Raw genomic sequence first — 46,721 nt, 5'->3', positions numbered from 1 at the left:
GGGGTAAATGCGATTGCCCTGCTTCTGGAGCGAAGAAGCCCAGATGTGGATCCTGTCGCGCTACGCCGACATCGTGTCCGCCGGCCAGGACTGGCAGACCTACTCCAGCGCCAGCGGCAACCTGATGACCGAACTGCCGGGCCGCGCCGGTGCCACCCTGGGCAGCTCCGACCCACCAAAGCACGACCGCCTGCGCGGCCTGATCCAGCACGCCTTCATGAAGCGCAACCTGATGGCGCTCGAAGAGCCTATCCGTGCCGTGGCGCAAGAGGTGTTCGGCCAGCTCAAGGGCGTGGACAACTTCGACTTCAAGGACACCTCGTCCAAGTTCACCGTCAAGGTGCTGATGGCCGCGCTGGGCCTGCCCATGGGCGCCGAGGCCATCGTGGACGAGAAGATCGTGCGCGACAACGCCGTGCTGATGGTGCAGTCCGACGCCCGCACCCGCACCAAGGGCCCCGAGCACATCGCCGCCTTCAACTGGATGAAGGACTACGCGGCCCAGGTCATCGCCATGCGCCGTGCCGAGCCGCGCGACGACTTGATCAGCAACTTTGCGCTGGCCGAGATCGACGGCGACCGCCTGGACGACAACGAAGTGCTGCTGACCACCACCACCCTCATCATGGCGGGTGTGGAGTCTCTGGGCGGCTTCATGATGATGTTCGCCTACAACCTGGCAACCTACCTCGACGCCCAGAAGGCCCTGGTGGCCGACCCGTCGCTGCTGCCCGACGCGATCGAGGAAAGCCTGCGCTTCAACACTTCGGCGCAACGCTTCCGCCGCCGCCTGATGAAGGATGTCGAGCTGCACGGCCAGACCATGAAGGAAGGCGACTTTGTGTGCTTGGCCTACGGCTCAGGCAACCGCGACGAACGCCAGTTCCCCAACCCCGACGTGTACGACATCACCCGCAAGCCGCGTGGCCACCTGGGCTTTGGTGGCGGCGTGCACGCCTGCCTGGGCACCGCCATCGCCCGCATGGCGGTCAAGATCGCGTTCGAGGAATTCCACAAGGTGGTGCCGCAGTACAAGCGCGTGGCCGACCAACTGCCGTGGATGCCGTCCTCAACCTTCCGCAGCCCGTTGGTGCTGGAACTGACGACCGCCGTCTGATCCGCCCGACGCTTGCGCCCTGCAGCTTTTACACTGTGGGGCGCAAGCGTTTGTGGTTTGCACTGCTGCCACGTCGGCAGCGTTTTCATTTACCGTTCAAGGAACCCGTCTCACCATGGCCAACATCACCTACGTCGAAGCCTCTGGCGAATCCACCACCGTCAACCTGCCCGACGGCTGGAACCTGATGCAAGGTGCCATCACCAACGGCATCGAAGGCATTCTGGGCGAATGCGGCGGCTCGTGCGCCTGCGCCACCTGCCACTGCTACGTGGACGAAGCCCGCTTGGGCGATCTGCCCCCGGCCAGCGAGTCCGAACTCGACATGCTGGAAAACGTGGCTTCCGAGCGCCGCCCCAACAGCCGCCTGGCCTGCCAGATCAAGTCCTCGCCGCTGCTCGAAGGCCTGATCCTCAACCTGCCCGCCACGCAGGAATAAGCCTAGGCTGTCAGCCCCCAGTCCCCAATTCACCACCACAGCAGCAGGAGACACCACCATGAGCAAAGCAGCAGCGGGTATCGTCATCATCGGCGCAGGACAAGCCGGCGTACAAACCGCCGAAGCCCTGCGCAGCAGCGGCTACGAAGGCAGCATCACCCTGCTGGGCGATGAGGCCGATGGCCCCTACCACCGCCCGCCGCTGTCCAAGGCCTGGCTGGCTGGCGACATGGAAGCGGCCCAACTGGTGATGCGCGCCCCCGAAATGCTGGCGCGCAAGCACATCGAGCTGCGCACTGGCGTGACCGTGACCGGCATCGACCGCGCGGCCCAGCGCGTGCTGCTGGCCGATGGCACCAGCCTGGCCTACAGCGGCCTGCTGCTGGCCACCGGCTCCACCCCGCGCCGCCTGCCGCTGCCGGGGGGCGACGCCGCTGGCGTGCTGGCCCTGCGCAGCAAAGCCGATGCCAATGCCATGGCAGAACGCATGGCGCTGTGCATCGAGAAAAACCTGCCCGTGGTGGTGGTGGGTGGTGGCTTCATCGGCCTGGAAGTGGCCGCCACCGCCCGCAAGAAGGGGCTGGCCGTGACCGTGCTGGAAGCCGCCCCGCGCCTGCTGGGCCGCGTGCTGGCTCCCAAACTGTCCGACTGGTACGCCGAACTGCACCGCAGCCACGGCGTGAACCTGGTGTTCGATGCCCGCATTGCCGCCCTGAACGTGGGCGCTGACGGTGCCGTGACCGGCGTGCAGATGGCCGACGGCACCGTACACCCCGCCGGGCTGGTGGTGGTGGGCATAGGTGTGAACGCCAACGACCAACTGGCCCTGGCCGCTGGCCTGGAATGCGACCGTGGCATTGTGGTGGATGGCTGTGGCCGCACCAGCGACCCCGCGATTGTGGCTGCTGGCGACTGCACCGCCCGCCGCCTGCCCGATGGCAGTCTGCTGCGCCTGGAATCGGTGCAAAACGCCACCGAACAGGGCAAATCCGCCGCCGCCGCCCTGCTGGGGCAGGATCGTCCCTTCACCGCCACGCCGTGGTTCTGGAGCGACCAGTACGACAAGAAACTGCAAATGGCGGGCTTGTCCACCGGTGCCGACCAGTGGGCGGTGCGTGGTGACATGGCCGCCAACAGCTTCAGCGTGTACCACTTCAAGGGTGAGCAACTGCTGGCCGTCGATTCCGTCAACGCCGCCAAGGAACACCTGCAAGCCCGCAAGCTGCTGGACGCTGGGGTTTCCCCCACCTTGGCACAAGCCGCCGATACCGGGTTCGATCTGGGCAGCTTGCTGGTGAAGTAACGCAACGTCAAGCCGCTTCAAACACCTCGGTGTCCACTTCGGTGTTGCCTTGGGTGTTGTAGCGGCTGCCCACCACGTTGCCTGAGTGGATGCAGGCGTCCAAGCGGGCCATCACGTCGGCGCTGAGTGACACATTGAGCGCACCCAAATCGTCCAGCAGATGCGCCTCGCTGGTGGTGCCCGGAATCGGCAGGATGTGCGGGGCTTTGTGCAACAGCCACGCCAGCGCCAGTTGTGCCATGGAACAACCCACCTCTTGCGCGATGGCACGGTAGCCGTCCAGCAGCGCCAAGTTGGCGGCATAGTTGCTGGGGGTGAAGCGTGGCATGGCGCGGCGGATGTCTTTCTCGTGCAAGGTGGCTACGTCGGTCAGTTCGCCGCACAAAAAGCCGCGCGCCACCGGGCTGAAGGCCACAAACGCGGTACCCAGTTCACGGCAAGCGTCCAGCACCGCGATTTCAGGGTTGCGTGTCCACAGCGAATACTCGGTTTGCAGTGCGGCAATCGGGTGTACGGCGTGGGCGCGGCGCAAGATGGGGGCCGACACTTCGCTCAAGCCAATCGCACGGATCTTGCCTTCGCGCACCAAGTCGGCCAGCGCGCCCACGCTGTCTTCAATCGGCACCTGCTTGTCCCAGCGGTGCAGGTAGTACAGGTCGATCACATCGGTTTGCAGGCGCTGCAACGCCGCCTCGCACGTGGCCTTGAGCGTGGCGGGGCGGCCATCGATGACACGCACTTTTTGCCCATCGCCTTTCACGTCCACGCCGGTCATGCCGCACTTGCTGGCCAGCGTGAAGCGGTGGCGGTGCTGGGCCAGCACTTTGCCCACCAACGTCTCGTTGGCACCAAAGCCGTACAGCGCGGCGGTGTCAAAGTGGGTCACGCCCGCGTCCAACGCCGTCAGCAGCACGCGCTCGCCTTGCTCGGCGGACACGGGCGCGCCATAGGCGTGGCTCAGGTTCATGCAGCCCAGCCCAATGGCTGAGACCTGAAACGGCCCCAACGCACGTTGCGGCAATGTGATATTTGCTTGGATACCCATTTTTGATCTCCAGAAAATTGAATTTCACTCACAACGGTGGGTACGCTCAATGGTAGAACGCATACGCCACCAGAATAGCCCCGACCAATCCAACCGCATCGGCAAACAGGCCGCACGCCAGCGCATAGCGGGTATGTCGGATGTTGACGCTGCCAAAATACACCGCCAGCACGTAGAACGTGGTCTCGGTGGAGCCTTGGATGATGGCTGCCAGTCGCCCTGCAAAGGAGTTGACACCGTGCGTCGTCATCACATCCACCATCAGACCACGGGCACCGCTGCCGCTCAGGGTTTTCATCAGGCCCACCGGCAAGGCGGGCACAAAGTCGGTGTTCAGGCCCACGGCACGCACCAGCGCCGCAATCGCATCGACCAGGTACGCCATGCAGCCGCTGCTGCGAAACAGTGCAATTGCCGCCAGCATGGCCACCAAATACGGAATGATCTGCACCGCCACGCCAAAACCTTCCTTCGCCCCTTCAATGAAAGCGCCATACACGTCGATGCGTCGCCACGCTCCCGCCGCCACCAAAGCGGCCACCAGCGACAACACCAGCCCGCTGCCCAACGCGCCCATGGCCTGTGCCATGCGCTCGGGCGGCAAGCTGTGCAAGCCACCGTACAGCAGCGCCATCAACGCCGCCAACCCCAACAAGCACCACCACACCGGGCCGCGCCACAGGGGCAGACGTTGCACCCACGCCACCACCAGCAAGCCCGCGCAAAACGAGATGAACGTCGCCATCAGCGTCGGCAAGAAGATGTCGGCACCGTTGAAGGCCGTCAGCCCCTGTTGCGCCGCCAAACTTTGCCGGATCGCGATCACCGAGGTCGGGATCAACGTGATGCCCGCTGTGTTGAGCACGAGGAACATGATCATCGGGTTGCTGGCGGTGTCGGGCTGTGGGTTGAGCGTTTGCAGATCGCGCATGGCCTGCAAGCCCAGCGGGGTGGCCGCGTTGTCCAGCCCCAACACATTGGCGCTGAAGTTCATGCTGATGCTGCCCACCGCCGGGTGCCCGGGCGGGATGTCCGGAAAGATGCGCGCAAACAGCGGTGCCAATTGGCGCGCCAACCACGCCATCACCCCGGCCTGTTCGCCTATCTTGAGCACGCCCAGCCACAGGCTCATCACGCCGACCAGCCCGATCGACACCTCAAACCCGGTCTTGGCACTGTCGAACAAAGCGGACAGCATCTGGCCAAAGACACCCCAATCGCCTTGCAGCCACTGCCACCAACCCACGGCCACGCCGAGCAAGACAAACACGATCCAGACAATATTGAGCATGGGCGCGGATGGTGCCACAAACCACAACGCCCACCGGGCCAGGGTGGGCGTTGCTGCGGGTGCCTACAAAGGCTCCGCCAAGATCAGGCGTTGAGCTGCTGCTCCAGCGCGTGCAGCACTTGGTAGCACGGCAACACTTTTTGCACGCTGCTGTTGGGCTCGCGGCCTTCGCGGATGGCGGCAAAGAACTCGCGGTCTTGCAGCTCGATGCCGTTCATGCTCACGGCCACCTTGGACACGTCGATCTGCTCTTCCTTGCCGGTGAACAGGTCGTCGTAGCGCGCAATGTAGGTGCCGGTGTCGCCGATGTAGCGGAAGTAGGTGCCCAACGGGCCATCGTTGTTGAACGACAGGCTCAGGGTACAAATGGCACCATTGGCGGCTTGGAGCTGGATCGACATGTCCATCGCAATCCCCAGCACCGGGTGGATGGGGCCTTGAATGGCATTGGCCTTCACAATCGGGCTGTTGGCCTGATAGGCAAACAGGTCAACGGTGTGGGCAGCGTGGTGCCACAGCAGGTGGTCGGTCCAGCTGCGGGCCTGGCCCAGCGCGTTGGTGTTGGTGCGGCGGAAGAAGTAGGTCTGCACATCCATTTGCTGGATGTTGAATTCACCGGCTTGCACCTTGTTGTGGATCCACTGGTGGCTGGGGTTGAAACGGCGGGTGTGTCCCACCATCGCCACCAAGCCCGTTTCCTGTTGCAGGCGGGCCACTTCTTCACCGGCCTTGAGTTCGTCGCACAGCGGAATTTCCACTTGCACGTGCTTGCCCGCTTGCAGGCAAGCGATGGACTGGCTGGCGTGCATCTGCGTGGGGGTACACAGAATCACGGCATCGACTTCCTTGATCTTCAAGGCATCGTCCAAGTCGGTGGTCACGTGCTTGATGCCATACTTGTCGGCCACTTCCTGGGTCTTGGCCAGATCGCGGCTGATGAGCGACACCACTTCCACGTCGGGAATGTTCTTGATACCGTCCAGGTGCTTGATGCCGAAAGCGCCGGCCCCGGCGAGAGCGACTTTGATGGTCATGAGGTTGACTCCGATAAAAAATTATTGGTTTTCCAGGATGACGTGGCCGACGGCGGTGTTGGACGCGGGCACGTGGTAGAAGCGGTGCACCAGCTTCGGGGCCGGGCCGCCAGCGACGTCGGCCATCGCGCCGCGTGCAATCAGCCACATCACCAGCTCGATGCCTTCGCTGCCGGCTTCGCGCACGTAGTCAATATGCGGGGTCTGGGCGCAGGCCGCCGGGTCGGCAATCATCTTGTCGAGCCAGGCGTTGTCCCACTCGCGGTTGATGAGGCCTGCGCGTGCGCCTTGCAACTGGTGGCTCATGCCGCCCGTGCCCCAAATGTGGACGTTCAGGTCTTCGTCAAACGACTCCACCGCCTTGCGGATGGCCTGACCCAACGCAAAACAACGCTGGCCACTCGGCACGGGGTACTGCACCACGTTGACGGCGAACGGGATCACCGGGCAGGGCCAGGCGTCCTTCTCTGGGTCGAGTTCGCCGCACATCAGGCTCAGCGGCACGGTCAAACCGTGATCCACGTCCATCTTGTTGACGATGGTGAGGTCAAAGTCCTGCTGGATCACGCTTTGCGCGATGTGGCTGGCCAGCTCCGGGTGGCCTTTGACCACCGGCACCGGACGCGGGCCCCAGCCTTCATCGGCGGGCTGGTACTCGGCAGCGGTGCCAATCGCAAAGGTTGGGATCAAATCCAAGCTGAACGCGGTGGCGTGGTCGTTGTAAACCAAGAAAATGACATCGGGCTTGTTGTCCTTCATCCACTGCTTGGAGAAGTCGTAGCCCGCAAAGACCGGCTTCCAGTAATCGTCTTGGGTCTTGCCCAAGTCCAGCGCAGCACCAATGGCAGGCACGTGGGAGGTGTAAACAGAGGCGGTGATTTTGGCCATGTTCGGGGTGTCCTTATGCGGTTTTGGCACCAGCGCCCTGGGGCTGGCGGTGCGGCTGGGCGTCGCCGTCCTCGCCCAGGTAGCGGTTGCCCTCGGCGCTGCGGCCACCGGCCAGCATCATGGCGCGGTACTCGTCTTCGGTCATGCCGGTCATGGAGCCCGCCATTTGCTGGAAGCTCTTGCCGTCGGTGGCACCGATCTTGGCCAGAAAGTAAATGTTGCCGCCGGTGCGCATGCACCAGTTCAGGTCGCGCGCCAGCACGGCCTGTTTCTGCTCTTCGGTCATCGGCCACTCATCCAGGTAGGCACGCTCGTCGGCCTTGAAGCGGTCGCGGTTCTCGGCCTTCATCAGGCTCATGCAGAACTGGTTGAGCCAGTAGCCTTTGCGGCTTTGCTCGGCATCAAAGATGATGGTGCCGGGCACGTCCTTGTAGGGTTTGTCCAATGCCATTCAGATCTCCTCGGGCCAGTACAGGCGCATCGGGTTGTCCACCAGCAACTTGCGTTGCAGTTCGGCGGTGGGCGCAATGTGCGGGATGAAGTCCACCAGCAGGCCGTCGTCGGGCATGTGGTCTTTCAGGTTGGGGTGCGGCCAGTCGGTGCCCCACAGCACGCGGTCGGGGAATTCTTCCACCACGCGGCGCGCAAACGGCACCACGTCGCGGTAAGCGGCTTGTTCGCCGTCCAGCGCCTTGGGGCCGGTCACGCTCAGACGCTCGGGGCAGCTGACCTTGCTCCACACGTTCTGGTGCTCGCGCATGAACTTGAGGAACAGCTCGAATTCGGGGCCGTCGATGGGCTTGCTCACGTCCGGGCGGCCCATGTGATCCACCACCACGGTGGTGGGCAGCGCGGTAAAGAAGTCCCACAACTCGGGCAGGTCCACCGCCTCGAAGTAGATGACCACGTGCCAGCCCAGCTTGGCGATGCGGCCCGCAATCTCCATCAGCTCGTCTTTGGGCGTGAAGTCCACCAGACGCTTGACGAAATTGAAACGTACGCCACGCACACCGGCATCGTGCAAAGCTTGCAGTTCCTCATCGGTGATGCTGCGCTTGACGGTGGCCACGCCACGCGCCTTGCCACCGCTGCTCAAACAGGCATCGACCATGGCGCGGTTGTCGGCACCGTGGCAGGTGGCCTGCACCACCACGTTGCGGGCAAAGCCCAGGTGGTCGCGCAGGGCGTACAGCTCATGCTTGGTCGCATCACACGGGGTGTACTTGCGCTCAGGCGCGTACGGAAACTCCGCACCCGGCCCAAACACGTGGCAATGCGCGTCCACCGCGCCCGCGGGCAGCTGGAATTTGGGCTTGCTGGGGCCGGTGTACCAGTCCAGCCAGCCCGCGGTTTTGGTGAAGTCACCAGAAGTCGGTTTGCTCATGGTGGCTCCTGTTAATCGATGTAGCGCAGACCAGCGGCGGCCAGCGGCTCGCGCATTTTGTACATGTCCAACCCCAACACGCCAGCGGCCAGTTTGGCGCGTTTTTCGCCCTCAAAGCTCTCGCGCTTTTGGGCCGCTTCCAGTGTTTGCACCGCCTTGGCGGCGGGCACGCAGACCACGCCATCGTCGTCGGCCACAATCACGTCGCCCGGTGTGACCAGCATCCCGGCGCACACCACCGGAATGTTGACCGAACCCAGTGTGGCTTTGATGGTGCCTTTGGCGCTGATGCCTTTGCTCCAAACCGGGAAGTTCATGCGCTGCAATTCCTTCACGTCGCGCACACCGGCATCAATGATGAGAGCGCGCGCACCACGGGCCTGGAAGCTGGTGGCCAGCAAGTCGCCAAAGAAGCCATCGCAGTTGTCGGCGGTCAGCGCGGCGACGACAACATCGCCGGGCTGAATTTGCTCCGCCACCACGTGCATCATCCAGTTGTCGCCGGGGTGCAGCAGCACCGTCACAGCGGTACCCGACACGTTCACGTCCTGCTGGATCGGGCGCATGTAAGGCTTCATCAGGCCGACGCGGCCCATGGCCTCGTGGACAGTGGCCGAGCCCAGCGCGGCCAGTTGGTCGGTCACCTCGCGGTCGGCGCGGGTGATGTTGCGGTAAACGACTCCAAGTTCGTACATGTTCGGCTTTCTGGTTGGAATTACAGGCCCTTGGCCTTGAGTGCAGCGTCCATGCGCGGGAACACGCGGCGGGCGTTGCCTTCGAACACCTTGTAGCGTTGTTCTTCGCTCAGGTTGGGCGTGGCGGCGACGTAACGCTTGGTGTCGTCGTAATAGTGGCCGGTTTCGGGGTCAATGCCGCGCACCGCGCCAATCATTTCGGACGCAAACAAAATGTTGTCCACGGGGATCACCTTGGTCAACAGGTCGATACCGGGCTGGTGGTACACGCAAGTGTCGAAGAACACGTTGTTGAGCAAATGATCTTGCAACAGCGGCTTTTTCATCTCTTGCGCCAGACCACGGAAGCGGCCCCAGTGGTACGGCACCGCGCCGCCGCCGTGCGGGATCAGGAACTTCAACGTCGGGAAGTCCTTGAACAGATCGCCTTGGATCAACTGCATGAACGCGGTGGTGTCCGCGTTGAGGTAGTGCGCGCCGGTGGTGTGGAAGCACGCGTTGCAGCTGGTGGAGACGTGAATCATCGCTGGGATGTCGTACTCCACCATTTTTTCGTAGATGGGGTACCAATGGCGGTCGGTCAGCGGCGGGCTGGTCCAGTGGCCGCCGGACGGGTCCGGGTTCAGGTTCAGGCCCACGAAGCCGTATTCCTTGATGCACTTTTCCAGCTCAGGAATGCAAGTGGCCGGATCCACACCCGGCGATTGCGGCAACATGGCCGCGCCGATGAAGTGCTCGGGGAACAGCTGGCTGACGCGGTAGCACAGCTCGTTGCAGATGGCAGCCCAGGTGGACGAGGTGTTGAAATCGCCAATATGGTGCGCCATGAAGCTGGCGCGCGGGCTGAACACCGTCAGGTCGCTGCCACGTTCCTTCATCAGCTTGAGCTGGTTGGCCTCGATGGTCTCGCGGATCTCGTCGTCGCTGATCTTCAGGCTCTTGGGATCGGGCGCTTTGCTCGGGTCTTTCAGTGCCGCGATTTGCAGGTCACGCCACGCGCCCAGCGCCGCCGGGGCGGTGGTGTAGTGACCGTGAACGTCAATGATGAGCGGTTTTTTCATCAATCTGCGCGGGAAACCCCGGCATTCATGCCGGGGAGGGATAGCACGGCTTGCATTGCAAGCCCCTGAACCCGCTCCTTTCTTGGTGGGCTATCTTCTGGGTGGATGGAATGATTTTCGTGTAGATTGTGCGCATGGACATCAAGCGCGCCTACCGCTTCAGGTTTTACCCAACGCCTGAGCAAGAAATCCTCTTGGCCCAGACGTTTGGTTGCGTGCGCTTTGTCTACAACCACATGCTGCGCCTGCGCAGCGAGGCGTGGGAACAGCGGCAGGAACGGATGGGCTACCACGACACATCTGCCGCGCTGACGTTGCTCAAAAAGCAACCGGAGTACGCTTGGCTCAACGACGTGTCCAGCGTGCCATTGCAGCAGGCGCTGCGCCACTTGCAAACAGCGTTCGGCAACTTTTTTGCGAAACGCGGGCGTTACCCGCAGTTCAAGCGCAAAAGCGGCCACCAGTCGGCGGAATACACCGCCAGCGCGTTCCGCTGGGACGGCACATCGCTCAAGTTGGCCAAAATGGCTGCACCGTTGGACATCCGTTGGTCGCGCCAGATTCCGCAGAGTGCGAAGGTAACGACCGTCACCGTATCGAAAGATGCGGCGGGCCGTTACTTCGTCAGCCTGCTGTGCGACGACGTGGTAAGCGCCAAATCCGAAGTGGCTCAGGTGGTTGGCATTGACTTGGGCTTGACTCATTTCGCCATCCTTTCCAACGGCGAAAAAATCCCAGCGCCCAACGCTTTCCGCAAGCACGAGAAGAAAATGGCGAAGTTGCAACGCAAGCTGGCCAAAAAGAAGAAAGGTTCCAAGAACCGTGCCAAGGCCAGAGCCAAAGTCGCCAAGCTGCACGCCAAGATTGCCGACATCCGCAAGGATTTCACGCACAAGCTCTCGACCCGGCTGATCCACGAAAACCAAGTGGTCGCCGTTGAGGCGCTGGGCGTCGGCAACATGAAGAAGAACCGCAAGCTCGCCAAGTCCATCGGTGATGCTGGCTGGGCCGAGTTCGTGCGCCAGCTCGAATACAAGGCCCGCTGGTATGGACGCGAGTTGGTCAAGATCGACCGCTGGCACCCGTCGTCCAAGCGTTGCAGCGACTGCGGGTACACGGCAGAAAAGATGCCCTTGAACGTGCGGCAATGGACGTGCCCCGAATGTGGTGCGAACCACGACCGGGACGTGAACGCCGCACGCAACATATTGGCCGCCGGACGGGCGGTGTCAGCCCGTGGAGAAGCTGTAAGTCCTGTGTCTCGTTGAGGCATGGGCGGGGTTCTGTGAAGCGGGAATCCTCGCCATTCATGGCGAGGAGGATGTCAAGGGACATTGCCTCCTGGGGCGAACAACAAAACTTGGACAGAAACGGAAAACGGGCTATTGGGGGATGCCACTTCAGGCGGGCTCCATGCCCTGGCGCCGCTTGGCGTCGGCGGCAGCGTCGGAACACAGGAAGGCCAGCAACCCGCGCACCGCATCGGGCTGGGCCGAGGTGACACACACCGCCGCCGAGAAGGTGGTGGTGATCTGGATCTCGGGTGGCAACGGCCCCACCACGGTGATGCCTTCCACGTGGATCAGCTCGCTGAGTTGCTGGAAGCCCAGTTCCACCTCGCCACGGGCCACCAACAAACCGACCGGCACACCGGGCGGCGGGGTCACGATGCGGTCTTGCACCTGCGGGGCAATGCCCCAACGCTCGAACAATTGGGCCAGGGCCACGCCGCTGGGGCCGGTGGAATAACTGACGCTGCGCGCCGCCAGCACCGCCGCACGCACCGCATCGGCCGACGACAAGTCCGGCAACGCCGCGCCGACGCGCACCGCCACGGCGGTACCGGAATGCACCACATCGACCTTGCTGCCCGCCAGCACATGGCCCGTGGCTTGCAACTTGTCGATAGCGTCCGAGGCCAGAATCACCACATCAAAGGCCTCACCGGCCTGGACGCGCTTGGCGGCATCCACGCCGCCCACCGACTCGATGGCCACTGGCACACCCGTTTGCGCGGTGTACGCCTGCACCAAGTCGGCCAGCACCTGGCGGGTGGCCATGGAAGAAATGCCCCGAATCGCAGTGGTCATGACAGTGTTCCAGCAACAAGACAAAAGAATCTGCACGCATTGTGGCCGCGTGACGTGGCATTTCCAAGTAGGGTCTTCATCTAGCAGCTATACAATTCTGGCATACCTTGTGCAGGGCTATGCCCAAAACTTTATGGACTTGAAGCAGCTGGAGTATTTTGTGCGCGTGGCCGAACTGGGCAGCTTCACCCGCGCAGCACAGATGCTGCAGGTGGCGCAACCGGCCCTGAGCCGCCAGGTGCGCCTGCTGGAAGTGGAATTGCGGCACAACCTGCTGCTGCGCAACGGGCGCGGCGCCACCCCCACCGAGGCCGGACAGCTGCTGCTGGCGCACGGGCGCGGCATCCTGCACCAGGTAGAGCGCGCGCGCGAGGAACTGGGCCGCCTGCGCGGCGCGCTGGCCGGGCGCGTGGCGATTGGCCTGCCACCCAGCCTGGCCCGGCGCCTGACGGTGCCGCTGACGCGCGCGTTTCGGCAACAGCTGCCCGAGGCGCAACTCTCCATCCACGAAGGGCTGTCCAGCGCCATGCAGACCGCGCTGGGCAATGGCCGGCTGGACCTGGCGCTGCTCTACAACGCCCCGCCCAGCCCCGACATTGAAACCGAACCCCTGTTTGACGAAGCCCTGTGGCTGGTGCAACCGCGCGCGCCCGGCCTGCAGGAGGATCCACCCCCGCCCCCCATCACCTTGGCGGAAGTGGCCCGGCTGCCGCTCATCATACCGACCCGCCCCAACGCCATCCGCATGCACGTGGAAAATGCGATGGCTCAACTGGGCGTGCGCCCCACCATTGCGCTCGAAATCGACGGCGTGTCGGCCATCCTCGATCTGGTGGCCGACGGCATGGGTTGCGCACTGCTGTCGCAACAAGCGGTGGCCAGCTCCCTGCGACCTTCAGCCTACACCCTGCGCAGTGTTCACCCACCCGCACTGCGCATCCGCGCCATGCTGGCCAGCAGTTTGCAACGCCCTACCACGCTGACACAGCAAGCCACTGTTCAATTGATACGACACTTGTGCACAGAAATATACGGCAACAATTTTTTCTGAAAAATAACTTTTTGAATTTAAAAAACAAGTTTATTACTCAGGCATGTAAGCCTGCCAAAAATCTTCACTTTTTTGCTTAAAGAAGTAATTGTTTTTTTCTTTTATCATGACGAAATTTTGGTTTTCGGCCACGTAAGGCGTTTTTGGCACATCCGCCAAATAAGCCGACGGATTATATTCTTCTGTAAATGGGTTTGTTTTCAACATTCCTGCCAACACATGCGACATGGCCAACATACTCACTGGATCATTGACCACAACTGGGCCTGTTTGTTTGGGAAAATTCGGGCCAATCACCTTGATGGCCGCTGGAGCCAATGCGATAGACGGTGAGGGAATTTCGCGCAGACCAGAAAATTGGTATTTGTCACCCCGCAAGGCAGCGCCATGTTCCGGTACAAGCATCAGCACGGTACGTCGTCCACTTTGCTGCAACATCTCAATCAACATATTTAGGTCTGCAAACAAACGGGTGCTGCGCTTACGGTAGCTTTCCATCTGGTTGGCAGGATTGATGCCAACCATTCGATTGCCATCGTGCAAACTGATGGTGTTGTAGTACGTGGCCACACGTGCCGCTGTATCACGCTGCCGCTCTGCCAACCAGCGCTTGAACACGGCACCGTCATCGTAAATAGGTGAACCATCAAACGAGTGCATGGCCACAGGAATGCCATTGAGCGGTTGAGGTGGTTTGGACATACCCTGCTGCTTTTGCACCAGTTGCAAAAAATCTTCAAAGTGACCATCATGGTTCATGACCAGCGAAGTTTTGAAACCACGTCGCTCAAGACTGCCAAACAAATAACAATCGGCAGATGCCGGATCAAACAACTGCGTATGCGACTGCTGTCCGCAGGTAGCACGTAACGTTCGTACAGCCGCCGGGCCACTGTAAGTGGTCACGCTGTTAAATTGACGGAAAACAATGTCAAACCGGTTGAGCAACGGAACGTTTTCCACACCAATGGCAGCAAGATCATCCCAAGACAAAGAACAAATGTGCACCACAAACACGTCAAAATCTGGACTGCCTGCCAAAGGCTCTGGTATCGTCACCACACGTTGTGCCTCACTCTGGTAAAAAGCTGCGAGACGTTCATTCAACCGAGTATTGAGATTCTGCGGTTGAACAGATACAACTTCAGCTGCCACCGTCGGTTCGACCACTTTTTGACGGTTGGAAAATGCCGCTTGCAACATAGGTTGGAACAACAATCCGCTCATACCCAGCACCAGCAAGGTACCAACACGCAGGTAACGCGAGACAAAATGGTAGGCGGCCACCAATAGAAAAATTCCTAAAACCCACTCAAACTGAACTACCCGCCCAGCCAATTCCAGCATGTACTCCATGCTAAAAGCGCCGATGAGTTTGGTCTGTTGCGTCAGTTGACTCAACGGTGGCAGCCAAGAATCGTGGTAAAGCAGGGCTATCGCCATAACGGCACCGGCTACGTGGCGAGCCATCCTCAAACCAGCGTGCTGAATAGGCGCAGCCAAAGCCACCGCAAACGCCAAGTTGTACAGCGGATTGAACCCCAGCAGACCTTTGGCATACAACACAAGTTTGACAATGAAATACACATTCCAGTAGCCCAACCCCACCGAGGGTCGAGATGATGCTGTGGTAACAGTTTCATGTTCAGACATTGTCATCCTCCCGATGATGAGAAGGAGAACGGTAAGATGCCCGACGTTGGGCCACCACAGGATGTTCGTGCAGCAGGGTAGGCAACGACAGCTTTCGGGACAAATAATGCAAGATCACACCGAATATTGGGCGAAGCACCACCCCCAACAACAAACCTACGCCAAAAGCCACCAATAGCTCAAAAGAAAAATTCAGAAACATGGGTTCAACTCGATGGCATCACACGGAGACGCAAAGGACAGCGCACAGCCACAGCACGAGCCGGCATCGAGGGTGTTTCTGTTACCTGACGCATCGGTGCGGCTGATTTGAGCTGATCTGCATAATCAGGAAGGTTTGCTTTGGCAACTCGAACCTTCATTTGCCTAAGCTCTCGCCGGATATCGCCTGGTGTAGGAAGGTGAATTTCCTCACGAAACACCGCCTCAACCGGCATCTTCAGTACCCGTTTTAAGGCTGAATGAACGTCTGTTTCCCAACAAGCAAAAAGAAAAATGTAAAGAAACTGGCCATCCGTAGAGCAAAAATCACCTGCACGGTTGAGCTGGCACAGCCACAGCACGTCCACCAAATCGACACCTGCCATCGGCATCAAACGCACCAGCATGCTTTGCACCCCCAAAGCCTGACTCCGAACCAAGGATTGCTCTACCACATCCACAAACACGGACGCAGCCAAGTAACCTCGATCCTGCTCTAAACTACCGCCAAGTCCGCCGGATAAGTCTTGGTTAACTTGCGGTGGTTTGCTGCAAACGCTGGATTGAAATGCGTGAACCATTCCTAGGAAACGCGGATAACTGACCTCAACGGGCACCACCAAGTTGGCACCACAAGCCAGCAGTTGGCGTTCTTCGCTACCACGCATTGACCGACCCATTTCGCGCACCACGATTTTGATTTGCGGGCCGCACTCCAGCCTCAACGTGGCGATTCGATCGGTCAACTCCTTCACATCCATACTGTGATCAAAATGTAATACTATAGTAGCACATCGTGCCACCGCAGCATGCCGACACAAACTGTCCAGAGAATCAAACAACTGCCAACGTAACGGTGGTGACACGCCAGCGGGCAACACCACTCCGGTACTTAAGACATCACTGTTGTCGTTCGTCGCTGTCAGCAAGCTGCCACTTGGCTGCCCCATCTGTATCACGCTTGGCAGACCAATATTCGGCACTTGCAAACCAAAAAGCCGATTGGCAATGCGTCCACTTGAAGAAGCCCAATGCTCAACACGCCAGCACAAACCGTCTTGCCGTTCTTCCACCCAAGCTACCCCCGCCAAGCTGTCAGCGGCCTGAACCAACGCGGCGGCGGCGGCCACATCCTGTGCTGCTTGCTCCAGCCACAGCAACAGAGTATGGCCATGCTTGCGCGCCCAACTGCGAAAAACCTCCAATTCAGCGGACAATCGCACTTTGTCCACGGCATGAAGAAAAGCATCCGCTTGGTGAACAGCAATCACAGCGGGATGACCAATACCAACACATTGGTCAGCCCAGTAAGCCAGATCATCCAGCAGACGACGGCGAGCACTGTCCACATGCGCTGATCCCAAACGGCTACCGCTGGGTTTGAACAGCATCAACGACCGCGCGTGCAGTCGTTCCGACAGAAGATTGTCATCAGGGACTTCCTCCGAAGACAGACGGGTGACACACAACAAGGGCGTGTTGCGGGATCCCTCCATCAAGTTGCCCAGCAACAACCGCACGGAAAGGGCCCGATCCCCACAAACAACAGCGTACAAGCAACCAGGCTGCAATTGCGATGCCTCAGCACCCAAACCATCCACCCCAAGCGAACAATATGTTGGTGTTTTAGTCATAATTTTGGGCATTGATGCTCTTCATTTGAAGAATAATTGACAAATTCAAAACACTGTCTAACTAAAATCAGAACTTTACTTCATGCTAAATAAAGCATAATTAACATTAATTATTAATAATATTGCGAAAATATGATTGGCAATTTAATTACTTTGGGCACCGTTCTTGGTCATGGCGCTGAAGATGTTGAACACCTGAAGATCCACTTGGAACTTACAGAGTTTCACTATCGAGATATTCGTCTATCGACTGCGGCATTGGCTGCTCGCCGTCGTTGGCCTCTGGCAGACGAATGGTGTAAAAGCGAAGATGTTACCCCATGCACACACTGACAATGTTTTCACTTAAGGGAGGATGCGGCAACACGTTGCTGGCGGCCAATCTGGCGCATGTCTGACACCAACAAGGCTACTCGGTACTGGCCATTGATGCGTGCCCGGACAACCAACTGCGTCTTCCCTTGGGTATGCCGTTGTCTTCCAACGATGGCCACGCTTGGGCCAAGGGTAACAACCTGCCATGGTACGAATCTGCATGGTTAAGCCCCGTTGGAGTTTCATTTCTGCCATTTGGGTATCCTGCGCCGCAAACAATGGCCGCACTGATGGCAAAAGATTACGCGCACAGCAATTGGCTACGTCAAACGCTGACTGCCATTGAGTTACCGGACAACACCCGGTGTGTGGTGGATGGCGGCACACTGAACTCGCCGCTGCTGGCTACCGCCCTCGCACCAGCCAATACAGTGCTGATCATTCTGAGCAGCGATGCCATGGTTTGCGTTCCACTTAAGCAACTCGAAACCCATCTGCTGATGGCCTTAACACCGGAAAACCGACCGCCATGCTACTTCGTTCTCAACCGATTCAATGCCAACCGATCGCTGGACCGTGATATGCGCAGTTTGGCACAGGAAGTACTGGGCACACGCATGGCCCCTGTTGTCGTGCATGAGGACGAATCTATGCGCGAAGCCTTGGTCATGAAACAAACGGTGTTCGAATATGCACCTCACAGCCAAGCGGCCGAAGACATTCAGCGGCTGTCGATCTGGCTGTCCGCACTCATTGGCACCCAGACAGAGACCCCCACATGAGGCTGCGTGAGCACTGCGCGACTTGGCTGATGGTCTGGGGACTGCTGCCCCGTACACACGCCAGCGCCCACCCGTCATGGGGCAGTTTAATAATCCACCTGCTGATCGTGCCCGATCCAGAAGGCAAACCACTGCGGGAACGGTTGGCATTGTGGTATCCCCATATTGACTGGTACAACTGGCGACCAGGAGATGTGTTGCGTTTCTTATTGCAAACGATCTGGCTGATTGTGATGCAACCCAAAACCCTAGCCACGTCATCTCACCAACCTAGACCCTCTGCAAAGCCAAGCCACCTCGAAAATCTAAGCACCATCGGCTCACAAACGTGGCGGCAAGTGAACGACCGCGTACGAGGACTCATTGTCCGATGGATACCAGCGTGGCTGGAGCCAGAACGGATGCGCACAGTGGTAGACCATGCCGCGCAACACACGCTCTGGAACCACCCACTGGCGGCTACCCTGCTGTACCTTGTAGCAGCATTTTTGGTTTTTTTGTGCATCACCACACCCTTTACGCTGTCGGAACAGGCACTTTTCGTAGCCCTGTTGTGGGGAGTGGCGTTGTTGATTCAACGTATTCCGGGGCCAACAGCTACTTTTATGCTGATCATGTTTTCTATCACGGTGTCCACTCGCTATATGTGGTGGCGTATCAACGACACTATCAATTTCAACGACACCACCGATCTCATTATCGGAAGTGGTTTGCTCGTTGCAGAAACGTATGCGTGGCTGCTGCTGCTGCTTGGTTATTTTCAAACGGCATGGGCGCTCAAGCGAAAACCTGAAGAACTGCCCGCCGATTTCACACAATGGCCAATCGTAGACGTGTTCATCCCAATTTACAACGAGCCGCTGCGTGTGCTGGAACCCACCGTGTTTGGCGCGTTGGGATTGGACTGGCCCAAAGACAAGCTCAACGTGTGGGTGCTCGACGATGGTCACCGGGATGAAATTCGCGACTTTGCTGCCACGGTGGGCGCACGCTACCTACGCCGCGCAGAACGCAAGCACGCCAAGGCTGGCAATATCAACCATGCGCTAGGCCACGCCCAAGGTGAGTTTGTCGCTATTTTTGATTGTGATCACATTCCAACGCGCTCTTTTCTGCAAGTGACGATGGGTGGCTTTCTGCTCGATGCCAAACTGGCCTTGGTACAAACACCCCACCATTTCTTTTCAGCCGATCCGTTCGAACGCAACCTGCACACCACCAACGAAGTTCCCCCAGAAGGAGAACTGTTCTATGGTCGCGTACAGGATGGGAATGATTTGTGGAATGCCGCATTTTTTTGCGGTTCGTGTGCCGTGCTACGACGCACGGCCCTGAATCAAATCGGTGGCATCGCGGTTGAGACAGTCACGGAAGACGCGCACACCTCGCTCAAAATGCACCGCATGGGCTGGCATTCCAGTTACATCAACATCCCACAAGCCGCCGGGCTGGCCACCGAAAGCCTGGGTGCTCATATTGGACAACGCATCCGCTGGGCACGGGGGATGACTCAGATTTTTCGGATGGACAACCCGATGCTAGGCCCAGGCCTAACGCTGGCTCAACGCCTGTGTTACACGAATGCCATGCTGCATTTTCTGTACGGCTTGCCGCGTCTGGTTTTTCTGACGGCACCTTTGGCCTTCTTGCTGTTCCACGTTTACACCATTTATGCACCAGCACTGGCCATTTTTTTGTATGTGTTGCCCCACGTCGCATTTGCCACGCTGACCAACTCACGCATGCACGGCACCTTTCGCCGCTCGTTTTGGGGCGAGATCTATGAAACGGTACTGGCTTGGTACATCTCCATACCGACCACAATTGCAATGATCATGCCTTCCAAAGGCAAGTTCAACGTTACTGCCAAAGGAGGATTGATCGAAAAAGACTACTTCGACTGGGGCATATCTCTGCCTTATGTGGTGCTGATGTTGCTGAACCTACTTGGGCTTGTGGTTGCAATGTGGCGACTGGCCAGCGGCCCTGCCAACGAATTTGGTACCATCATCATCAATTGCCTCTGGACGCTTTACAACATGCTCCTGCTGGGAGTGGCCATTGCCGTGGCCAAGGAAGTTCGCCAAGTTCGCATCGCACACCGGATCGAGGCCCACCTGCCCGCCATCCTGTACCAGTCTGACGGCAGTTTGCTGGCATGCTCTATCCGAGACTATTCCTCAGGAGGCATGTCGCTCATACTCCCCACTGCACAGGCATTTGCCCGCAACACCAGATTGACGGTAGCCATTGCGAGCGGTGGCCGGGAATACGCCTTCCCGGTTCAGGTGGTGTTTTCTCATGCCAACAAGCTGTCGCTGCAACTCGACGGATTGGATCTGCAACAACAAATCGACTGGGTTCACTGCACCTTCGCGCGCGCCGATGCTTGGATCAAAGACGAGATTGTCACAATACACGACCGCCCACTTAAAGGCTTGCGCGACATCGTTTTATTAGGCCTGACTGGCCTACGAGAACTGGGGGTGCAATGTGCCGCCTTGGTCTTGCCACTTTGGCACAGTCGATTGGCGCACATTGTGGGCAGCTACCTTCCCCGACATCCCCTCATTACGGTATCGGATCCTTCATGAACCTCCGCCAGATCGGAACCATCGCCTTACTTGCGTTTGCGGCTACCCCCTTCACTGCACAGACTGCTGCTGCACCCAAAGTCACAAACACCGCGCCCCAAGTCGCCTCTGTGGCCACCCTGGGAGGGTCTGTCACGCACCGTTACACATTCAAGCAACTCGGTGCCGAGGGAGCGCTGGCATTGAGTGGCAACAGCGGCCCTATGGGTGTCAATTTTGGCAACCGGCGCGATGAGGTGATTACCAGCGCCAGCGTGCGCATCAACTACATCTATTCGCCGGCCATGATTGCCGACCTTTCTCACATACAAATTAGGCTCAACGGCCAAGTTTTGGGCATTCTGCCGGTACCCAAGGAGAAAGCGGGCCAAACACTTACCCAAGAAATTCCCCTGGATCCGCGTTACTTTACCGACTTCAACCAACTGAGCTTCAACCTGATTGGTCATTACACCAGCGATTGTGAGGATTTGGCACATTCCAGTCTCTGGGCACAGATTTCCCCTCAAAGTACGGTGGAGCTCAATGTACGCCGACTGGTTCTGACCGACGAATTGTCACGCTTGCCAGAGCCTTTCTTCGATCGACGCGACACTACCTCTCTTGTCCTGCCTTTCGTGTTTGCATCCAACCCAAGTGCAAGCACACAGCGCGCAGCAGCGGTACTGGCTTCGATGTTCGGTATGCAAGCAGGCTGGCGGGGCTCGCGTTTTCCGGTCAACTTCGATACGCCGCCCACCGATCGCCATGCCATTGTGTTGGCAACCAATGAGCACCGGCCCGCATTTATGGCGGATTGGCCCCCCATTGAAGCGCCTACGGTGATGATCGCTGCCGACCCGGCCGATCCATCCCTGAAGCGTTTGCTGGTGCTTGGACGCAACGATGAAGATCTGCTGCTGGCCGCCCAAGCACTGGCCGTGGGACGCGCAGCGATGTCTGGCTCACGTGCGGTGGTTAAATCCGCCGCACTGAACGCACGTCGTCAACCCTACGACGCACCCAATTGGGTGCGGCTGGATCGACCCACCAAATTCGGGGAGTTGATTGCAGCGCCATCGGAGCTGCAAACACAAAGCAATGGATTCCAAACCTTGCGCGTGAATTTTCGAGTTCCCCCCGATCTGTTTACTTGGCGCAGCCGTGGGGTACCGTTGGATCTCAAATACCGCTACACCCCCCCACGCAAATTCAACGACTCGCGGTTGACTGTAGCCATCAACAACGACCTTGTACGGGCTTTTCCACTTAAAACCTTGGAACATGCCGATAACGCTCTGCGTTTGTCCGCACCAGGGTCTGACCTGTTCAGTGAACAAAACGATATACTGGTACCTGCCTTTAAAATAGGCAGTCGCAATCAATTGCAATTTAACTTCAGTTTTGTCACCGACAAAGAAGGGCGCTGTACCAGTGCAATGGGTGATGGCCACCGAGCTGCCATTGACCCAGACAGCACTGTTGATTTTTCCGGTTTTCCGCATTATGCGGCTATGCCCAATCTCGGATTTTTCGTCAGTTCAGGCTTTCCTTTCACCCGCTACGCCGACCTGTCCGACAGCGCTGTGGTTGTACCTGACCAGAGCACACCACAGGATCTGGAAACTTTATTAACATTGATGGGACGGATGGGAGAATCCACAGGATATCCTGCGCTACAGGTCAGAGTGGTTCAGGCAGCTGCCTTATCAAGCGCAGCAGACGCTGACCTTCTGGTGATAGGGTCATCACCAGCACAACCGCTGATACGCGCTTGGCAGGACAAGGTGCCCAGCGTGCTTGAAGCCAATCGGCGCTTGGCCAGTCAACCTACCCAGAGTTACCGAGCCGTGTATGCCAGCGGCACCTACAACACCGGAGATACGCGGCCACAGACAAGCACGCAGTTCGACACAAACGGTGGCCTTGCCGCACTTGTAGGCTTCGAATCACCGCTGAAGGAAGGTCGCAGCGTGGTGATGGTGATCGCCAGCGACAGCGCAACCCTGCCTCAAGTGCTCAACGCGCTAACCGATCCCGAGCAGATAGCCAATATCAGCGGCAGCATTGCTTATGTCCGTGCAAATGGCATCGAAAGCACAGATGTCGGGCACACCTACTATATCGGTGAGTTGTCTTGGCTAGACCGGATCTGGTTCTTTTTGTCTGCCCACCCTTTTTGGACATCAATGTTGGGGGTACTCGCCGTGATTACCTTAGCCTTTGCCATATTGCGCACACTCAAAGGCGTGGCTGCACGTCGCCTGCGACAGGAAAACGATTGATGAAATACCGATTCTTTACGCTACTGCTAATCTGTATATCAATTTCTTGGCAAGCCAATGCCTCCGTCTGTGCCAATTGGCCGTTGTGGCAAGACTTTACATCACGCTTCATCAGTGCTGATGGTCGAGTGGTGGATCACTCCACGGCTGTTAAACAATCCACATCAGAAGGCCAGTCCTATGCGCTGTTTTTTGCGCTGGTAGCCAACGATCGCCACCGCTTCGAGCAGCTGCTCAACTGGACAAACAACAATTTGGCAGACGGCGACCTGTCGGCCAAGCTCCCCGCTTGGCAGTGGGGCCAGCGCCATGATGGCAGCTGGGGCATTCTGGACGACAACGCTGCGGCGGACTCGGATGTGTGGCTGGCCTACGTGTTGACCGAAGCTGGGCGGCTGTGGCGCGAACCACGTTACAGTGCCACTGGCAAACTGCTGGCAGCCCGCATACTGCGCGAGGAAACCGCCGATTTGCCTGGGCTAGGACGTGCGCTGTTGCCTGGCCCTAAAGGATTTCATCCAGAACCAACCCTGTGGCGACTCAACCCCAGCTACGTGCCGTTGCAGTTGATCACGCGCCTAAGCACAATCGATCCCGCTTGGAAAACCATTTCGGCCACGTCGCTGCGCCTGTTGCTGGATACCGCACCCAAAGGCTATGCGCCAGACTGGGTGGCTTGGCAAACTGGCCGAGGCTGGCAAACCGATCCCAAAGGAGGCAACAAGGGCAGCTACGATGCCATCCGCGTGTACCTGTGGGCCGGTATGCTGCCATCGGGTGCCATTGGACAAAAAGAACTGCTGGCACGGCTGGCACCGATGGCACAACGAACCGCAGAATTGGGCTATCCACCACGCGAGACAGACACCATCAACGGTACCACCCGCGATACAGGTTCGACAGGCTTTTCGGCGGCGATACTGCCGCTGCTGGCCAGCCGACGAGACACCTTGACATTGGATGCACAATTAACCCGCCTGATTGCCCAGCCACTGGATACACGCCCTGAGGCCTACTACGACCACGTGCTAACCCTGTTTGGCACTGGTTGGCACGACGGTCGTTTTCGCTTCATGCCAGATGGACGGTTGGTGGCACACTGGGAGAAAACATGCGCCCCCTAACCCTCAGCACCTCTGTACTGCTGTTGACAGCACTGCTGGGCAGTCACGCTTGGGCAACCAGCGATGCAGCCCGTTTACTCTTAGCGCAAGCGCGCCAGTGGGAAGACCGTGGTCGTCTCGATTTGGCACAAAACGCGCTGGAGAAACTGCTGGCCGCTGAACCCAGAGAAACCGAGACACTTACCAGACTTGCACTGATTCAACTGGCCAATGGCAAAAGACAGAAGGCTCAGGACACCCTCAACCAGCTCAAAAGCAAGACACCTAACCATCCAGGCATTGGATGGGTGGAACAAATGCTGCGATTGACCGGCCCAGACCAACTTAAATTGCGCCAAGCCCGTGATCTGGCCAGATCGGGTAAAACGGACGAAGCCATCTCCGCGTTCAACCAACTGTTTGCCAATCAACGGCCTGAAGGCGATCTGGCCATTGAATACTGGCAACTGATCGCCCGCAACAACTGGCCCAAAGCACGCGACGGCCTAAACGCACTGGTGAAGCGCGAACCAAGCCGGATACGCTACCGACTGGCATTGGCCTCGATTTACTTGAGTGGGCCAGCCATTCCAGATGCCATCTTCGCCGAAATCAAAAGCTTGGCATCTGACCCGGATGCGCGCGAGCCGGCCCTGGCCATTTGGCGGCGAGCATTGATGCAAGCAGCAGCAGATCCACGTCAATTGTCATGGCTACGCTCTTACCTGGCCTTGCAACCCAGCGATGCGGGCATAAAAGAACGCCTAGACGAGGTCGTTCGCCTAGATACCGAGCGGCGGGCGCTGCTGGCGCATCCAGCTTATCGGGCTTACCAAGAAGGACAGCGCCACCTCGACCAAGGCGACACCGTGGCCGCTGCCCCACTGATTGAACAAGCCATAAAAAGCTGGGGTGGACGCACCGATGTGCTAGAGGCGCTGGGTCAACTGCGCACCCAACAGAAACGTTACGACGAAGCCCGTGCTGCCTTTCGCAAAGCGGCATCCGTTGACAGCATCGACAACCGTACTTACTGGAATACCCGGCTGCGTGGCGTGGACTTCGATCAACTGATTGACAAGTCCGAACAAGCGGTTACAACAGGCCAGTTACCAGAGGCCGAACAAGCTGCGCTGGCTGCGATTCGCCTGCTACCGACCGAAACCGCCGGAACCAACGCACTGGCGCAAGTCCGAGCGGCACAAAACCGACCTGTCGAAGCTATGAAGCTCTACAAACAAGTGCTGCAACAGATGCCCGCCAATGGCACAGCACTCGCGGGCATGGTTGGGCTGTATTTGGCGCGTGACAGCATCGCAGAAGCACGGCAATTTTTGGCCAGCATGCCGTTGGCCCAGCAACGCGCACTGGGCCCACGATTTGGCGAAGCCATCGCACGCGTTGAGCGCGCTCAAGCCAACCAAATGCAAACGGCGGGTGACCGGGAGGGTGCCACCGCAGCACTTGAACGCGCCATGCAGGCCACACCAGACGACCCGTGGTTGCGCTTCGACCTCGCCCTTCTGTACACAGAAGCGGGACGTTTGACACAGGCCCGTGCATTGATGGACGAACTGGCACAACACCCCAATGCCAAGACAGAAGTGCTTTACGCCACCGCATTGTTCAATGTGCGCCTACGGGAGGACGCGCTCGCATTGGCACAGTTGGAACGTATTGCCCCAGCCGAACGCACCGCCGACATTACCAGACTGCAACGCAGGTTGTGGATGCGCACCACACTGGCACGCGCAGAACAAGACGCGGCCTCAGGCAGGCTTGACGCAGCACGCCAGCGCCTTCAGCAGGCCGAGGAACAGCTAGGCACCGACTCAGCCCTTGCGCCAGAACTGGTTCAGGGCTGGCGAACCTTGGGTGACAATGCTCACGCACTCGCACTGCTGACAAAGCTACGCAAACACTCACCCACCCCCACCACTGAACTGGCCTATGCTATTCTGCTGATAGAGACCGGAAAAATCGATCAAGTGCCGCAGGTGCTTGAACCGCTGTCCAGCCGATCATTGTCCGGCGACGATGCCATCACACTGGCCAGCATTCGGGCAGACTGGGCTTTAGCATTGTCCGAACAGCAACAAAAAGATGGAACACTGGATGCTGCGGCCGATACGCTGACACAACTGCTGCACCAGCAACCCGACAACATACGCGCATTGCGTGCCAGTGCCAAGCTGGAATTGAGCCGTGACCGCCCAGAAATCGCGCTGGTACGGGCTACCCAAGCCCACACATTGGCACCCAACGACGACGAGGCTCATCTTGTTTACGCCGATGCCTTGCTGGCCATCAAACGCCAAGACGATGCACAACGGGAGTTGTCCAACCTTCTGGATCGCCGCCCTCCGCCCGATGTGGCATTTCGTATGCGGGTGATTGACCGTCTCGCTGCGTTGGGCGATACAGACCGGGTGGATTCGGCCATTGCCAGCTTGCGCGCCGAGGGAGCGCAAGATCCACGCTTATCGCTGTATGTCGCACGTATGGCTCATCAACACAACCAGCCAGAAGCCGCCCTAGCGAACTACCGTGAAGCCCTGTGGCTGAGTGCGCCCACAGAGCAACGTACAGCACCATTTCAGCCCACACTATTGCCCGTACCAGCGGCGAATTCGGCCCGTTTTGGTCCACTTGTACCGCCATCGCTTCTGGTTTTGACACCGGGCAAGCCAGCGGAGGCCACAGGCATAGGCACCACCGCTTTTCAGTCTCTGGCAGCAGACGCGGGCAATGGCGCAACCATCCGCGAAGCGTTCGCCAACTTTATTGACCAGCGTACGGCGGTACTGGACATCACCACCGATAACAGCATCAAGACGGGAGGTGATGGCACATCCACACTCAAAATGCAGGAAATTTCTGCGCAACTGCGCGTGCCAGGTCCTTACAGCGGACATTGGTTTTTGCGTGCAGAACCGACATCCCTGCGTGCGGGCTCACTCCAAATATCGTCCACCAACCAAGCTTGGGTTCATGCGTTGGATCAAGGCGAGACGGTGGATGATCTAAGAAATCGCAACTTGCCCATAGATTACGGCAACCTGTACAGCTTGCAAACTTTTGGCTCCTTGCTGCTGTGTGGTAACGATCCCTCGTTTCTACGGCAATGTCCGGTTAGAAGTTCAGTGCAATCCGGACAATCTGCTCAAGGTACGGCATTGGCACTGGGGTTTCAAAATGACAATTTGCGGGCCGACATTGGTCACACGCCAACCACATTTCCTGTCAACTACTTTACGAGCGGTTTGACTTGGAAAGGCGATCTCGGCCCACTGTGGTATTCCACCGACGTAGCCCGTCGCCCACTGTCCAGCTCGGTACTTACCTACGCTGGAACCCAAGATCCACGCACCGGCATGGTGTGGGGCGGCGTGCGCAGTACCGGTGTCACATTGGGGCTTGGTTACGACGTAGGAGGGCCGTGGGGCATCTGGTCAAACGTTGGTTGGCAAAAATTGACTGGACAACATGTTGAGGACAACACCCGTCAAAGTGCCATGGCGGGACTGTACTGGCGTGCTATGGATGCACCCACACACCGTCTACAACTTGGAATCAACTCCGTCAATTTCTGGTACGACAAAAATTTGTCCGAATTCACGCTGGGACAAGGGGGCTACTACAGCCCGCAACGCTACAGTTCGGTTTCGCTGCCAATTACGTGGTGGCAACGTGGAGAACGCTGGACACTCACCACACGAGCCGCGGTATCCTACTCAAACTCACTGACAAAAGATGCCGAGTACTTTCCGCTCAACCCAGACTACCAAAGTCAAGCCAACAATCCCATATTCTCAGGTGGCGCGGGACGCGGTGCTGGCTATTCGTTCTTGGTGAGCGGGGAATACCAACTCCAGCCACGCTGGGTGCTGGGCGGACGTGTAGAGTTGGAAAGATCGGTCAATACCAACTACCAGCCCAACCGTGCCACCTTCTATTTGCGCTACCACTTAGAGCCGTCGGCCAAGCCGCTGCCGTGGCCACCAGAAGCCCTGACACCCTACTCGCGTTTCTGAGAAAGCCATGTTCAAATTGCGTTTCTTGCTGCCCATATGGGGCACAGCCTTGGCAATAACAGGCTGTGCCAACCCGCCTTCTGCGTCCAATTCGTTGTCAACCACCGCCACACGGTACTGGCAACAACCTTACGATTTGCCCACGGTCATCGATTACGCCCATGAATTGGCGACAAACAACAGATGGGCGGAGGCTCGTCTGTTGTTGGAACGTGCCCATCGAATTGCGCCGGAACGGCGCGATGTAAGTGCTCATCTGGCTTGGGTTCGCTCACAGTTGGGCGAAGCAACGGTATTGATAGCACAACCCGCGCCCAGCCCCTCCATACAAAACACTCCCCAAACAGCAGACGACATACTGCCTCTACCTTCTCTATGGCCTCTGCGAGAGCCATAAAAAAACGGCCTCCACTGTCCACTGAAAGTTTTGTACCAACGCCTTGAAAACCGGCGCTGCGGCGCCAGCTAGGCCACAATTTGTTGTCCTTCCTTCGACGTATTTTCACCACCATGCAAGATCCGACCTACGCCCAACCGCAAGTCCCGCCCGCCGCCGAAGAACAGGAGGCCGCCGCTGCCGCCAACGCTGCCGACCAGGCCAATGCCGAAGTCAACGAACTCGAAGCCCTGAAGGCACAGAACGCCGAACTGACCGAGCAGTACCTGCGCGCCAAGGCCGACGTAGAAAACATGCGCCGCCGCACCGAGGAAGAGGTCAGCAAGGTGCGCAAGTTTGCGGTCGAAGGCTTTGCCGAAAGCCTGCTGCCAGTGCTCGACAGCCTGGAAGCCGGGCTGGCGGTGCAAGAAGCCAGCGTGCAGCAAATCCGCGAAGGCGCTGAAGCCACCCTCAAGCAGCTGCTCAGCGCGCTGCAGCGCAACAAGGTGCTGCCGATCGCCCCCGAAGCGGGCACCAAGTTCGACCCGCACCAGCACCAGGCCATCAGCGTGGTGCCCGCCGACCAAGAACCCAACACCGTGGTCACGGTGCTGCAAAAAGGCTACCTGATTGCCGAGCGCGTGCTGCGCCCGGCGTTGGTCACCGTCAGCGCGCCCAAGTAAGACTGCGGGCACACCGGGCCGCGTTTTGTGTGCGGCCAGGCCTTGAAAACCCCACGCCCGGCCACACCTCAAGCACAATCGAATTTTTCCGAATTCTCACCAAATCCTCTGGAGTTCACTCATGGGCAAAATCATCGGCATTGACCTCGGCACCACCAACTCGTGCGTGGCCATCATGGAAGGCAACACCACCCGCGTGATCGAGAACAGCGAAGGCGCACGCACCACGCCTTCCATCATTGCGTACCAGGAAGACGGCGAGATCTTGGTGGGCGCTTCCGCCAAGCGCCAGGCCGTCACCAACCCGCGCAACACCCTGTACGCGGTCAAGCGCCTGATCGGCCGCAAGTTCGCCGAAAAGGAAGTGCAAAAGGACATCGACCTGATGCCCTTCACCATCGCTGCCGCCGACAACGGTGACGCGTGGGTGGAAGTGCGCGGCCAAAAACTGGCCCCGCCGCAAATCAGCGCCGAAGTGCTGCGCAAGATGAAGAAAACCGCCGAAGACTACCTCGGCGAGGCCGTGACCGAAGCCGTCATCACCGTACCGGCCTACTTCAACGACGCACAACGCCAAGCCACCAAAGACGCCGGCCGCATCGCTGGTTTGGATGTCAAACGCATCATCAACGAACCGACCGCCGCCGCACTGGCCTTCGGTCTGGACAAAGCGGGCAAGGGCGACCGCAAAATCGCCGTGTACGACTTGGGCGGCGGCACCTTCGACGTGTCCATCATCGAAATTGCCGATGTGGACGGTGAAAAACAATTTGAAGTGCTGTCCACCAACGGCGACACCTTCCTGGGTGGCGAAGACTTCGACCAGCGCATCATCGACTACATCATCGCCGAATTCAAGAAAGAGAGCGGCGTAGACCTGACCAAGGATGTGCTGGCCCTGCAACGCCTGAAGGAAGCGGCAGAAAAGGCCAAGATTGAGCTGTCCAACAGCACACAAACCGATGTCAACCTGCCCTACATCACCGCCGACGCTTCCGGCCCCAAGCACCTCAACATCAAGCTGACCCGCGCCAAGCTGGAAAGCCTGGTCGATGAGCTGATCGAGCGCACCATTGCACCGTGCCGCACCGCCATCAAGGACGCTGGCATCAGCGTGTCCGACATCCAGGACGTGATCCTGGTCGGCGGCATGAGCCGCATGCCCAAGGTGCAAGACAAGGTCAAGGAATTCTTTGGCAAGGAACCGCGCCGCGACGTCAACCCCGACGAAGCCGTGGCCGTGGGTGCTGCCATTCAGGGCCAAGTGCTGGGCGGCGACCGCAAGGACGTGCTGCTGCTGGACGTGACCCCGCTGTCGCTGGGCATCGAAACCATGGGCGGTGTCATGACCAAGATGATCGCCAAGAACACCACCATCCCGACCAAATTCAGCCAGGTGTTCTCGACCGCCGACGACAACCAGCCCGCCGTGACCATCAAGGTCTACCAAGGCGAGCGTGAGCTGGCCGCTGGCAACAAGGCGCTGGGCGAATTCAACCTTGAAGGCATTCCGCCCGCACCGCGCGGCATTCCGCAGATTGAAGTGACCTTCGACATCGATGCCAACGGCATCCTGCACGTGGGTGCGAAAGACAAAGGCACCGGCAAGGAAAACAAGATCACCATCAAGGCCAACTCTGGCCTGAGCGAAGAAGAAATCCAGAAGATGGTGAAGGATGCCGAACTCAACGCCGCCGAAGACCACAAGAAGGTGGAACTGGTACAGGCCCGCAACCAGGGTGATGCGCTGGTCAGCTCGGTGCGCAAGAGCCTGACCGAGTACGGCGACAAGCTCGAAGCCGGTGAGAAGGACAAGATCGAAGCCGCCATCAAAGACGTGGAAGCCGCCATCAAGGGCGACGACAAGGCCGCGATCGAGGCCAAGACCGAAGCCCTGATGACCGCCAGCCAAAAACTGGGCGAGAAAATGTACGCCGATGCCCAAGCCACTCAAGCTGGTGGTGCTGAAGCCGGTGCAGCGGGCCAAGGTGCGGGCAACAACAGCCGCCCGGCCGACGACGACGTGGTGGACGCCGAAGTCAAGGAAGTCAAGAAAGACTGATGCCAGACCGTGGTGGCGTGCCCGTGTGCGCCGCCACACCCTCCATCGCCGCCGCGCCCGGGCTTCAGCAATGACCCGGCGCGGCGTTTGTGTTCAAAGCGTACCGTTGTATCAACATGGCAAAACGAGACTTTTACGAAATCCTGGGCGTGGCCAAGACCGCCAGTGACGACGACATCAAGAAGGCCTACCGCAAGCTGGCGATGAAATACCACCCCGACCGCAACCAGGGCGAAGCGGCCAAGGCGGCGGAAGAGAAGTTCAAGGAAGCCAAGGAAGCCTACGAAATGTTGAGCGACCCGCAAAAGCGCGCCGCCTACGACCAGTACGGCCACGCCGGGGTCGACCCCAACATGCGCGGCGGCCCCGGTGGCGGCGACTTTGGGGGTGGCTTTGGCGACGCGTTCGGCGACATCTTCGGCGACATCTTTGGTGGTGGCGCACGCGGCGGTGCGCGTGGTGGGCGCCAGGTGTACAAGGGCAGCGACCTGTCGTACGCGATGGACATCACGCTCGAAGAGGCGGCCAACGGCAAAGACGCGCAGATCCGCATCCCGAGCTGGGACGACTGCGACACCTGCCACGGCAGCGGCGCCAAGCCCGGCACCAGCGCCAAGACCTGCCCCACCTGCAACGGCAACGGCGTGGTGCAGATGCGCCAGGGCTTCTTCAGCGTGCAGCAAACCTGCCCGCACTGCCACGGCAGCGGCAAGATCATCCCTGAACCTTGCACCAGCTGCCACGGCCAGGGCAAGATCAAGAAGCAGAAGACGCTGGAGATCAAGATCCCGGCGGGCATCGACGACGGCATGCGCATCCGCTCCAGCGGCAACGGCGAACCCGGACGCAACGGCGGCCCAGCGGGCGACTTGTTCATCGAGATCCGCGTGCGCAAGCACGACATCTTCGAGCGCGACGGCGACGACTTGCATTGCCAGGTGCCGGTCAGCATCACCACGGCGGCGCTGGGCGGCGAGATCCACGTGCCCACCCTGACCGGCAAGGCCGCCATCGACATCCCCGAAGGCACCCAGACCGGCAAGCAGTTCCGCCTGCGCGGCCGGGGCATCAAGGGCGTGCGCTCCAGCTACCCGGGCGACCTGTACTGCCACATCGTGGTGGAAACACCGGTCAAGCTCACCGAGCCGCAGCGCGAGCTGCTGCGCCAGCTGGAAGCGTCGTTCCAGCAGAACGGCCACCAGCACAGCCCCAACGACAAGGGCTGGTTCGAGAAGGCCAAGGCCTTCTTCAGCTGAGGTGCCTGACGGCGTCGGGCTCGCGGAACGTGAGCTTGAACGCCGACACGGCGCGCTCCAGCAGCAGCGCCTGCTCCTTGAGGCTGGCGGCGGCGGCGGCGGACTGCTCCACCATCGCCGCGTTCTGCTGCGTCATGTGGTCGAGCTGGGCCACGGCGCTGTTGATCTGCCCGATGCCCTGCCCCTGCTCCGATGCGGCAGCGGCAATCTCGGCAATGGTGTCGGTGACGCGCTGCACCGAAGCCACGATGTCGTCCATGGTGCTGCCCGCGCGGCTGACCAGCGCCGAACCGGCCTCGACCCGGTTCACGCTGGTCTCGATCAGGCCCTTGATCTCGCGCGCAGCGGCCGCGCTGCGTTGCGCCAGGCTGCGCACCTCGCCCGCCACCACCGCAAAGCCGCGCCCTTGCTCGCCGGCGCGGGCGGCCTCCACCGCCGCGTTCAGGGCCAGGATGTTGGTCTGGAACGCAATGCCGTCGATCACGCCGATGATGTCGGCAATGCGGCGCGAGCTGGTGTTGATCTCCTGCATGGTCGTGACCACCTGCGACACCACCTCGCCACCGCGCTGCGCGGCCGACATGGCCGAAGCGGCCAGCGTGTTGGCGGTGCGGGCCGAATCGGTGGTCTGGCCCACGCGGTTGGTCAGATCCTCCATCGACGCAGCCGTCTGCTGCAAGTTGCTGGCGGTCTGTTCGGTGCGGTTGGACAAGTCCAGACTGCCCTCGGCCACCTCGCCCGCCGACGTGGTGATGGCACCGCTGCTGGTGCGCACCGTGGTCAGGGCCTGCTCCACGCGCCACAAGGCTTCGAGCAGGAGATGCGTGGTGGGGGATTCGGTGTTGACGTGGGTGACGGTGAAGTCCACGCTGCCGTTGTCGGCCACCAGCCGGTGCGCTATGACACTGAGCTCCTCGCCAGCCGCAAAGTCGTTGCGTGCGCGGTGCGCCAGAAAAATCATCACCATGGCCTGCGCCACCACAAACAGCGCGTGCTCCAGCACCCGGCCCCAGCCGGGCTCGGTAAAGCAGATCGGGCCCCAGCTCAGGCTTTGCCAGTAGTTGAAGCTGAGGTGGTGCAGCGCAATCACCGCCGCCGCCACTACCACGGGCAGCCAGTGCCGGTAGATGGTGGTGACGGCCAGGAAGCCAAACACGGCAAAGTGGGCCTCGGTGCGCCCCTGCGCCACCTGGATCATCAGCGCCACCAGCAGCATGCCCAGCGCGGGCAGCAGCACCTGGCTGAGGGTACTGCCGCGCCCCAGCAACGCCACCAGCCCCATGGCCGCCAGTGCAACGGCACCACCCACACTGGCCAGCCACAGGCCGTCGTAGGCCGCCCCGTAGGCCAGGCAACCCAGATACAGAAGGGCGCCGGCTACCAGAAGCACGCGGTCGTTGGGGCGTACAGTATTCATGTTGAAATTATCGCGCGTTTGCGCCAACACAAAAGGCGCGCGGATGGTTTGCAGGACAATGTCCGTCTTATGGCACACAAATACATGGACTGACCCGGCTCTCCCCGATGTGGAATACTTTTTGGAATTGGGCGACGGCGCAACCTGCGGCGGTGCTGTGGTGGATGGCGCTGCCCCTGCTGTTGCTGGGGGTTGGCGTGCTGCTGGGTCTGCAGCTGTGGCACATCCACCGCACGCGGCAGGAAGACTTGGAGCGCACCGCCACCCGGCTGCAGACGGTGATGGACACCATGGTGGACGCGCTCATCACCGTCGACCAGGAGGGCCACATCCTGTCGGTCAACCGCGCCACCGAGGCGCTGCTGGGTTGGACGCCCGCCGAGCTGGAAAGCCGCAGCCTCAAGATGCTGCTGCCCGAGACTCACCACGGCCAGTACGAACGCTACCTGCGCCACTTCCTGCAGGCCGAGCCGGGCTACGTGCTGGGCCGTGGGCGCGAGCTGCTGGCCCGCCACCGCGACGGCCACACCTTGCCCGTGCGCGTGGCGGTGGGGCGCGCGCAGGCGGCGGGCGAGCCGTTCTTTGTGGGCGTGGTGACCGACGTCACGCAGGAGCACGAGGTGCTGCAGCGCGAGCGCGACACCAAGAGCGAGCTGCTGTCGTTCATGAAGGCGCTGACCGAGCACAGCATCTATTCCGAGACCGACCTGCACGGCACCATCGTGCGTGTCAACACCGCCTTCACCCAGATCAGCGGCTACAGCAGCGAGGAACTGGTGGGGCGCAACCACAGCATCGTCAACTCGGGCGTGCATGCGCCCCACTTCTGGCAGCAGATGTGGCAGACCGTGCTGGGCGGGCGGTCGTGGCGGGCCGAGATCTGCAACCGGGGCAAGGGCGGCCAGCTGTACTGGGTGGACAGCGTGATGGTGCCGCTGCTCAACGACCAGGGCCAGATCCAGCGCATCGTCTCCATCCGGCACGACATCACCGCGCGCAAGGCCAACGAAACGCTGCTGCGCAACACGCAGCAGGCGCTGGAGGCGTCCAACCTGGCCGCGCGCATTGGCACGCTGGAGTACGACGTCCTGCGCGGCGAGCTGCACTGCTCGCGCCTGACGCAGGAGCTGCTGGGCCTGCCCGCGCCCTACGTGGCATCGCGCACGCTGACGCTGGACGAGGCCATGGCCCACGTGCTGCAGGCCGAGGCGCTGCGCGAGGCCATACGCGCCAGCATCGACGACGGCACCGGCTGGGACCTGGAGGTGCAGGTGCACCTGCCGCCGGCAGCACCGCGCTGGCTGCGCACCATCGGCAAGGCCGAGCAGCGCCGGGGCATCTGCGTGCGCCTGTACGGCACGGTGCAGGACATTGACCGCAGCAAGCGCCGCGAGCTGGAGCTGGCGCAGGCGCGCGAGAACGCCGAGGCCGCCTCGCGCAGCAAGGACATGTTCCTGACCACCATGAGCCACGAGTTGCGCACGCCCATGAACGCCATCCTGGGCTTTGGCCAGATGCTGGAGGCCGACCCCGGGCTCAACGAGGACCAGCGCGACAGCGTGACCGAGATCCTGACCGCCGGCCAGCACCTGCTGGCCCTGATCAACGACGTGCTGGAGCTGGCCAAGATCAATGCGGGCAAGGTGGACATCACGCTCGAATCGGTGGATCTGGCCGATGTGCTGCGCGAGTGCCACCACCTGATCCAGCCGCTGGCGCAGCGCCAGCACGTGACGCTGGAGTTCGAGGCCACGTGCTTCTACACCGTGCTGGCCGACCGGGTGCGGCTCAAGCAGGTGCTGCTCAATTTGCTGTCCAATGCCGTCAAGTACAACCACGCCGGGGGCAGGGTGCAGGTGGCCAGCAGCCTGACACGCGACGACGAGTGCGTGCACATTGCGGTCAAGGACAACGGCATGGGCATTGCCGCCGACGAGCTTACGCACCTGTTCCAGCCCTTCAACCGCGTGGGAACGTCGCAGTCGGCCATCGAGGGCACGGGCGTGGGCCTGAGCATCAGCGCGCAGCTGATCGAGAAGATGAACGGGCGCATCGGGGTGGAGAGCACGCTGGGCGCGGGCAGCACGTTCTGGGTCGAACTGCCGGTGGCGCAGCAGGCGCTGCCCGAGTGGGCCGAGGCCGACGACACCCCCATGCTGGAGCTGGCGCCGCCCGTGCGGCCCTACCACATCCTGTCCATCGACGACAACCCCATCAACCAGAAACTGATGGACCGCCTGCTGCGCCCGCTGCGCCACTACCAGTTGCAGGCGGCGCTTAGCCCGGAACGTGGCCTGCAGCTGGCCGAACAAGACCCGCCCGACCTGATCCTGCTCGACATCAACATGCCCGGCATGAACGGCTACGAGGTGCTGCAGCGCCTGCGCAGCTCCAGCTCCAGCACGCTGCACGCCGTGCCCGTGATTGCCGTGACCTCCAACGCCATGGCCAGCGATGTGGAACGCGGCCTGCAGGCCGGGTTTACGCACTATATTGTCAAGCCTATTACCGACATCGACGCTTTTGTACACACGGTGCGCCAGTGCCTGCACAGCCACCCACCTTTTACTTCCGCACCATCACCATGAGCATTGCCACCTCTCCAGCACAAGCCCGCATCTTTGTGGTGGACGACGAACCCGTCAACCTGAAACTGGTTGACAAGCTGCTGACCACCGAGGGCTACGGCACGCTGCACCTGATTGGCAAGCCCGAGGAGGTGCTGCCCAGCTACCAGCAGCAGCGGCCCGACCTGATCTTGCTCGACCTCAACATGCCGGGTCTGGACGGCTTTGGCGTGCTGCAGCAGCTGCAGGCGCTCAAGGATCCGCTGCTGCCGCCCGTCATCATCCTGACAGCGCAGAACGGGCGCGATTTTCTGCTCAAGGCGCTGCAGGCTGGGGCGCGCGACTTCATCAGCAAGCCATTCGACCGCAACGAGCTGCTGCTGCGGGTGCGCAACGCCATCGACGCGCGCCTGGCCCAGCTGCACCTGGAGCAGCGCGTGCAGGAGCGCACGCAGGAGCTGCAGACCGCCAACGAGCACATCAAGGCCAGCTTCCTGACCACGGTGCGCTCGCTGGTCAACCTGATGGAGCTGCGCAACAGCCACCTGGCCGGCCAGGGGCGCAACGCGGCCCAGATGGCGCGCAAGCTCGCACGCCACATGGGCGTGCCCGACGAGGAGGTGCAGCGCCTGGTGCTGGCGGCGCTGCTGCACCACATTGGCATGGTGGGCATACCCGACGCGATCCTGGAAAAACCCGTGGCCCACCTGACGTCCAGGGAACAGGGGGTGTTCCGCAAGCACGCCGAATGGGGCGCACAGGTGCTGCAGGGCATGGACGACATGCCGCCCGTGGCCGCCGTCGTGCGCGCGCACCACGAGTGCTACAACGGCCAGGGCTACCCCGACAAGCTCAGCGGCGAGCAGATTCCGCTGCTGGCGCGCATCCTGGCGGTGGCCACCGCCTACTGCGACCCGGCGGGCTGGGAGCTGACCATGCACGAGAACCTGAGCCCGGACGAGGCCTAGGCGGTGGTGCTGCGCAACCGGGGCGTGCAGTTCGACCCGGCGGTGGTCGATGCGCTGACGGCCGTGCTGGCCGGGGGCAATCCGGTCCCGGCCACGGCGGAGTGAATGCCACACCGGCGTCTGCCGGTAGCACCGTAGAATACCTCCCCACCCCCCGTTGCCACTTGCCGTATGCCGTCCTTGTTTCCTGCTGATCCGCCGGGCCACCACGCCGACGCCTTGCCAGCGGACACGGGGCATGCGGTAACGCGGGGGCTGCACCGGCTGCTGCGCACGCGGCACGCGTTCTGGAAGCTGTTTGTGCCGCTGGTGCTGCTGATGCTGGGCACGGGGCTGTTCAGCCTGCAGCAGCTGCACCTGGCCACCCAGTCGCGCTTCTACAGCCTGCAGCAGCTGGCGGTGGACAACCGCGAAGCGCAGCTGCAAGAGGCGTTTGACGCCTACCTCAACCTGCTGCGTGGCATCAACCAGGACGTGGCGCTGCGACGCTACATCCAGACCCCCAGCGCCACGGGCCGCCAGCAGGCCGAGGAATCGCTCTACAGCGCCATCCAGACCAAGGCGCAGCTGACGCAGCTGCGCTGGATCGACGAGAGCGGCATGGAGCGGCTGCGCATCAACCAGGGCCGCCATGTGGTGACGGTGGCACCACCCGGGCAGCTGCAGTACAAGGGCGACCGCTACTATTTCAAGGACACAATGGCGCTCGGGCCCAACGAGGTGTACGTCTCGTCGCTGGATCTGAACGTGGAAAACGGCGAGATCGAGTACCCGGTGGTGCCCACGCTGCGCCTGGCGCTGCAGGTGCAGGACGAGGCGCAGCAGCCGCGCGGCATCCTCATCGTCAACGTGGACGCCAGCGCGTGGCTCGACCAGTTGCCGCGCCAGAACGTGTGGGAGGAACGCAGCCAGCTGCTCAACGCCGAGGGCTACTGGCTGCGCGCCAGCAATGCCGCCGACGAATGGGGCTTCATGCTGCCGCACAAGGCGTCGTTTGCGCAACGCCACCCGCAGGTGTGGCAGCGCATGCAGGCCACGCCGAACGGCCGCCACCTGGACGCCAACGGCCACTGGATCTGGCGTCGGCTCAACTTCCGGGCCGACAGCGCCCCGCTGCCCGTGGGGCAGGCGCCGGTGCTGATCCAGGTGTCCATGCTGCCCAACACGGCGGCGCAGCAGGTGCTGCTGGGCATGGCGCTCTACATTCTGCCGGTGATGGCCATCAGCCTGGGGCTGCTGGGCTACGTGCTGCACTGGCTGGTGCGCCGCAGCCAGCACCTGTGGCGCCTGAGCGAACAGCTGGCGCACGCCACCCGGCAGGCACAGGTGAGCCAGCGCGCGCTGGAGCGCAGCAACCGCGCCGCCGACATCGGGCTGTGGTCGCTGGACACTGGCAGCGGCGTGCTGACGCTGTCGCCACCGCTGCAGCAGGAGCTGCAGGCGCTGCTGGGCAACGCTGGCAGCGTGACCTGGGACGTGCTGCTGCACGACATTGCCTGCGACGAGCAGCGGGCGCAGTTGCAGCAGGCGGTGCAGGACGTGCAGCGCGACGGCGGCCAGTTCGACCTGGAGCTGGAGCTCCAGCCCCGGCAGTCCGGGGCGCACGGCTGGTACCGCATGGTGGGCTACGCCGACACGCAGCCGCAGGCCGGCACGGGCGCCTGCATTGAGGGCACGCTGCAAAACATCAGCCCCGGCAAGCAGCGCGAGCGGGTGCTGCAGCAGGAACGCCAGCGCCTGGCCAGCATCATCGACGGCACGCGCATCGGCACCTGGGAGTGGAACGTGCAGACCGGCAGCCTGGAGATGAACGCCATCGCCTGGGAACTGCTGGGCTACCGGCCCCACGAGCTCGAATCCTTCAACATCGAGAGCTGGAAGCACCTGACCCACCCCGACGACCTGGCCTACGGCACATCGCTGCTGGCGCAGCACTTTGTGAACGCCGACGTGCACTACCGCCACGAGATGCGGCTGCGCCACAAGGCGGGGCACTGGGTCTGGGTGCTCAACAGCGGCAGCGTGATGACGCGCACCGCCAGCGGCGCGCCCTGGATGATGTTTGGTGCGCTGACCGACCTGTCGGAGCTGGTGGCCTCGCGCGAGGCGGCCAACGCCGCCAACGAGGCCAAGAGCGCGTTCCTGTCGAGCATGAGCCACGAGCTGCGCACGCCACTCAACGCCATCATGGGCTTTGGCCAGATGCTGCAATACAGCGGCGCGGCGCTGGACGAGGAGCAGGAGGATCACGTCAACGAGATCCTCAAGGCCGGGCGCCACCTGCTGGGCCTCATCAACGAGGTGCTGGACCTGAGCAAGATCGAGTCGGGGCAGCTGGATCTGTCGCTGGAGCCGGTGGCGCTGCACGAGGTGGTGCAGGACTGCGAGTGGCTGATTGCCGCCATGGCGGCCGAGCGCGACATCACGCTGGAGCTGGCGGTGGCCGAGCACTGGTGCGTGCAGGCCGACCGGATGCGGCTCAAGCAGATCTTGCTCAACCTGCTGTCCAACGCGGTCAAGTACAACCGGCCCGGCGGGCAGGTGCGCATCAGCGTGCAGGCGCAGCACGGCGCCGAGCAGGGGCCGCAGGCCTGCATCAGCGTCATCGACACCGGCAACGGCATCTCGCCCGAGCACCAGCGCCAGGTGTTCCAGCCTTTCAACCGGCTGGGCGCCGAGGGCAGCAACATCGAAGGCACCGGCATCGGCCTGACGATCTGCCAGCGCCTGGCCACGCTGATGCACGGCCACATCAGCTTCGAGAGCACGGTGGGCATGGGCAGCACCTTCAGCGTGGTGCTGCCGCTGCTGGCGGGCGGGCCCGAACCCGGCCACACCTCCACGGTCATACCCCCCCCGCACCCACCGAGGCCCCGGACGCCCGCCAGAAAGCGGCACGGCCCCGCCACAGCGTGCTGTGCGTGGACGACAACCCCTCCAACCTCAAGCTGATGACGCACATGCTGGAGCAGATGCCGGGCGTGCAGGTGCTGCAGGCGCACACACCGCAGCTGGGCATAGACCTGGCGCAGGCCTACCTGCCGCAGCTGATCCTGCTCGACATCAACATGCCCGACATGGACGGCTACAAGGTGCTGGCCCGGCTGCGGACGATCGAGTCGCTGCGCCAGGTGCCGATCGTGGCCGTGACCGCCAACGCCCTGCCCAAGGACGTGGCGCGTGGCCTGGCCGCTGGCTTCGAGGACTACATTACCAAGCCGCTGGACGTGCCGGTGTTCATCGAGAAGGTGCGCGCCTGGCTGGCTGTGCCAGACGCCAGCGCTGCGGCAACGCCGCCCCCCGCCGCCACGGCCTGAAACCACCACCCTCCTGTGGGAGGTGGCACTGATGGCGCTGGCGCGCGGGCCGCTTCAGTGCGGCGTGGCACCCATCCAGCGTGCCAGGGTGGCGTACAGCAGGTTGGGGCTGACGGGTTTGGCCAGAAAGTCGTTCATGCCCGCCTCGACGCAGCGGCGGCGGTCGTCCTCGAACACGTTGGCCGTCAGCGCCACGATCGGCACTTCAGCGCCGTTGGGCAGGGTGCGGATGGTGCGCGTGGCCTGCAGGCCGTCCATCACCGGCATCTGCAAGTCCATCAGGATCAAGTTGAACGGCGTGTGCATCACTTCCTGCACCGCCTGGCTGCCGTCGTTCGCCAGCGCCACCTGCAGGCCTTGGCGCTGCAGCAGCTTGGCCGCCACGGTCTGGTTGATGAGGTTGTCGTCCACCACCAGCACGCGGGCGTTGGCGGGCCAGTGCCAGCCTGCCGCAGGCGCTGACGTCGGCGCGGGGGTTACGGAAGCTTCGGCGGGAGTGGGCATATGCAAGGGCAAGGCAAAAAGTGGGGTCGGGTCACGGGGTGGATGAGGGCCAAGGCGGGGATGGCAGGCGTCATGGCTGGGCCAGCAGCGCCACGGCCAGGTCGTGCGCGGCCAGGAAGTCCATGCCGTCCATGGCGGCTTGCAACGCCTGTACCTGGGCCGTGGCGGGCAGGGTGTCGTGGTGCGCCATCAGCTCGTCAAAGCGGTCCAGGGCTTCCATGTCCTGTGCGGCCAGCAAGGGTATCAGATGTTCCAGACTCTGGCGCACCTGCGGCGAAAGCGCCTGCCCTTCGGCCACCGGTGCGGCGGCTGGTGCCGGCGCCATGGACGGCAGCGGCAGTGCCCACAGGCGGTGCAGGTCGTCGCTGGCCTGCTGCACCGCCTGCGCCAGGCGGTACAGCTCCACCGGGTACGGCGGCAGCAGCATGCCCGGCGCCAGCGCGCGCGCGGTTTTTTCGGCGGCGGCCAGCGCCTGCGACAGCAGGTGCGCTCCCACCGCACCGGCATTGCCCTTGAGGGTGTGCAGCAGGCGCTCGGCAAGCTTGCCTTCGGCGGCCTCCCAGTGGTGCTGGGCCTGGTGCAGCTCTTGCTCCAGCAGCGCCACAAAGCGTTGCAGGATCTTGATGTAGAACAGGCGGTCGCCCCCCAGGCGCTTGACGGCGGTCTCGGCATCCAACACCACCGTGGCCGTGACCTGCGCCACCGCCGACGACAGATCCACCGGGGCCGACGCGGACGCAGCGGCGGTGCCACCCGCCGGGGCACAGCCCAGGATGCGCTGCATCACCGCCACCAGTTGCACGATGTCAAACGGCTTGCCGACGTGGTCGTTCATGCCGACGGCCAGGCAAGCGTCGCGGTCCGAGGCCATGGCGTTGGCGGTCATGGCCACGATCGGCAAGTCCAGCAGCTTGAGCTGTTCGCGGATCAGGCGCGTGGCCTGCAGCCCGTCCATCACGTGCATCTGCATGTCCATCAGCACCAGGTCAAAGTCGAGCTGCGGCGTGGACAGGCGCTGCACCGCCTCCAGGCCGTTTTCGGCCAGCGTGACGAGGGCGCCTTCGCGCTGCAGCAGCTGCATGGCCACGTCCTGGTTGATGGGGTTGTCCTCCACCAGCAGGATGCGCACCCCGGCCAGACCCGGGCAGTGCGAGGGCGGCGCGCCCGCCAGCTCCGGCGCCGTGGCGGCCGAGGCCTGGGTGCTGCCGTGGCGCAACCAGCGTTGCATGCTGGTCTTGACGCTGCTGAAGGTAATGGGCTTGAAGAGCCAGCTCTCGCTGGCGGCGCTGGCGGTGGCGTCGGCCTTGAGCATGGCCGACCACGACAAGTCCACCCCCGGGCGCGCCAGCAGGAAGATGTGTGGCGCGGCGCTGCCGTCGGGCAGGGGCTGGCGCAGTTGCTGCAGCTGCTGCAAGGCCTGGTCCGCTGGCAGGGCCTCGATGTCGAACCACACGGCCTGGAAGGGCTGGCCGGCGGCGTGGGCTTGCTCCAGCAGCTCGCGGGCCTGGGCCGGGTCGGTGCAGGCCTGGGCGGGCCAGTGCAGGGTGGCGGCCAGGTCCAGCAGCAGGGCGCGCGCGGCGGTGTGCGGCTCGATCACCAGCAGGTGCCAGTCCTGCAAGGCGTCGGGCCAGTCGGCCAGGCCCTGCGGTTCGGCCGCCATCGGGGCCGACAAGCCCAGCGGAATCTCGAAATAGAAGGTGGAGCCCTGCCCCGGCACGCTGTGCAGCTGCAAGTCGCCGCCCATGAGCTGCACCAGGCGTCGGCTGATGGCCAGCCCCAGCCCGGTGCCGCCAAAGCGGCGCGAGGTGGAGGCCTCGGCCTGCGAGAAGCCCTCGAAGATGCGCGCCTGCTGCTCGGGCGCAATGCCAATGCCCGAATCGCGCAGCGCAAAATAGACCCACACCCGCTCGGCCTCGCGGCGCTGCACGCGCACGGTCAGCTGCACCTCGCCCTGCGCGGTGAACTTGAGCGCGTTGCTGCCCAGGTTGATGAGCACCTGCTTGAGGCGCAGCGCGTCGGCCACCACCACGCGCGGCATGTCCACGTCGATGTCAAACAGCAGCTCCAGGCGCTTGCCGCCCAGGTTGCTGAACAGGATGAAGCTCAGCTCCTGCAGCAGCTGCTCGAACTCGAACGGCTCGGGGTCAAGCTGCATCTTGCCGGCCTCGATCTTGGAAAAATCCAGGATGTCGTTGAGGATGCCCAGCAGCGACTTGGCCGCCTGCTGGGTCTTTTGCACGTAGTCGGTCTGGCTGGGGTTGAGCGCGGTGGTCTGCAGCAGCTGCAGCATGCCCAGGATCGCGTTCATCGGCGTGCGCAGCTCGTGGCTCATGTTGGAGAGGAACTTGCTCTTGACCTTGGTCGCGCTCTCGGCACGCTGCAGCGCCGCGCCGCGCAGCTCCACCTGCTGCGCCAGCTGGTGTTGCGTGTCGTGCAGCAGCACGTGGCTGAGGTGCGCGTCCAGCGAGTTGCGCACCCGCAGCAGCAGTTCGTGGCGGTCGAACGGCTTGGTCACGAAGTCGCGCGCGCCGGCCTGCAGCGCCTGCAGCAGGAAGCGGTGGCTGGACTGCGCCGTCACGATGATGGTGGGCGGCATCAGCGGGTCGTTGAGGGCCTGCAGCTGGTTCAGGACCTCGAAGCCGTTCATGCCGGGCATGTTGAGGTCGAGCAGGATCAGGTCGGGGCGCTGGCGCTGGTAGGCGGGCAGCACCTGGGCGGGGGAATCGACCAGCTCGAGTTCGGTGTAGCCCTCGCTGCGCAGCAGCTTGTCCAGCAGCTTGAGGTTGATGGGTTCGTCGTCCACCACCAGGATGCGGGCCTGGCTGCGGGAATTGTCGGTCATGGGGAAGGTGGGCTCAGCTGTCCGCTGGCTCCAGGTTGCTGTTGCGGATGGCCACGATCTCGGGCAGCAAGGCCAGGAAGTGGCTGATGATTTCGGGGTCAAAGTGGCGCCCGGACTGCTCCTGCAGCAGGCGCACCGCGTCTTCCACCGGCCAGGCCTTCTTGTAGGGGCGCGACGAGGTGAGCGCGTCGAACACGTCGGCCACCGCCACGATGCGGCCCGCCTGCGGGATGTCGGTGCCGGCCAGGCCGTTGGGGTAGCCACTGCCGTCCCATTTCTCGTGGTGGGTCAGGGCGATGTCGCGCGCCAGCTGCATCAGCACGGAGTCGCCGTCGCTGAGGATGTCGGCGCCCATCTGGGCGTGGCGCTTCATCACCTCCCACTCGTCGGGCTCGAACTTGCCGGGCTTGAGCAGGATGTGGTCGGGAATGCCGATCTTGCCGATGTCGTGCATGGGGCTGGCGTGCAGCAGCAGCTCGCAGTCGGCGTCGCTCCAGCCCAGGCTGGCCGCCATCAGCGCGGCGTAGCGGCTCATGCGGATGATGTGCAGGCCGGTCTCGTTGTCGCGGTACTCGGCGGCACGGCCCAGGCGGCGCACCACCTCCAGGCGCGACTGGTTGAGCTCCTGCGTGCGGTGGTGCACCATTTCTTCCAGCACGGTTTTCTGGTTGTGTACCAGCCGGTGCGCCTGGTGGACTTCGAGCAGGTTGCGCACGCGCATCACCAGCTCGGCGCGGTCGAAGGGCTTGGTCACGAAATCGCGTGCACCGCCGGCCAGGGCTTGTAGCAGATGCTCACGGCCGTTCTGGGCCGTGAGCATAATCACCGGCGCCGGGGTCGGGTCGTTGAGGCCATTGAGCAACTCCAGCACCTCGTAACCATCGAGGTGCGGCATGTTGATGTCAAGCAGGATCAGGTCGGGCGCTTGCTGGCGGTACAGGGGCACAGCACCTCGCGCGGGTCGGCAATCAGCACCGTTTGCAGGTAGCCTTCCTTGCTCAGCATTTTCTCCATCAGGCGCAGGTTGGCGGGCTCGTCGTCCACGACGAAGATGCGGGACTGCTGTAACAGGGTGGGCATGGTGGGGCTCCTCTCGGAATGCGGGGGGTTCTCAGCGGCCATCGAGACGGAAGGTGCTCACCACGTGCTCGAGCTGCTCGGCCTGCTGCTGCAGCGACTGGGCCGCTGCGCTGGCCTGCTCGACCAGGGCCGCGTTTTGCTGGGTCATGCCGCCCATGTCGGTCACGGCGTCGCTGACGCGGGCAATGCCCTGGGTCTGCTCGGCGCTGACGCTGGCAATCTGGCCCATGACTTCGGTGATGCGCTGGATGCTTTGTACCACGTCGTCCATGGTGGCACCAGCCTGGTGCACCAGCGTGCTGCCCGCCGACACCTGCTGCACCGAGTCGGCAATCAGGTGCTTGATCTGGCCGGCGGCGGCGGCGGTGCGCTGCGCCAGGTTGCGCACCTCGGTGGCCACCACGGCAAAGCCCTTGCCTTGCTCGCCGGCACGGGCGGCCTCGACGGCGGCGTTGAGCGCCAGGATGTTGGTCTGGAAGGCGATGCTGTCGATCAGGGCCACGATGTCGGCCACCTTCTGCGAGGAGGTCTGGATCGCGTCCATGCGCTGCACCACCTGCGACACCACGGCGCCACCGCGCTGGGCCACGTCCGACGCCGACAGCACCATCTGGTTGGCCTGGCCGGCGCTGGCCGCGTTCTGGCTCACGGCGCTGGCCAGGCCGTGCAGGGCCGTGACGACCTGCTCCAGCGCCTGGGTCTGCTGCTCGGTGCGGGCCGACAGGTGGGTGTTGCCCTGCGCAATGTCGCGCGCGGCCTGGAAGATGGCGTCGGTGCCGCCGCGCACCTGGCCCACGATGCGGCGCAGGCTGTCGTTCATGTCGCGCAGCGTCTGCTGCAGGCCGCCGATCTCGTTGCGCGAGGTGACGGGAATCTGCTGCGTCAGGTCGCCCCCGGCAATGGCGCGCGCGGCGGCCACGCCACCGTCGAGCGGGCGTGTCACGGTCTTGCGGATAAAGGGATAGATCAGCATCAGCACCGGAATGCTGGTCAGCACCGCAATCAGCACCGACTTCCAGCGCTGGTCGGCCAGGTCGGCGTTGACCTGGTCGAGCGAGACCTTCATGCTGACCGCGCCCAGCACCGTGCCTTCGGGCACCTGGTGGCACAGCAAGCAGTTCTTGCCCAGGTAGTTGCCCAGCGCCAGCGTGGGGCGGATGGCGCGCAGGTACTCGGAGTCGCCCTCCTGCACCACCTCGATGCGCTCGCGGCCGTTGGCCAGCACCCATTGCTCGCTGGCGTCGGGCGGCGCGGCGTTCTGGGCGTGGCCGGGGCCAAAGGTGTTGCTGACCGCCGGGGCCCGCAGCACGCGCACGCCGCGGATGGCGCCCAGGTGGTTGAGCTGATCCAGCAGCACCTGGCTCTGGTTGATGGTGCCGGTCACCATCATGCCGGTCAGGCCGGCCATGGTGGCCTCGTGCATGCTGTGCGAGAACTCTTGCGCCTGCTGCAGCGCCGACTGGCGGTAGACGTGGCTTTGCCAGGCGATCACGCCCGTCCAGACCACCAGCAACGCCACCCCGATGGTGAACAACAACTGCACCCAGATTTTGATATTGGCTTGGCTTGGCATGGCTGATCCTTGGTACCGCAGGGGGTGCAGCGGCGACACCCGGATGGACTCGATTTTATAGGGCGGGCAGCCACCGGTTTAACCCGGATATTTCACCA

The 46,721-nt window shown here is 61.9% G+C and carries 35 protein-coding genes and 1 pseudogene; 18 read left to right on the top strand and 18 right to left on the bottom strand.

Annotation, left to right across the window (positions count from 1 at the left end):
* Positions 1-7 precede the first annotated feature (7 nt).
* From CON76_RS00170 to CON76_RS00160, 3 genes are all read left to right on the top strand, one after another.
* Entirely contained in the window at positions 8-1,117 is a 1,110-nt protein-coding gene (locus CON76_RS00170; protein ID WP_101100904.1) for a cytochrome P450, read from the top strand.
* Between the two features lie 115 nt (positions 1,118-1,232).
* Positions 1,233-1,556 (top strand): 2Fe-2S iron-sulfur cluster-binding protein, encoded by a 324-nt coding sequence (locus CON76_RS00165; RefSeq protein WP_101100902.1) that lies wholly within the window; start codon positions 1,233-1,235, stop codon positions 1,554-1,556.
* Positions 1,557-1,614: 58 nt separating this feature from the next.
* Positions 1,615-2,859 (top strand): NAD(P)/FAD-dependent oxidoreductase, encoded by a 1,245-nt coding sequence (locus CON76_RS00160; protein ID WP_101100900.1) that lies wholly within the window; start codon positions 1,615-1,617, stop codon positions 2,857-2,859.
* 7 nt (positions 2,860-2,866) lie between these two features.
* Here the strand turns inward: CON76_RS00160 and CON76_RS00155 are convergent, their stop codons facing one another.
* The 8 genes from CON76_RS00155 to CON76_RS00120 all read right to left on the bottom strand — a co-directional run bounded on the left by CON76_RS00155 (position 2,867) and on the right by CON76_RS00120 (position 10,257).
* The gene (locus CON76_RS00155; RefSeq protein WP_101100908.1) at positions 2,867-3,880 is read right to left on the bottom strand and encodes an aldo/keto reductase; all 1,014 of its coding nucleotides are present in this window, start codon (positions 3,878-3,880) and stop codon (positions 2,867-2,869) included.
* A gap of 70 nt (positions 3,881-3,950) precedes the next feature.
* A complete protein-coding gene (locus CON76_RS00150) occupies positions 3,951-5,195 on the bottom strand; it encodes a nucleoside recognition domain-containing protein (protein ID WP_101100898.1) in 1,245 nt (414 codons plus the stop codon).
* A gap of 83 nt (positions 5,196-5,278) precedes the next feature.
* Positions 5,279-6,229: a Gfo/Idh/MocA family oxidoreductase gene (locus tag CON76_RS00145; RefSeq protein ID WP_101100896.1), complete on the bottom strand. Its 951-nt coding sequence runs from the start codon at positions 6,227-6,229 to the stop codon at positions 5,279-5,281.
* Positions 6,230-6,250: 21 nt separating this feature from the next.
* Positions 6,251-7,117: a class III extradiol dioxygenase subunit beta gene (locus CON76_RS00140; RefSeq protein WP_101100894.1), complete on the bottom strand. Its 867-nt coding sequence runs from the start codon at positions 7,115-7,117 to the stop codon at positions 6,251-6,253.
* Between the two features lie 13 nt (positions 7,118-7,130).
* The gene (gene ligA / locus CON76_RS00135) at positions 7,131-7,568 is read right to left on the bottom strand and encodes a protocatechuate 4,5-dioxygenase subunit alpha (protein WP_101100892.1); all 438 of its coding nucleotides are present in this window, start codon (positions 7,566-7,568) and stop codon (positions 7,131-7,133) included.
* Positions 7,569-8,501, bottom strand: a complete 933-nt coding sequence (locus CON76_RS00130) for an amidohydrolase family protein (RefSeq protein WP_101100890.1) — start codon at positions 8,499-8,501, stop codon at positions 7,569-7,571.
* A gap of 11 nt (positions 8,502-8,512) precedes the next feature.
* On the bottom strand, positions 8,513-9,196 hold the full coding sequence (ligK, locus tag CON76_RS00125; RefSeq protein ID WP_101100888.1) for a 4-carboxy-4-hydroxy-2-oxoadipate aldolase/oxaloacetate decarboxylase: 684 nt from the start codon (positions 9,194-9,196) through the stop codon (positions 8,513-8,515).
* A 20-nt stretch (positions 9,197-9,216) separates the two neighbouring features.
* A complete protein-coding gene (locus CON76_RS00120) occupies positions 9,217-10,257 on the bottom strand; it encodes an amidohydrolase family protein (protein ID WP_101100886.1) in 1,041 nt (346 codons plus the stop codon).
* A 134-nt stretch (positions 10,258-10,391) separates the two neighbouring features.
* On the opposite strand from CON76_RS00120, the gene tnpB reads away from it, so the two are divergent.
* Positions 10,392-11,525, top strand: a complete 1,134-nt coding sequence (gene tnpB / locus CON76_RS00115) for an IS200/IS605 family element RNA-guided endonuclease TnpB (protein ID WP_101100884.1) — start codon at positions 10,392-10,394, stop codon at positions 11,523-11,525.
* Between the two features lie 132 nt (positions 11,526-11,657).
* Here the strand turns inward: tnpB and CON76_RS00110 are convergent, their stop codons facing one another.
* Positions 11,658-12,347, bottom strand: coding sequence for a substrate-binding domain-containing protein (locus tag CON76_RS00110; protein ID WP_205758144.1), 690 nt, complete (start codon positions 12,345-12,347; stop codon positions 11,658-11,660).
* A gap of 133 nt (positions 12,348-12,480) precedes the next feature.
* Here CON76_RS00110 and CON76_RS00105 point away from each other — a divergent pair, with 133 nt between their 5' ends.
* Positions 12,481-13,398, top strand: a complete 918-nt coding sequence (locus CON76_RS00105; RefSeq protein WP_101100879.1) for a LysR substrate-binding domain-containing protein — start codon at positions 12,481-12,483, stop codon at positions 13,396-13,398.
* Positions 13,399-13,431: 33 nt separating this feature from the next.
* Here the strand turns inward: CON76_RS00105 and bcsG are convergent, their stop codons facing one another.
* From bcsG to CON76_RS00095, 3 genes are read right to left on the bottom strand one after another with little or no spacing between them, the layout of a single operon-like run.
* Complete coding sequence (gene bcsG, locus CON76_RS00100; protein ID WP_169928938.1) at positions 13,432-15,051, bottom strand: cellulose biosynthesis protein BcsG; 1,620 nt, start codon at positions 15,049-15,051, stop codon at positions 13,432-13,434.
* Entirely contained in the window at positions 15,044-15,253 is a 210-nt protein-coding gene (locus CON76_RS12655; protein ID WP_145995276.1) for a hypothetical protein, read from the bottom strand. Before CON76_RS12655 ends, bcsG begins: the two co-directional genes overlap by 8 nt.
* Positions 15,254-15,257: 4 nt before the next feature.
* Positions 15,258-16,898 carry a BcsE family c-di-GMP-binding protein gene (locus CON76_RS00095; RefSeq protein ID WP_101100875.1) on the bottom strand — a complete coding sequence of 547 codons (1,641 nt, stop codon included), beginning with the start codon at positions 16,896-16,898 and terminating at the stop codon, positions 15,258-15,260.
* Positions 16,899-17,018: 120 nt separating this feature from the next.
* Here CON76_RS00095 and bcsR point away from each other — a divergent pair, with 120 nt between their 5' ends.
* From bcsR to dnaJ, 9 genes and pseudogenes are all read left to right on the top strand, one after another.
* On the top strand, positions 17,019-17,219 hold the full coding sequence (gene bcsR, locus CON76_RS13775) for a cellulose biosynthesis protein BcsR (RefSeq protein ID WP_101100873.1): 201 nt from the start codon (positions 17,019-17,021) through the stop codon (positions 17,217-17,219).
* Between the two features lie 77 nt (positions 17,220-17,296).
* A pseudogene (gene bcsQ / locus CON76_RS00085) lies at positions 17,297-17,983 on the top strand (cellulose biosynthesis protein BcsQ); the annotation flags it as partial.
* Positions 17,980-20,577 carry a UDP-forming cellulose synthase catalytic subunit gene (gene bcsA / locus CON76_RS00080; RefSeq protein WP_101100869.1) on the top strand — a complete coding sequence of 866 codons (2,598 nt, stop codon included), beginning with the start codon at positions 17,980-17,982 and terminating at the stop codon, positions 20,575-20,577. The pseudogene bcsQ and the gene bcsA, both read left to right, overlap by 4 nt.
* A complete protein-coding gene (bcsB, locus tag CON76_RS00075; RefSeq protein ID WP_169928937.1) occupies positions 20,574-22,841 on the top strand; it encodes a cellulose biosynthesis cyclic di-GMP-binding regulatory protein BcsB in 2,268 nt (755 codons plus the stop codon). The genes bcsA and bcsB overlap by 4 nt, the downstream gene beginning before the upstream one ends.
* Entirely contained in the window at positions 22,736-23,965 is a 1,230-nt protein-coding gene (gene bcsZ, locus CON76_RS00070) for a cellulose synthase complex periplasmic endoglucanase BcsZ (RefSeq protein WP_240592687.1), read from the top strand. The genes bcsB and bcsZ overlap by 106 nt, the downstream gene beginning before the upstream one ends.
* Positions 23,953-27,978 carry a cellulose synthase subunit BcsC-related outer membrane protein gene (locus tag CON76_RS00065; protein WP_101100863.1) on the top strand — a complete coding sequence of 1,342 codons (4,026 nt, stop codon included), beginning with the start codon at positions 23,953-23,955 and terminating at the stop codon, positions 27,976-27,978. Before bcsZ ends, CON76_RS00065 begins: the two co-directional genes overlap by 13 nt.
* Positions 27,979-28,488: 510 nt before the next feature.
* Complete coding sequence (gene grpE, locus CON76_RS00060; protein WP_101100861.1) at positions 28,489-29,037, top strand: nucleotide exchange factor GrpE; 549 nt, start codon at positions 28,489-28,491, stop codon at positions 29,035-29,037.
* 121 nt (positions 29,038-29,158) lie between these two features.
* Positions 29,159-31,099 (top strand): molecular chaperone DnaK, encoded by a 1,941-nt coding sequence (gene dnaK / locus CON76_RS00055; RefSeq protein WP_101100858.1) that lies wholly within the window; start codon positions 29,159-29,161, stop codon positions 31,097-31,099.
* 116 nt (positions 31,100-31,215) lie between these two features.
* On the top strand, positions 31,216-32,355 hold the full coding sequence (dnaJ, locus tag CON76_RS00050; RefSeq protein ID WP_101100856.1) for a molecular chaperone DnaJ: 1,140 nt from the start codon (positions 31,216-31,218) through the stop codon (positions 32,353-32,355).
* On the opposite strand, the gene CON76_RS13650 is transcribed toward dnaJ, so the two are convergent.
* On the bottom strand, positions 32,348-33,772 hold the full coding sequence (locus CON76_RS13650; RefSeq protein ID WP_101100906.1) for a methyl-accepting chemotaxis protein: 1,425 nt from the start codon (positions 33,770-33,772) through the stop codon (positions 32,348-32,350). The genes dnaJ and CON76_RS13650 overlap by 8 nt on opposite strands.
* Positions 33,773-33,879: 107 nt before the next feature.
* Between CON76_RS13650 and CON76_RS00040 the strand changes: the two genes are divergently transcribed.
* From CON76_RS00040 to CON76_RS00025, 4 genes are all read left to right on the top strand, one after another.
* Positions 33,880-36,360 carry a PAS domain S-box protein gene (locus CON76_RS00040; RefSeq protein ID WP_101100854.1) on the top strand — a complete coding sequence of 827 codons (2,481 nt, stop codon included), beginning with the start codon at positions 33,880-33,882 and terminating at the stop codon, positions 36,358-36,360.
* Entirely contained in the window at positions 36,357-37,307 is a 951-nt protein-coding gene (locus tag CON76_RS00035) for an HD domain-containing phosphohydrolase (RefSeq protein ID WP_145995275.1), read from the top strand. The genes CON76_RS00040 and CON76_RS00035 overlap by 4 nt, the downstream gene beginning before the upstream one ends.
* A gap of 171 nt (positions 37,308-37,478) precedes the next feature.
* The gene (locus tag CON76_RS00030; protein ID WP_101100850.1) at positions 37,479-40,259 is read left to right on the top strand and encodes a sensor histidine kinase; all 2,781 of its coding nucleotides are present in this window, start codon (positions 37,479-37,481) and stop codon (positions 40,257-40,259) included.
* A complete protein-coding gene (locus tag CON76_RS00025; RefSeq protein WP_101100848.1) occupies positions 40,229-40,624 on the top strand; it encodes a response regulator in 396 nt (131 codons plus the stop codon). The genes CON76_RS00030 and CON76_RS00025 overlap by 31 nt, the downstream gene beginning before the upstream one ends.
* 54 nt (positions 40,625-40,678) lie before the next feature.
* Here CON76_RS00025 and CON76_RS00020 read toward each other — a convergent pair whose 3' ends face one another.
* From CON76_RS00020 to CON76_RS00005, 5 genes are all read right to left on the bottom strand, one after another.
* A complete protein-coding gene (locus CON76_RS00020; protein WP_101100846.1) occupies positions 40,679-41,128 on the bottom strand; it encodes a response regulator in 450 nt (149 codons plus the stop codon).
* Positions 41,129-41,198: 70 nt separating this feature from the next.
* Positions 41,199-43,970 (bottom strand): response regulator, encoded by a 2,772-nt coding sequence (locus tag CON76_RS00015; RefSeq protein WP_101100844.1) that lies wholly within the window; start codon positions 43,968-43,970, stop codon positions 41,199-41,201.
* 13 nt (positions 43,971-43,983) lie between these two features.
* A complete protein-coding gene (locus CON76_RS00010) occupies positions 43,984-44,916 on the bottom strand; it encodes an HD-GYP domain-containing protein (protein WP_240592686.1) in 933 nt (310 codons plus the stop codon).
* Positions 44,883-45,050, bottom strand: coding sequence for a response regulator (locus CON76_RS13335; RefSeq protein ID WP_240592685.1), 168 nt, complete (start codon positions 45,048-45,050; stop codon positions 44,883-44,885). The genes CON76_RS00010 and CON76_RS13335 overlap by 34 nt, the downstream gene beginning before the upstream one ends.
* A 31-nt stretch (positions 45,051-45,081) precedes the next feature.
* A complete protein-coding gene (locus CON76_RS00005) occupies positions 45,082-46,623 on the bottom strand; it encodes a methyl-accepting chemotaxis protein (RefSeq protein ID WP_101100842.1) in 1,542 nt (513 codons plus the stop codon).
* Between the last annotated feature and the right edge of the window lie 98 nt (positions 46,624-46,721).

Source organism: Macromonas bipunctata, from assembly GCF_002837135.1.
GTDB classification, from domain to species: Bacteria; Pseudomonadota; Gammaproteobacteria; order Burkholderiales; family Burkholderiaceae_C; genus Macromonas_A; species Macromonas_A bipunctata.
The sequence above is the reverse complement of the archived record's forward strand: the minus strand, read 5'-3'. Positions and strand labels throughout refer to the sequence as shown.

Coding starts and splice junctions, on each gene's coding strand:
- bcsR (WP_101100873.1), top strand. CDS start 17,019: ATGATTGGCAATTTAATTACTTTGGGCACCGTTCTTGGTCATGGCGCT.
- CON76_RS00130 (WP_101100890.1), bottom strand. CDS start 8,501: ATGAGCAAACCGACTTCTGGTGACTTCACCAAAACCGCGGGCTGGCTG.
- bcsB (WP_169928937.1), top strand. CDS start 20,574: ATGAACCTCCGCCAGATCGGAACCATCGCCTTACTTGCGTTTGCGGCT.
- CON76_RS00095 (WP_101100875.1), bottom strand. CDS start 16,898: ATGCCCAAAATTATGACTAAAACACCAACATATTGTTCGCTTGGGGTG.
- dnaJ (WP_101100856.1), top strand. CDS start 31,216: ATGGCAAAACGAGACTTTTACGAAATCCTGGGCGTGGCCAAGACCGCC.
- ligK (WP_101100888.1), bottom strand. CDS start 9,196: ATGTACGAACTTGGAGTCGTTTACCGCAACATCACCCGCGCCGACCGC.
- dnaK (WP_101100858.1), top strand. CDS start 29,159: ATGGGCAAAATCATCGGCATTGACCTCGGCACCACCAACTCGTGCGTG.
- bcsG (WP_169928938.1), bottom strand. CDS start 15,051: ATGTCTGAACATGAAACTGTTACCACAGCATCATCTCGACCCTCGGTG.
- CON76_RS00020 (WP_101100846.1), bottom strand. CDS start 41,128: ATGCCCACTCCCGCCGAAGCTTCCGTAACCCCCGCGCCGACGTCAGCG.
- ligA (WP_101100892.1), bottom strand. CDS start 7,568: ATGGCATTGGACAAACCCTACAAGGACGTGCCCGGCACCATCATCTTT.
- CON76_RS00150 (WP_101100898.1), bottom strand. CDS start 5,195: ATGCTCAATATTGTCTGGATCGTGTTTGTCTTGCTCGGCGTGGCCGTG.
- tnpB (WP_101100884.1), top strand. CDS start 10,392: ATGGACATCAAGCGCGCCTACCGCTTCAGGTTTTACCCAACGCCTGAG.
- CON76_RS00165 (WP_101100902.1), top strand. CDS start 1,233: ATGGCCAACATCACCTACGTCGAAGCCTCTGGCGAATCCACCACCGTC.
- CON76_RS00035 (WP_145995275.1), top strand. CDS start 36,357: ATGAGCATTGCCACCTCTCCAGCACAAGCCCGCATCTTTGTGGTGGAC.
- CON76_RS00145 (WP_101100896.1), bottom strand. CDS start 6,229: ATGACCATCAAAGTCGCTCTCGCCGGGGCCGGCGCTTTCGGCATCAAG.
- CON76_RS00030 (WP_101100850.1), top strand. CDS start 37,479: ATGCCGTCCTTGTTTCCTGCTGATCCGCCGGGCCACCACGCCGACGCC.
- CON76_RS00160 (WP_101100900.1), top strand. CDS start 1,615: ATGAGCAAAGCAGCAGCGGGTATCGTCATCATCGGCGCAGGACAAGCC.
- CON76_RS00120 (WP_101100886.1), bottom strand. CDS start 10,257: ATGAAAAAACCGCTCATCATTGACGTTCACGGTCACTACACCACCGCC.
- CON76_RS00040 (WP_101100854.1), top strand. CDS start 33,880: ATGTGGAATACTTTTTGGAATTGGGCGACGGCGCAACCTGCGGCGGTG.
- CON76_RS00015 (WP_101100844.1), bottom strand. CDS start 43,970: ATGACCGACAATTCCCGCAGCCAGGCCCGCATCCTGGTGGTGGACGAC.
- CON76_RS00005 (WP_101100842.1), bottom strand. CDS start 46,623: ATGCCAAGCCAAGCCAATATCAAAATCTGGGTGCAGTTGTTGTTCACC.
- CON76_RS13335 (WP_240592685.1), bottom strand. CDS start 45,050: ATGCCCACCCTGTTACAGCAGTCCCGCATCTTCGTCGTGGACGACGAG.
- grpE (WP_101100861.1), top strand. CDS start 28,489: ATGCAAGATCCGACCTACGCCCAACCGCAAGTCCCGCCCGCCGCCGAA.
- CON76_RS00065 (WP_101100863.1), top strand. CDS start 23,953: ATGCGCCCCCTAACCCTCAGCACCTCTGTACTGCTGTTGACAGCACTG.
- CON76_RS00140 (WP_101100894.1), bottom strand. CDS start 7,117: ATGGCCAAAATCACCGCCTCTGTTTACACCTCCCACGTGCCTGCCATT.
- CON76_RS12655 (WP_145995276.1), bottom strand. CDS start 15,253: ATGTTTCTGAATTTTTCTTTTGAGCTATTGGTGGCTTTTGGCGTAGGT.
- CON76_RS00110 (WP_205758144.1), bottom strand. CDS start 12,347: ATGACCACTGCGATTCGGGGCATTTCTTCCATGGCCACCCGCCAGGTG.
- CON76_RS00105 (WP_101100879.1), top strand. CDS start 12,481: ATGGACTTGAAGCAGCTGGAGTATTTTGTGCGCGTGGCCGAACTGGGC.
- CON76_RS00170 (WP_101100904.1), top strand. CDS start 8: ATGCGATTGCCCTGCTTCTGGAGCGAAGAAGCCCAGATGTGGATCCTG.
- bcsA (WP_101100869.1), top strand. CDS start 17,980: ATGAGGCTGCGTGAGCACTGCGCGACTTGGCTGATGGTCTGGGGACTG.
- CON76_RS13650 (WP_101100906.1), bottom strand. CDS start 33,772: ATGAATACTGTACGCCCCAACGACCGCGTGCTTCTGGTAGCCGGCGCC.